42 protein-coding genes and 1 pseudogene (1 of these 43 only partly in view) are annotated in these 57671 nt (G+C 47.8%); 17 read left to right on the forward strand and 26 right to left on the reverse strand.

Annotated elements, in window-relative coordinates:
• The 11 genes in view from ACJMM9_RS15120 to ACJMM9_RS15170 are tightly spaced (at most 16 nt apart) and all read right to left on the reverse strand, a layout consistent with a single transcriptional unit that may run on beyond the window.
• Positions 1-3376: the 5' portion of an amino acid adenylation domain-containing protein gene (locus tag ACJMM9_RS15120; protein WP_405328760.1), read on the reverse strand. It extends 2990 nt beyond the left edge of the window; the window shows 3376 of its 6366 coding nt (coding positions 1-3376); the start codon lies at positions 3374-3376; the stop codon falls past the left edge of the window.
• A gap of 9 nt (positions 3377-3385) precedes the next feature.
• Positions 3386-5005 carry an AMP-binding protein gene (locus ACJMM9_RS15125; RefSeq protein ID WP_405328762.1) on the reverse strand — a complete coding sequence of 540 codons (1620 nt, stop codon included), beginning with the start codon at positions 5003-5005 and terminating at the stop codon, positions 3386-3388.
• A complete protein-coding gene (locus tag ACJMM9_RS15130; RefSeq protein ID WP_405328764.1) occupies positions 4983-5660 on the reverse strand; it encodes a 4'-phosphopantetheinyl transferase family protein in 678 nt (225 codons plus the stop codon). Before ACJMM9_RS15130 ends, ACJMM9_RS15125 begins: the two co-directional genes overlap by 23 nt.
• A complete protein-coding gene (locus ACJMM9_RS15135) occupies positions 5661-7106 on the reverse strand; it encodes a condensation domain-containing protein (RefSeq protein ID WP_405328767.1) in 1446 nt (481 codons plus the stop codon).
• Between the two features lie 6 nt (positions 7107-7112).
• Positions 7113-11381: an amino acid adenylation domain-containing protein gene (locus ACJMM9_RS15140; protein WP_405328770.1), complete on the reverse strand. Its 4269-nt coding sequence runs from the start codon at positions 11379-11381 to the stop codon at positions 7113-7115.
• Positions 11381-12454, reverse strand: coding sequence for a Gfo/Idh/MocA family oxidoreductase (locus ACJMM9_RS15145; protein ID WP_405328772.1), 1074 nt, complete (start codon positions 12452-12454; stop codon positions 11381-11383). The genes ACJMM9_RS15140 and ACJMM9_RS15145 overlap by 1 nt, the downstream gene beginning before the upstream one ends.
• A 1-nt stretch (position 12455) precedes the next feature.
• Complete coding sequence (locus ACJMM9_RS15150; protein WP_405328775.1) at positions 12456-13529, reverse strand: hypothetical protein; 1074 nt, start codon at positions 13527-13529, stop codon at positions 12456-12458.
• Positions 13526-16252: an amino acid adenylation domain-containing protein gene (locus ACJMM9_RS15155; protein WP_405328778.1), complete on the reverse strand. Its 2727-nt coding sequence runs from the start codon at positions 16250-16252 to the stop codon at positions 13526-13528. The genes ACJMM9_RS15150 and ACJMM9_RS15155 overlap by 4 nt, the downstream gene beginning before the upstream one ends.
• A 6-nt stretch (positions 16253-16258) precedes the next feature.
• A complete protein-coding gene (locus ACJMM9_RS15160; RefSeq protein WP_405328780.1) occupies positions 16259-17002 on the reverse strand; it encodes a thioesterase II family protein in 744 nt (247 codons plus the stop codon).
• A gap of 16 nt (positions 17003-17018) precedes the next feature.
• Entirely contained in the window at positions 17019-18737 is a 1719-nt protein-coding gene (locus tag ACJMM9_RS15165; RefSeq protein ID WP_405328782.1) for an ABC transporter ATP-binding protein, read from the reverse strand.
• The gene (locus ACJMM9_RS15170; protein WP_405328784.1) at positions 18737-20491 is read right to left on the reverse strand and encodes an ABC transporter ATP-binding protein; all 1755 of its coding nucleotides are present in this window, start codon (positions 20489-20491) and stop codon (positions 18737-18739) included. The genes ACJMM9_RS15165 and ACJMM9_RS15170 overlap by 1 nt, the downstream gene beginning before the upstream one ends.
• 254 nt (positions 20492-20745) lie before the next feature.
• Here ACJMM9_RS15170 and ACJMM9_RS15175 point away from each other — a divergent pair, with 254 nt between their 5' ends.
• The 7 genes from ACJMM9_RS15175 to ACJMM9_RS15205 all read left to right on the forward strand — a co-directional run bounded on the left by ACJMM9_RS15175 (position 20746) and on the right by ACJMM9_RS15205 (position 27959).
• Positions 20746-21453 (forward strand): energy transducer TonB, encoded by a 708-nt coding sequence (locus ACJMM9_RS15175; protein ID WP_173467467.1) that lies wholly within the window; start codon positions 20746-20748, stop codon positions 21451-21453.
• Complete coding sequence (locus ACJMM9_RS15180; protein WP_088640576.1) at positions 21453-22019, forward strand: MotA/TolQ/ExbB proton channel family protein; 567 nt, start codon at positions 21453-21455, stop codon at positions 22017-22019. Before ACJMM9_RS15175 ends, ACJMM9_RS15180 begins: the two co-directional genes overlap by 1 nt.
• Complete coding sequence (locus ACJMM9_RS15185; RefSeq protein WP_014546408.1) at positions 22012-22404, forward strand: biopolymer transporter ExbD; 393 nt, start codon at positions 22012-22014, stop codon at positions 22402-22404. The genes ACJMM9_RS15180 and ACJMM9_RS15185 overlap by 8 nt, the downstream gene beginning before the upstream one ends.
• 4 nt (positions 22405-22408) lie before the next feature.
• On the forward strand, positions 22409-24784 hold the full coding sequence (locus ACJMM9_RS15190) for an RND family transporter (protein WP_405328787.1): 2376 nt from the start codon (positions 22409-22411) through the stop codon (positions 24782-24784).
• A gap of 9 nt (positions 24785-24793) precedes the next feature.
• Positions 24794-25567, forward strand: coding sequence for an outer membrane lipoprotein-sorting protein (locus ACJMM9_RS15195; protein WP_405328789.1), 774 nt, complete (start codon positions 24794-24796; stop codon positions 25565-25567).
• 104 nt (positions 25568-25671) lie between these two features.
• Positions 25672-26892, forward strand: a complete 1221-nt coding sequence (locus ACJMM9_RS15200; protein ID WP_405328791.1) for a DUF1302 family protein — start codon at positions 25672-25674, stop codon at positions 26890-26892.
• 275 nt (positions 26893-27167) lie between these two features.
• A complete protein-coding gene (locus tag ACJMM9_RS15205; protein ID WP_405328794.1) occupies positions 27168-27959 on the forward strand; it encodes a helix-turn-helix domain-containing protein in 792 nt (263 codons plus the stop codon).
• 55 nt (positions 27960-28014) lie between these two features.
• Here ACJMM9_RS15205 and ACJMM9_RS15210 read toward each other — a convergent pair whose 3' ends face one another.
• Genes ACJMM9_RS15210 through ACJMM9_RS15225 form a run of 4 tightly spaced genes read right to left on the reverse strand, consistent with a single transcriptional unit; the run spans position 28015 to position 31986 of the window.
• Positions 28015-29667, reverse strand: coding sequence for a diguanylate cyclase domain-containing protein (locus ACJMM9_RS15210; protein ID WP_405328796.1), 1653 nt, complete (start codon positions 29665-29667; stop codon positions 28015-28017).
• A 3-nt stretch (positions 29668-29670) separates the two neighbouring features.
• Entirely contained in the window at positions 29671-31242 is a 1572-nt protein-coding gene (locus tag ACJMM9_RS15215; RefSeq protein WP_405328798.1) for a diguanylate cyclase domain-containing protein, read from the reverse strand.
• Position 31243: 1 nt separating this feature from the next.
• On the reverse strand, positions 31244-31468 hold the full coding sequence (locus ACJMM9_RS15220; RefSeq protein ID WP_088640583.1) for a DUF167 domain-containing protein: 225 nt from the start codon (positions 31466-31468) through the stop codon (positions 31244-31246).
• A gap of 8 nt (positions 31469-31476) precedes the next feature.
• Positions 31477-31986: a DivIVA domain-containing protein gene (locus ACJMM9_RS15225; RefSeq protein WP_405328801.1), complete on the reverse strand. Its 510-nt coding sequence runs from the start codon at positions 31984-31986 to the stop codon at positions 31477-31479.
• Between the two features lie 330 nt (positions 31987-32316).
• Here ACJMM9_RS15225 and rpmH point away from each other — a divergent pair, with 330 nt between their 5' ends.
• From rpmH to ACJMM9_RS15245, 4 genes are read left to right on the forward strand one after another with little or no spacing between them, the layout of a single operon-like run.
• On the forward strand, positions 32317-32472 hold the full coding sequence (rpmH, locus tag ACJMM9_RS15230) for a 50S ribosomal protein L34 (RefSeq protein ID WP_014546417.1): 156 nt from the start codon (positions 32317-32319) through the stop codon (positions 32470-32472).
• 38 nt (positions 32473-32510) lie between these two features.
• Positions 32511-32849 (forward strand): ribonuclease P protein component, encoded by a 339-nt coding sequence (locus ACJMM9_RS15235; RefSeq protein WP_405328876.1) that lies wholly within the window; start codon positions 32511-32513, stop codon positions 32847-32849.
• Positions 32833-33084, forward strand: a complete 252-nt coding sequence (gene yidD / locus ACJMM9_RS15240; protein WP_088630449.1) for a membrane protein insertion efficiency factor YidD — start codon at positions 32833-32835, stop codon at positions 33082-33084. Before ACJMM9_RS15235 ends, yidD begins: the two co-directional genes overlap by 17 nt.
• Positions 33081-34931: a YidC/Oxa1 family insertase periplasmic-domain containing protein gene (locus tag ACJMM9_RS15245; protein WP_405328805.1), complete on the forward strand. Its 1851-nt coding sequence runs from the start codon at positions 33081-33083 to the stop codon at positions 34929-34931. The genes yidD and ACJMM9_RS15245 overlap by 4 nt, the downstream gene beginning before the upstream one ends.
• A gap of 222 nt (positions 34932-35153) precedes the next feature.
• Here the strand turns inward: ACJMM9_RS15245 and ACJMM9_RS15250 are convergent, their stop codons facing one another.
• The 7 genes from ACJMM9_RS15250 to ACJMM9_RS15280 form a co-directional block, all read right to left on the reverse strand.
• A complete protein-coding gene (locus ACJMM9_RS15250; RefSeq protein WP_405328808.1) occupies positions 35154-36350 on the reverse strand; it encodes a glycoside hydrolase family 3 protein in 1197 nt (398 codons plus the stop codon).
• Between the two features lie 128 nt (positions 36351-36478).
• Entirely contained in the window at positions 36479-38572 is a 2094-nt protein-coding gene (locus tag ACJMM9_RS15255; protein ID WP_405328811.1) for a phosphoglycerate mutase family protein, read from the reverse strand.
• A gap of 26 nt (positions 38573-38598) precedes the next feature.
• A complete protein-coding gene (locus ACJMM9_RS15260) occupies positions 38599-39795 on the reverse strand; it encodes a DNA cytosine methyltransferase (RefSeq protein ID WP_405328814.1) in 1197 nt (398 codons plus the stop codon).
• Positions 39792-40976 (reverse strand): HNH endonuclease, encoded by a 1185-nt coding sequence (locus tag ACJMM9_RS15265; protein ID WP_405328817.1) that lies wholly within the window; start codon positions 40974-40976, stop codon positions 39792-39794. Before ACJMM9_RS15265 ends, ACJMM9_RS15260 begins: the two co-directional genes overlap by 4 nt.
• A 76-nt stretch (positions 40977-41052) precedes the next feature.
• On the reverse strand, positions 41053-41964 hold the full coding sequence (locus ACJMM9_RS15270) for a hypothetical protein (protein WP_405328820.1): 912 nt from the start codon (positions 41962-41964) through the stop codon (positions 41053-41055).
• Between the two features lie 3 nt (positions 41965-41967).
• Positions 41968-44433, reverse strand: coding sequence for a ribonuclease R family protein (locus ACJMM9_RS15275; RefSeq protein ID WP_405328823.1), 2466 nt, complete (start codon positions 44431-44433; stop codon positions 41968-41970).
• Between the two features lie 2 nt (positions 44434-44435).
• Entirely contained in the window at positions 44436-45194 is a 759-nt protein-coding gene (locus ACJMM9_RS15280; RefSeq protein ID WP_405328826.1) for a 1-acyl-sn-glycerol-3-phosphate acyltransferase, read from the reverse strand.
• A 165-nt stretch (positions 45195-45359) separates the two neighbouring features.
• Here ACJMM9_RS15280 and ACJMM9_RS15285 point away from each other — a divergent pair, with 165 nt between their 5' ends.
• On the forward strand, positions 45360-46427 hold the full coding sequence (locus ACJMM9_RS15285) for a glucokinase (RefSeq protein WP_405328829.1): 1068 nt from the start codon (positions 45360-45362) through the stop codon (positions 46425-46427).
• Positions 46428-46646: 219 nt separating this feature from the next.
• On the opposite strand, the pseudogene ACJMM9_RS15290 reads toward ACJMM9_RS15285, so the two are convergent.
• Positions 46647-46887 (reverse strand): annotated as a pseudogene (locus ACJMM9_RS15290) (ORF6N domain-containing protein); the annotation flags it as partial.
• A 238-nt stretch (positions 46888-47125) separates the two neighbouring features.
• Between ACJMM9_RS15290 and ACJMM9_RS15295 the strand changes: the two are divergent.
• From ACJMM9_RS15295 to ACJMM9_RS15310, 4 genes are all read left to right on the forward strand, one after another.
• The gene (locus ACJMM9_RS15295) at positions 47126-49870 is read left to right on the forward strand and encodes an AAA domain-containing protein (protein ID WP_405328832.1); all 2745 of its coding nucleotides are present in this window, start codon (positions 47126-47128) and stop codon (positions 49868-49870) included.
• Positions 49871-50225: 355 nt separating this feature from the next.
• Complete coding sequence (locus tag ACJMM9_RS15300) at positions 50226-51254, forward strand: YhcG family protein (RefSeq protein WP_405328835.1); 1029 nt, start codon at positions 50226-50228, stop codon at positions 51252-51254.
• 60 nt (positions 51255-51314) lie between these two features.
• Entirely contained in the window at positions 51315-51617 is a 303-nt protein-coding gene (locus ACJMM9_RS15305) for a winged helix-turn-helix domain-containing protein (RefSeq protein ID WP_405328838.1), read from the forward strand.
• A gap of 132 nt (positions 51618-51749) precedes the next feature.
• On the forward strand, positions 51750-51998 hold the full coding sequence (locus ACJMM9_RS15310) for a Fic family protein (protein WP_405328841.1): 249 nt from the start codon (positions 51750-51752) through the stop codon (positions 51996-51998).
• Here the strand turns inward: ACJMM9_RS15310 and ACJMM9_RS15315 are convergent.
• Positions 51989-53035: a Fic family protein gene (locus ACJMM9_RS15315; RefSeq protein WP_405328844.1), complete on the reverse strand. Its 1047-nt coding sequence runs from the start codon at positions 53033-53035 to the stop codon at positions 51989-51991. The two genes, ACJMM9_RS15310 and ACJMM9_RS15315, sit on opposite strands and share 10 nt — an antisense overlap.
• Before the next feature lie 149 nt (positions 53036-53184).
• On the opposite strand from ACJMM9_RS15315, the gene ACJMM9_RS15320 reads away from it, so the two are divergent.
• Positions 53185-54027 carry a 50S ribosomal protein L11 methyltransferase gene (locus ACJMM9_RS15320; RefSeq protein WP_405328847.1) on the forward strand — a complete coding sequence of 281 codons (843 nt, stop codon included), beginning with the start codon at positions 53185-53187 and terminating at the stop codon, positions 54025-54027.
• 354 nt (positions 54028-54381) lie between these two features.
• On the opposite strand, the gene ACJMM9_RS15325 is transcribed toward ACJMM9_RS15320, so the two are convergent.
• Both ACJMM9_RS15325 and ACJMM9_RS15330 read right to left on the reverse strand, forming a co-directional pair.
• Positions 54382-56565 carry a YgiQ family radical SAM protein gene (locus tag ACJMM9_RS15325; RefSeq protein ID WP_405328850.1) on the reverse strand — a complete coding sequence of 728 codons (2184 nt, stop codon included), beginning with the start codon at positions 56563-56565 and terminating at the stop codon, positions 54382-54384.
• A gap of 76 nt (positions 56566-56641) precedes the next feature.
• On the reverse strand, positions 56642-57661 hold the full coding sequence (locus ACJMM9_RS15330) for a fibrobacter succinogenes major paralogous domain-containing protein (protein ID WP_405328852.1): 1020 nt from the start codon (positions 57659-57661) through the stop codon (positions 56642-56644).
• Positions 57662-57671 lie beyond the last annotated feature (10 nt).

Below are 57671 nucleotides of genomic sequence, written 5' to 3' on the forward strand. Positions count from 1 at the left end.
TGCGACCGTTCAAGTAGGCGAGCTGAACGCCCGTCATCGGAAATTCCGTGCCTTTGCCGGATTCGCCAGAATCCGTGGCGGAAAGCGCATCGGCTGCACTTTTGGGAACAATCATGTCTTCGACGGATTCGGCAAAATCCCTTGCGTTTTGTGCGTTCAGTACGGATACGAACGGAACGCGGATGCCGTATTTCTGGTCGATACGCTGAGCGATTCTTTGAGCCTTGATGGAATCGCCGCCGAGTTCGAAGAAGTCGAGGCTGCAATCGATTTCCTTGAGTTCGAGAACCGATTTCCAGATGTCGATAATCACGGATTGCGTTTCGGTGAGGACGACCGCAGCTTTGGTTTCAACTGCATTTGCAGTGTTCACTGAGCCTGCGGAGAGATTCTGCATGAGCGTTTTGCGGTCGAGCTTTCCGTTGGACGATAACGGCATTGCATCCAGGTGGATGAACCTGTGCGGAATCATGTATGCGGGCAGGAACTGTGAAAGCTCGTTCTTGAACCATTCCTTGTCCTGCTGCGTACCTGTGTAGAATGCGACAATTTGCTTGTTCGTGTCGAGAACGACAATGGCGCTATCGACAGATGCAATGGCGTTCATGCGCTGCTCGATTTCGCCGAGTTCAATGCGGTAGCCGCCGACTTTGACCTGGCTGTCTTTGCGGCCGAGGAATACGACATAGCCGTTCGTCGAGAAACGCCCGAAATCCCCGGTCTTGTAAATGCGGCCGAATTTCGGATGGTCGATGAATGCGGCCTTCGTCTTTTCTTCGCTGTTGGCGTAACCTTGAGCGACGCCAACGCCGCCGATATAGATTTCGCCTTGGACTTCGGGCGGGCAGATTTCAAGCGATTCGTTCAGAACGTAAATCGTCTGGTTTGCAAGCGGATAGCCGTAAGGAATGCTTTGCCATGTCGGATCCACTTGCACGATCGGGAAGTAGATGGACCAAATGGATGCTTCGGTTGCGCCACCCAGACTGTAAATTTGGGCGTTGGGGAAATGCTTGCGGATGCGTTCTGGGAGCGAAACGGAAATCCAGTCGCCGCTCAGGAGGACTGATTTGAGTTCGTTGTTGGTGTAGGATTCGTCAAGGCTGTCGATGAAAAGTTCCATGCCGGCAGGGACGGAGTTCCACAAGATGTTTTTGGAACTGTCCATGAATTTGCGGATTTCATCGGTTTCGCGAATGTCTTTTGCGATATCGAGCTTGCCGCCTGCAATCAATGTGCCGAAGATATCGTACACGGAAAGGTCGAAGCAGTACGAAGAAAGTCCGAGAATTGTGGAGTTCTCGTTTACGCCCATGCGCTCGTTGATGTCGATGATGGTGTTCATCATTGCTGCATACGAAATGAGCACTCCCTTCGGGACGCCTGTGCTTCCGGAAGTGTAAATGACGTAAGCGGTGGCATTGAGATCTGGATTCGGCGCAAAGTCGGCGCGTTCGCGGGTTGGCGATTCTACAAGTTTTTGCGGTTCTACCAACAGCTTGCAATTGGAATTCTTGACAATGTAATCCTTTCTGTCTTCAGGCCACTTGGCATCAACGGGGATGTATGTCGCGCCAAGTCCCATCGTGGCAAGGATTGTGATGACGGTCGAGAAATTCTTTTGCGAGAGAATGGCGACGGAATCGCCGCATGTCACACCCTGTATTTTGAGCATGAACATGGCCTTGCGTACGGAATCTTCAAGTTCAGCGTAAGTCATGGTCGTCATGACACCATCTTGCAATGCGATGTTGTCGCGGAACTTTGCAAAGGAACGCTGCAAGTATGCAATCGGATGCTCAATGCTGAATGTCTTTGCAGTGCTGTTGTAAGCTTCCACTCTTTTTTCAACATTGATGGCTGGGCTTGCGAAGTCGGCGCTTGCTGCGAATTCTTCAATGGATTCGCTGTAGAATTGGAACATTTCGGCGATGAAATCTTTCGGGAAAATCTTTTCGAGATAGTCCCATGAAATCAAGAGTCCGCCGTCGTGCGTTTTGCTAATCTGGTTATCGATGCTGACCTGGGAAGTCTGCGATTGAATGTAATTTACCTGCAAACCTTGCGGTTCAGGGAGCTTGCCGAAGAGCATGCTTGTAAAGACAATCGGCATCGGATTGTCTTTGTCAATCTGCTTTTGACGGATCAAGTCGCGAATGACTTCGACGCCTTCGTAAGCGCTGTGGTCGATGCGTTCGTACATGCGGTCGCGAACTTTCTGGAGCGTGTCGCGGACATTCAGGCCGTCAAGCGATTTCGATGAAAAATCAAAGATGACGTTGCTTGTGTAATCGCCGATGATGTGGTCCATGCCTTCAATGCCGTAAGGGCGGTTGAGCATGGTGATGTTGACGGAGAAATCGCCACTTTCGCTGAATCTTGCGAGCGTTTTCAGATAAAGATAGAAGAGGACAACGCTGGAAGTGACGCCATTTTTGCGGGCGGTGATTTCCATTTTGCGGAGTGTCTCTTTGCTGAATATTTTTTGGACGCGGTTGCAGATGTTAGCTTCGTTATCGTTTGCGCTTATGATGGGGAACTTCGGCGCTGCGGGAATATCGGCTTCGAGATTGTGCCAAAATTCAGCATCGCGATCGTGTTTTGCGCTGTCCTTACGGGACTTGATCCATTCAACGTATTGCGGGTTATTTTCAAAGTCGAATGATGGCAAAACTCCTTCGTGATAGAGCGACAGAAATTCGGAGGCGAGTCCCTGTGTGCTTAATCCGTCAACGAACATGAGCTCTAGATCAACGGCCGCAATGGAACGCTTTTCGGTTGTGATGTTCGTAATGTCGAACAGCGGCCATTTGCCGAGATCGCGCATTTCGGTTTGTGCGCGTAAACGCTTTTGATCGAGGTGTTGCTTTAAATCGCTCTCTGCAACAGCTTCGCGTACAATCTTGAAATTCTTGCTGATGTCCTTGGCGAGGATGCACTGGTTTTCGTCTTCGACAAATGCTCGGAGCGCTTCGTGCTTTTCGATGAGCTTACGGATGCAATCTTCGGCTTTGTCAATGTCTAGAGCGTGTTCTACTTCAAAATAAAAATGAGTAGAATTAACAGAACCATGGAAATTCTGCTCACGCCCTAGACGGTAGGACTGCTGCATTGGTGTCAAGGGGATTTTTTTTTCGACATCGGCTCCTTTGCTGAGCTTTTCCTGAATTTTATCCACCAAGTCGCCGATTGTTTCTGCTTTAACCAAATCTAGCATGCCGAATTCGATTCCGAAAGTTTCCTTGGCTTCGCCTAAAAATCGGAACATCTGGATGGAATCTTCAAAAACTTCATACAGCGAAGTTTCTCTGGAAATTTTTTGATTTAAAAATTTTTCAATAGAATCGTATATTTCTTGTGATGTAAACTGAGACATGTAAACTCCTTAAATTTTCCCGTTTTTATAAGCTTCAAGAGTCTTTTGCTTTGCAATTTTTCCAAGGGCGGTTCGGATAAATTGCTTGATGGGTATGACTTCCTTTAATGAAAATCCCATTTCCGAAAAGACGAAGTTCTTTATTTTTTGAATCGGTATTTCGTCCGTGTTTGCTGTTTCTATGAACAGGTAGACTGCATTTTCACCCGTCTGAGAATTGTTTTCGCCGCAGGCCGCAACGCGGTAGCTGAATTTTTTTTCAACGACTTGTTCGATATCGCGAAGGTAGACGTTTTTGCCATGGATAAAGAACATGTCTTTTTTTCTGCCGACGACATAAAGCATGTCCATGTACAGAAATCCCAAATCTCCTGTATCAAACCAGCCATCGACAAAAAGACCTGATGAATCGATGTTTAAGTAGCCTGAAAATAGGGCTTCGCTTTTTATATGGATTTCTCCAATGGTTAATTCTTCAAGTCGGTGGTTTTCGCTGTCGAAAATGCCAATTTCCATACCGGGAATTGCGAATCCCTGGCTGATCAAATCCATGTCGCCACGCTTGATCGTGGTCAAGTCAAAGTCAATCCCTGATTTCAGCTGGTTTAAGTCAATTTCTGGATAGCAGGCTTTTATGTTCAGGCAGACGCCGCCTAGGGCTTCTGTCAAGCCATATACAGGGGCTATGGCATTTTTCTTCAATTTGAACTTTTCAGTAGTCTTTTCGAAGATTTCTACCACTTTACGCGATAACGGCTCGCCGCCGTTAAGGATGAAGTCGATGCAGGACAAATCCCAGTTCTCGGAACCGTCAAGGGCTTTTAAAATCATGGGGTAGGCAAAATTGGGCGCAGCGCTCTTATTTGCTCTTGTCTGGTGGATCGCGTCAAGCCAAGATTTAGGATTTCGAATAAAGTCGCCTGCATCCATGTGGACTACATTTGACTTGGAATACATTGGGAGTACAACGCCGGCGAGAATTCCAAAGACGTGCTCAAGAGGGAGCCAGATCAGCCATCTGTCTTTTTCGGATAACGAAAGCGCAACTTCAAGGCTCTTGATCATCTTCAAAAAGCTTTCGTTTTGCATCACGACACCCTTCGGGTCGGAAGTGCTTCCTGAAGAGTAAAGAATCAGGACGTTGTCCGATGGCTTTACATCGGCATAAGCGATATCGGATTCTGTAGTTTTAAAATCATCCTGATTTTCTTCGTGAGTGATGATGAGTCGCTTCTCGTCAATGTCTTCCCACAGGAACTTGATAAATTGCAGAGTCTCGTCATCGGCGACAATGAACGATTTTGGATTACTTTGTGCTACGTTTTTTAAACGATGGACCTGGTCGCGGTTTCGCGATGCTGTCAGAAATGCGGGAACGGCTCCTAGTGAAACTAGTGCAAAAAAGTTGGAAAGGAACGCCTTTTTGGCAGAGCTGTTGATCTGGAAAATTACGATGTCTCCCTGCTTTACGCCTGCTTTTGAAAAAGCGTTTCGTGCTCTGATGATGCCCTGCTTTAGATCGCCTTTTGAAAATAAGGTATGCTTTTCACCTTTGATGAGCGTGATTTTAGAGTTATTGTCTTCAAGGTATTCTTTCAGTTTTTGATTAAGCGAGGGCAAGTTTTGCATTGCGGGGTTCTCCTATTAAAAAGTCGAAAAGATCAATTTTGGTGAGGATATTGACAGGCAAAAGTTCTGCACAGTAAGCGGTGATGACCGATTTCTCGCTATCGACAACTTGCATCTTGGCGAGCCTGTAATCGAACAAGTTTTCGTCGTAGTCCGAGAAATCTAGGCTTGCGATGTTGTTGTCGATTCCTGTGCCCGTGTATTTGAGGAAGCTTTCCTTCATCGACCAGAAGCGCGCAAAAGTGCGGGCTTTGTCATTCGAGCTTTTTATGGCATGCTGTTCAGAAGGGTGCATTGCGCTTTTAATGCAATCGAGGTTGGCAGGGTCGATGTCTGCGATGTCAACGCCCACGGGTGAACTTGCAAGAGCGCAAACGACACCTTCGGTGGAGTGCGATAAGCTGAATTGCAGTTCCGGCATTCCTTTGACAAACGGCTTTCCGTAAGGGCCGAATTCAAATTCGACTTTTTCGTCAATGCCTTTTTCTTGGATTAAAGCGTAACGCAAGAGGATGTATGCCAATGCCGAAAGCTTGCGATCCTTGAAATAACGGTACTTGTCAACTCGCTTGGCTCGCTGTTCGCTCAGCAATGGCCATAACCCGGCCAAGTCTAGTTCTGTAAAAGATTCTGTCCCTGTGAAAATGTATAGCATTTACAAAACCTCGTCCCATTTTTCAGTAAGCAGTCTTTTGAGTAAACCGACGTTTGAGGCAAACATTTCTTTCAGAGTCTCTGGCGCAAATGCGGGTTCCGCGTAATCCCAGTTGACGGAAAGTCTACCATCGAAATTGGTGACTTGGTAATCCAATACCACTTGCGGAGTCTTGCTCAGGGCGTAAATCTGGTGCATCCCGGTGGGCATTTCGCTGTTGGACTTTTGACCGTTTTCGAGTACGCATGTAATCACGATGGGCATTTGAGCGCGCATCGGCGAAAGACCTTCCTTGAACTTGAGAATCTTCGTGCCATCGTACGTGTGGAAACGCACGAGCTGCCACATGTCCTTCTGAACGCTTTGTACACACTCCAGGAAATTTTTGCATTTCTTGGAAAGCGTGATGAAAGCGATGTTCGTGAAATCTCCGACGACCGAATTGATGTCCTTGTGGAGCGGCAAACGGTTGAATATGGTGGAATTGATAGTGAGCGAATCGTTCTTGCTGAATCCGAGAAGTGCTTTTAGATAGGCTGTGCTGATGACAGCCGCTGGTGTCGTGCGGTATTCTCGGCATCTCTGCTGGAACAGTGCAAATTCCTCAACAGACAGTTCTCCGGAAATTCTTGAAAAGCGGTGATTGTGGATCTCGGAAAGCGGCTTTGCGTACGGCAAGTCAGGTTCGCATACCAATTCATTGATTTTAGATTTCCAGAAAGCTTCGGCTTGCGAATAATCTTGCTGACTATCGAATTTGATCAGGTCGCTGCAATAGTCCTTGAATCCGTAATCGATCCATTGCACGGTTTCGCCGCAGTAGAGCTTGAACATTTGCGAAAGTGCGATCTTTGCACTCCAGGCGTCCATGATCATGCAGTCGAAATCGAAGTGCAAAACATCTTTGGAGTTCGGAACTCGGGAAACGCGCATGGTAAAGAAGGGCCATTGATTTAACGGGTAAATGTTGTGGCTCCATTCCTTGCGCTTTTTGAGACGCTGTTCTGCATTCTCCAATTCTACGATTTCAATAGAATATTTCGGTGCTGCATCAAGAACGCGCTGCGTTCCTTTTGCAGAAATTACAAGGCGAAGCGCATCGTCGTACGCGATGACTTCGTTCCATGCGTTTTCAAGTCGTGGAATGTCAATCGTTTCGTCAATTTCCAGCTCCATGTAATAATGCGTATTGATGCCGCCGAGATCGTAGACGGGATCACGGCCGACTAAATACGATTTTTGAATGGGCGAGAGCGGGAAAGCGCTTGATTCTTCTGCGGCTATTTTTTCGAGATGCGCGACGATTCCGGCCTTGTTGGCCTTTAAACATTCCTTGTCTTCGGCGCTGAGCGCTCCGTTTGCGGCACGGAACTTGAGCTTGCCTTCGTCAAGCCAAAGCGTTACGCCCCGGCTTGAAAATTCGTTAATAAGATGTGGAATATCCATGCCGCATTACCTCGCAAGATTCTTGTAGTTAAGCTTGTCTGCAATAACCTTGACGTATTCAGGATTCGAGAGACAGGTCAAGTGGTTTCCCGGAATAGGCGATACTTCCAAATCACCGAGGCAGAGTTCGTCCCAATCGTGATAGAGAATGTCGAAGTAACGGTAGATGCCGTCGTCGTTATGGGCCTTGAAGTACCTCAAGTTTCCGAACAATGGCGCAGGCGTAAAGTCCGTCATGACATTGAATCCCTGATTGAACATGCGCACGAGTCTTTCGAATGTGCTTCTTTCGGCATTTTCGCCAAACGCGTTCGTGTACTTGATGCACAAATCCAGTTTTTCGTCATCGGACATGTGCATGAAATCGACAAGCTTATCGCCAGAAGACAAATCCTTGGACAAGAGTTCGACATCCTTGTCCGTGATGATCTTCTTGTTGGTCGAGTCCATCATCTTATTGAACTTGACAACGAAATCTTCAATGTCGAGTCCCCATTTGCTAAAATCGACGCCGATCATTTCTGCAAAGAAGATGTCGCGAACGGCATTCGTCCTGCATTGGAATCCGAGACGGCTTCCGTCAATGATGCCAAAATCGACGATTTCGATGCCTTTGTCGATGAGGCGTTCTGCCATTTCGATGCCGACGGGGCTTATGTAGCAGTAGGTGATGATTTGGACTTTCTTGTAATTTGTCGCAAGAACGGCTTCTGCAAATTTCTTGGCGAGCGTCGGGCCGACTTCCTTCGGCTTCAGCTTGCAGAATTCTTCAAGGTCGTTTAAACCGAACGAAAGAATTTCTCCCAAATCTTGCTGGATAAGCTGTTCCACAAGAATGTTGAACTTGTCTGCGTTCCAGAAAATGGCGGGCAGCAAAACGCGGAGGCAATCGTTGCCTGGTTTTCCGTAACGGATGACCTTGAGCATTTCGCTTTTTTGAGAATTTCCGTCCTTTGGCTTTTCGGTCAGGAACTTGACGGTGTCCTTTACGGTGGGTTCGTCAAGCATCTGCTTCAAAAGTGCATCGAACGGAACTTTTGAGGCGATCCCGTTTCGGAGCGTTGTAGCAACCTGCGCCATGGTCAAGGAATCTGCGCCAAAATCGTAGAAGTTGGAATCCAATCCCAAATTATCGGATTTGAGAGCCTTGGACCAAATTTTCAGAATTTCCTTTTCGAGCGGAGTTGTTGGAACGCTTGAATCTGTAGTGCTGTTCTTGGCTGCGTTCTCCTTGTTGGCGACGAAAAATTCGACAATCTTTTTACGGTCAATTTTCCCGTTGGCGGACAAAGGCAAGTGTTCTACAGGCGAGATGATGGACGGAATCATGTAATGCAACAGGAATTTGTCCAAGTATGATTTTAACGATTCCTCGGAATATCCGGCCAGTGTTTCAACCATGGCGTAGATTTCCTTGTGGTCCGGGGCGACAACGACTGCGGCGTTGTTTATAAATTCATAGTCGCGCAAAACATTTTCAATTTCGCCAAGCTCGATGCGGTGACCGCGAATCTTGACTTGATTGTCTTTGCGGCCCTGGAACTCGATTTCGCCACCAGGGAGATAACGGCCCATGTCGCCTGTCAAATAGACGTGTTCACCAGTGCTTGGAAGGTCTACAAACTGTGCCGCAGTGCGTTCTTCATCGAGGTAGTAGCCGAGGGCTACGCCATCGCCGCCAAGTGCAATCTGCCCAGTAACCATTGTCGGGCACGGTTCAAGATTTTCGTCCAGAATGTGCATGGTCTGGTTTGCGAGCGGTCGGCCGTATGGCAAAATCTTGAGGCCGTCATCCGGATAGTAACGGTGGTAATTGGACCAAATCGATGCTTCCGTTGCGCCGCCGAGACAGATGACGTCCACGTTGGGCGCAAACTTGCGGATCTTTTCAGGCATGTCCACAGGAATCCAGTCGCCAGAAAGGAATACTTCCTTGAGCGGGAGCGGTTCTGTAGAACTCTTGCTTTCCACAAAGTTGAGGAGCATCTTCATCAACGCCGGTACTGTATTCCATACGGTGATGTTATGCTTGTGGATTAATGCTTCCCAAGCTTCGGGGTTCATATAATCTTCGGCTGTCGGGAATATGACCGTTCCGCCGTGAGCGAGAACGCCGAAAATGTCATAGACAGATAAGTCGAAGTTGAGCTGCGAAAGTCCAAGAACGGCATCGTCGGCATTGACATTGAAACGGTCGTTCATGTCGTCGATGGTGTTCATGGCTCCTTTATGCGTAATGACAACGCCCTTCGGCTCGCCGGTGCTTCCGCTTGTGTAAATGATGTAGGCGATGTCTTCGGGAATGCGCTTCGGGAATGTCGTTGTATCGATGGCTGTGGCATCATTGCTGAGCGTGTCAACATTTATTGTCGTAAGCTTGCTTTCAAGGAGCGCTTCGTCTGTAGAAATGCCAATGGCAACTTTTGCACCTGTCTTCTTGACGATCTTTTCGGCACGACCCTTGGCCTTGGCGGCTGCGATGGGAACGTAAATGGCGCCAGCGTACAGAATGCCAAAAACAGCGACGATTTGCCATGACGATTTTTCCATCAGCACGGGAACGCAATCTTGTGGCTTTACGCCGAGCTTGATCAGCTTGCTTGCAAGAACTTTGGCACGTGCGTCAAGTTCTTCAAATGTGAATTTTACATGGCCGTCGTCAATGGCGATTTTTTTCGGAGTGCGTTTGACGCTTTCGATAAAGTCGTCTTGCAGCAAACGGACATTCCATTTTTTCTTCGTATCGTTTGCTTCAAAACGCTCGGCGGCATCGCGTGTCGGGAGCGCAATTTCTGCAATGTTTTCCCAGTCCGCGTTTTCATTTGCCAATGCGAGCAAGCGCTTTTCAAAGGCGTCAAACATGGCTTCGAGTACGCCAGCGGGGAATACGCCTTCGCGGTAATCCCAGTTGACCTGTAAGCCGAATGCGCCGTCCATCACCTGGCAGTCGATGAATGTCTGCGGAGTCTGCGAAATGCCGCCGGAAAATTCACCGCGTAGAGGCGCTCCTGAATCGGCAAGGCCAATCGCGCTCGTGTAGACAATCGGCATCGAAAGACTGGATTTTTTGCTTTGTCTTGAAATTTCGCGCATGACCTCGACGCCGCTGAAAAGGCGATTGTCCAGGTCTTCGAATAGACGTGCATTGAGTCTGCGTGTGCGAACGAGGAAGTTCTCACGCTTGGACAAATCAACTTCTAACAGGCTGAGCGAAGTGAAGTCTCCGACAATGTCTATGACTTTTTCATGAAGCGGGAGGCGGTTCAGAACGGTCATGTTGATGCAGAAACGCTTGCTCTGGCTCCATTTGGCCAAAACATCTGCATAGCACGAAAGTATGGGAACGGTAGGCGTGAGACCGTATTGCTTTGCGCGCGCCTTCATGCGGTTCCAGGCGTCTGCCGGAATGCGCAGGAACTTTCTGCCGAAAGAATCTTTGGATTCGTTTGCCGGAAGTTTCGGAAGTTCTGGAGCTTCGGGCAATTCCGCAATGCGGTTCATCCAATAGCTCTTTTCTTTTTCGTATCGAGCACTAGACTTGATTTTCTTTTCTGCAATCAGGTAGTCACGGAAAGAAACTTCTTCTTCGCCCGAGACGGCGATTCCGTCAAAATAGGCGGCTTCAAATTCGGCAACGAGTTTCCAGATGCTTGTCCAGTCCGCAAGCAGGAACTCGATAGAGAAATGAAGGATGGCCCCTTCTGCGCTTCGGCTAACGGCAAGTCCGAACATGGGCCATTTGCCGATGGTGTATGCGCGGCAGCCCATTTCCTTGCGGAAATTTTCAAAAGCGGTAGCGCTTTCGGGATGCTTTACCAAGTCCCATTCAGGGATTTCTAATGTCGGGATTTCCTTGAGTACCTGCTGGAATCCGCCTTCGTTAATGACGGTGTGCAGCATGTCGTACTTTGCGACAAGAGCGTTCCAGATGTCCCTAACTTTTTGAGTGTCGAGTTCCTGATACTTTATTTCGAGATACACGTGGCATGCAACACCGCCGTATTCGAAAGTCTTGCTGCGGCCAAGCATGTAGGCGGACTGTACGTCCGTTAACGGGAACGGTTCGTAACGGTGTGTACGGTCGATGACAAATGTATTTTCGTTTGCGCTTTTTATCAGCTGTTCAATGATTTCTGCCTTGTGTGCTTTCAGTTGGCTTAAGACTTCTGGGGTCATCAATTCTTTAGAAGCCTTGTAGCGCAACTTTTCTCCATCCATAAAAAGATGGATGCCGTTTTTTTCAAAGGATTCAATGAGGGCTTCGATGTTGTTCATTATACACTCTCCCCGCTAAATTTTTTGATATCGTTAGACGGAATGTAATGATGACCGTCTGGGTGGATGATTTTTGCAAAGCTGAAAGCGCTTGTAAGCTCGTTCCATTTCTTGGAAACTTGAATCTGTCGCTGTGCGAGTGGCGCTAAATCGACATGGTTGTTGATCATCGATTCCAGCTCCAGGATGTTGTCTGCGATTCCCTGCTTCCAGTCTCCGAAAAGCGCCTGGTCAAAGTGCTTTGGACTGTAATTGCCTAGCGGTTCTATGGTGTTTTCAAGAACATAGGCCGGCATGTTCTTTTGGTTTTCGGGATTGTACAAAGACTTAGGAATATGCATTCTCGGCTTCCACAAGACGGGGCCGAAAGTATCTTCAAGGATGAGGCGGCCTGATTCGTACACGAAGGCGAAATTGTGCAACAGGTGCTCGTAATTGTCGCGGTCTTCCGGGAAGACCTGGTTGTTGTATTCCAGCATGATTGGAATATCGTCCAGTTTTCCGGTCAAGATGTCGAATGGACCGACGGCATCGGCAACGCTATCTACGACAAACGAAAAAATGGATGGCAATGCATGCGAAAGGATGTCGATTGCGGGGTAAGAAACCTGCGGGCAGAATGCGCCCTTGATGTAAAGCGGCAACTCTTTCTTGTTCAGCTCGTTTGCGATACGGATGAAACGCGAGACTTCAGAAAGCTTTGGGTAAAGATCGCAGACTTTGTAATAAACATTGTTGCGCTTTGCGGCTCTAAAGCAGAGCGAAACATCCTTCAAATGGATCGGCTGTTCCTGAATGACATTGACGCCTTTGTCCATAAAACGGATGGCGAGGTCCGTGCCGATGCCGCCAATTGTACCTGAGCTGATGACGACGCATGCAATGTCAACTTGAGGAATCTGGTCAAATTCGGTAATCAGCGGAATGCCGTAGGTGTCGGCGCATTTCTTGGAACGCTCGCTGCCTTTACCGTATAAGCCTACCAGTTCAAATCGCTCGGGCATACTTTGAAGAGCGTGGATGTAAAACTGCCCAAAAGTGCTTCCGCACACGATGACTTTTTTTCGTTGCATTTTAAATTTCTCCTTCAATTTCATCACTCACGTTCTTTGTTACGCATGAAAAGGATTTTATATTGCTTAGCTTGTTGATGATGTCGTTGCTTAAGTCCGTTTCGCCCAGAAGAAATTCTTGATGGGGGAGTTCTTTTTCTAGGACCGTTATGACCGTAGCGCCGGCTACAGAACCTGTTAACTGCGAAGGCGCAAGTCCCGAAATGATCAATTGCTTTTGACAATCGGCTCCATTTGCGGTTCCGTCAATGTTGCAGACAAAGATGGCGTTTTCGCTTTTTCCGAAGCAGTCAAGCTGGGTTGAACGGCAAATTTCCTCGATCGTCTTTTCTGGATTTTGCTTGTATTGTGACCTTGCAGAATCCAAAGTTCTTAAGGTGCGTTCGCCGCCAAGACACATCTGGAAACGGGCTTCCCTGAATCCGATTTTCTGGACGACCGCAGCTGATTCTTCATCAAAGTATGGGAACGCTTTGAATGTTCCAAGAAAACTTTCCAGGACATCGGCTGGGCTTGTTGATGTCGGCGTGAAGGGCTGCAATTCGCCATCTTTCCAGTAGCTCATGGAATGGTTAGTGCTTTCGAAAATGCCTTCCATGTAATCGCGGGCGGCCGTGTACGAGAAGGAACCGATCCCACCGTAATAGAAATCGCACTTTTCGACAGAGTCGAAATGTTGCGCTAAATACTGCGGAATGAGTCCAGAAAGCCCGGGAATGCTCCCTGCACCGTAAATGATGGGAGTGCTGGATTTTCCCTTGCGATAACCGACAATTCCTAAATGGACTACAGGAACTTTTGCAACGGAGGCAATGTCGTCCATTTGCAAGGCGTCTTTTTCTGAAATCTTTGTGCAGTCCAGAATGCAATCGCACCCGGTTATAAACTGCTCAATGCTTTCTTTATCGGATACGTCAACTTTTACCCAGTCCGCATTTGCAAATTCTTCACGAATTGTGGAATCGACTTTATCGATGTTGCGTCCGCCAATGCGAAGCTTTGGCGAACTGTTGACCTTGATGAATCTCGTTGCCCAAACTCCGATGTTTCCGTATGCACCGAGAATGCCGATCATATTTCACCCTCTTCAATGTCGCCGAGCGCGTTGATTCGTTCTTCAAAAATGAGGGCGAGGTCGTGCAATTCCGCATTCTCAAAAAATTCACGGAGCGAAATTTCGACGCCGAACTGTGTGTGGATCTTTTCGATGAATCGCGTGGCCAGAAGGCTATCGCCGCCGATTTCAAAGAAGTTGGCGTGTCGGTCGATTTTCTCAAGTGAGAGTAACGACTTCCAGATGTTCGCAAGTTCTTTTTCACGCCCTTCGTAGTTTTCGTTTACATCGACGGTAATTGTCTTTTTCAAATATGCGGTAATTGTCTTGCGGTCCACCTTGGCGTTTGCTGTGAGCGGGAACTTGACGAATACTTCTGTTCTAGACGGAATCATGTACGGAACGAGATTCGTCTTCAGGTATTCATCAAATTCGCTGCCGAGAATTTCCTTGGCGTTAGCGGATTTCTTTGCGATAATCGTCTGTACAAAGTGAGAATTGTTTTCAAGCGAAATGGTTTCAAATGGCAATTCCTTGAAAATGGATTCCCATTCTTCATCCGTCAAGAGTGACGTGAAACGGCGCAAGCGCGTATACTTGGCAAAGCCGTTTTCCAGAACGGCAGAACTTACGATGGCGACCGGGTCGAAATTCTCGAAATCGAGAGCCATGAACTTTCCGCCTTTTTTGAGAATCATGTAAGCAAAGGAAATGGCGTCGGTGGGGTTGTTGTACGTGTGCAAAAATCCTGCATCAATGACCAAGTCGTAAGATTCTAATTCCTGTACGCATGCGCTGAGGTCTAGCTGCTTGAATCTGAGATTGTCTTTCCAGTTACGCAGTGTATCGCGGGCTTCGTCAAGCATGCCTGTGGACTCGTCAAATAACGTAACTTCCATTCCGTTCTTTTCGTAGCGATTCAAGAATTCTTGTACGCCAAGCCCAGAACGAGCATTCAGGAATGCGATCTTCTTGATGTCGTCTGCGGCGGCAGTCGTGACGGCCTTGCCGATGAATGTCTTGAACGCTACACTTTCGCAAAGCAATTTTTCTGGAGCGAAAAATTTGTTGATTAAAAGGTCCGTTTCCGGGCGGTTGCCGAGAAGCACGTTTTTCAGCAATTCAACATTTTCAGCGCTGTTCAAATTTTTTGAAAAATCAGATTCTACACTCGGACGGATGCTTTCAAAGCCGTTCTTGAAAAGCCAATTGTTCCACAGTGCAAACGCGTTCTTTGATTTTTCCGGGATCGCCTTGATGCTGGAACGGATGTCGTGAATCAGTGCGGCGACGGCGTTGGTGCGCTCTGGCAGATTTTCGTCTTCGTATTCCTCAACAAACTTGTAATCGTACTTGGCGATTTTTTCCTTGTTCAGCGCCGGGATTACAGCTGCGACAATTTCTTTTTTGGCTCCGTTTTCAACGACGACTGCGGCGGCGTTGACGATGCTTGATTTTTTCTTGATGACGTTTTCGATTTCGCCAAGTTCGATGCGGAAACCGCCGAGCTTGATCTGTGTATCGAGACGTCCTAGGAATTCTGAATTTCCGTCGGGCATCATGCGGACTTTGTCGCCGGTTTTGTACCAGCGTTCTCCGTTTTCAACGGGGAATCGTTCCTGTGTCAAATCTGGCTGGTTCAGGTAGCCTTCGGCAACGCCGATGCCGCCAATCCAAAGTTCACCCGCTTCACCTGTTGGGCATTCGTGGCCTTTTTCGTCCATGACCTTGATTTTCTGGTTCAGTAGCGCCTTGCCGTAAGGAATGGATTTCCATTCTGGATCCAATCCGTTGACTTCGTACCAGACGGACCAAATGGAGGCTTCTGTAGCGCCACCGAGCGAAATGAATCGGCTGTTCGGCCAAAGCTTCTTTGTCGTGCCGAATAGCGGGAGCGGAATCCAGTCGCCCGAAAGCATCACGGTCTTTAGCGGGATTGTGCTTGCCTTGTCGCCTGCGACAATCGTGAACATTTCAAAAAGTGCCGGGACGGAATTCCACAAAGTCACTTTTTGATCGCTTGCAATCTGTTTCCAGATGTTTGCTTCTTTCTTAGTTTCTTCAGAGAGGACGATGACCTTTCCGCCCAAGGAAAGCATGCCGAAAATGTCATAAACGGAAAGATCAAAGTCCAATTCCGAAATTGCCATGCAGGCGTCGTTGGCTGTTAAATTAAAACGCTCGTTGATGTCGCGGATGGTGTTGCTTGCGCCGCGATGCGAAATCATCACGCCTTTCGGGACGCCTGTTGTGCCGGAGGTAAAGATGATGTAGGCGAGATGTGACGGATCTTCGACAATTTCATCTTTGCTCATCGGGGCGTTTTGCAAAGCTTCATTGACGACGATGACCTTCCAGGCTAAATTTTCCTTGCGAATTTGTTCTGCGTGTGCTTCATCGGTGATGATTGCAGAAATCTTTGCGGCATCAAAAATCTTGTGCATCCTTTCCATCGGTTGATGGATGCCTACGGGTACGTATGCTGCGCCGACGGCCTGAATCCCGAGCGTGCAGAAAATCTGGTTCATTCCCTTCGGGAGAACGATGGCGACGAGGTCTTTTGCTTTTACACCTGCGGTCTTGAGGGATGACGCAATTTTCAAGGCGCTTTCAGAAAGCTCGGCGTATGTCTTTTGGCTGTAAGTGCCGTCTGCATTTCGCGATACGAGTGCGGTCGCTGATGGCGTTTCAAAAGCTTTTGCAAAAACGGCAGAATGGATGCATTCAAGATTGTTTGTGAACATAAATTTTTAACCTGCTGTAGCGAGATATTCTGGATATTTTTCTGAATTCAGGACGAAGAAATGGTCTCCTTCGAATTCCTTTTCCTTGAATTCTTTTGTTGTGACGGTTTGCCAACGCTGCATGATTGTTGACGTGGCGCCAATGTCTCTTGAACCGCAATTGATGTAAATCGGGGCGTCAATGCGTTCGCCGTTGTAAATCAGGCTTTCGTTGAGCGTGTAGTCCTTGCGGACTTCCGGGAGCACAAAGTGGAGCAGTTCCTCGTTTTCAAGAATTTCCTTGGGCGTGGCGTTGTACTTTTTGAGTTCTCGGATAAGCGCATCGTCACCCATGTAAGTCTTGAATTCTCCCGGATCTTCATCCTGTGGGGCCTGGCGGCCTGCGGCGATAAGCTTTTCCGGGCGAATGCCGTATTTGCTTTGCAAGTGCTCTGCGACATAGAATGCCATGGCGGCACCCATGCTGTGTCCGAACAGGATAAACGGTTTTCCTTGTGTGACCTTGATGATGCATTCACAAAGCGGATCAAGGAGTTTCTTGAAGTCGCCGACAAACGGTTCGCGGCGGCGAGTTCCCTTGCCGGGAAGCTCGACGCAGATGAAATTCGTGTTTTTCTTTTCTAAAGTCCACTTGCGGTATACGCTTGCGGAACCTCCTGCATGGTGAAAACAGAATATTTTTTTATGTTCCGTGTCGTTTAGGGCATAAGTGGAGAAGGGGAACCAGCGTTCCTCGAGAGTTTTTTCCATTTTTGCAATCCTTTGTTTAGGTAATGCTCCAGCCTGCCGAAGCTTCCCTGATATTCAAGAATTTCTTATAAACGCCTTCTACATTGCAGAGTTCTTCGTGCGTTCCGCGTTGTACGATGTGTCCGCGGTCGATGACGAGAATCTGGTCTGCATTCTTTACCGTGTTCAATCGATGGGCGATAGAGATAACCGTTTTCCCCTTGGTGAGTTCTCCGATAGCTCCCATCAATTCAGATTCGTTTTCTGGGTCCACAGAAGATGTCGCTTCGTCGAGAATGACGACAGGGGCGTCTTTCAGGAGGGCGCGAGCGATCGAGATGCGCTGCTTTTCGCCGCCGGAAAGGCTGCTGCCGTTTTCGCCGATGATGGTGTTGTAACCGTCAGGAAGCGCTTCTATGAACTCGTGGCAACGGGCGCGCTTTGCAACTTCTACGATTTGTTCGTGCGTAGCGCTTGGGCACCCGAAGCGGATATTGTTTTCGACGGTGTCGTTGAACAGGAAAACATTTTGGAACACCATCGAAAAGTGCGATAGCAATTCATCCGGAGCGTAATTCTTGATGTCCTTGCCGCCGAATGTGATTGATCCAGATTTTATATCCCAAAAACGGACAATCAGATTGCATAAAGTGGTCTTGCCGCTGCCGGAATAACCGACGATCGCGCATTTGGACTTTGCCGGGATCTTGGCGCTGACCTTGTCGAGAATCACGCGGGAATCGTAACCGAAAGTTACATCCTTGATTTCGATGTCGGTATTCTTTTCGCCAACATGCTCGGTTCCAGTGAGTCTTGGTACATTGTAAGTTTCGTCCATCTGATCCATGGATGTTTCTATCTGTTCCATCAGGAATGTTCCGTTAGCGAGCAGTTCCATTTGGCCGTAGACGACAAATGATGAAATGAGGAACATGATTCCGTACTTGAAGTCCATTGTTCCCTGCAATGTCATCCATGCCGATACAAGAACAATAATTCCGCTGAAAATTTCAAGAGTGCCTCTGAACAATCCGTGCGGAACGAGAATCCCTTTTTCCATGTTGATGCTCGTCTTTTCAAATTCGTCAAATGTCTCGTCGAGCTTGGCGGCGTTGCCGCGCCCGAAAGAACGGATGACTGCAATGCCTCGGATGTATTCAATGACGTTGTTTGTGACTTTTTCTACGGCATTATATCGCTTTAAGGATAATGCCGAAGATTTCTTTTGAATGAGCGATAAGAATAATGTGGAAAGCAAAATTCCGGAAATAGCGACCACTCCAATTCTCCAGTTGAAAATCATCAGGAAAATCGAAACACCGATACCTTGCAGGATTCCGCCGACAACGTTATCTACGGCCATCATCGTGAAGTTTTCGAGAGTCGCCATGTTTGTCGTAATCGTGTTGTTGATGCGACCGAGCGATTCCTTCGAGAAGTATCCCATCGGAGCGTTCTTCAGCTTGTCGCCAAGTTCAAGTCTCTTGTCCGTAAAGATGATGTACCCTGCGGCGGTCATGAATACGTTTGTCAAGAACTTAAGGATGATTTTACCGATGAGGCCTGCTGCTAAAATTTCAACGGTTTGCCAAATGATTTCCATCGAGAGATTGTCGATGTGCGCGAGCACCCAAAGGAATGCAAATACCGAGAAGCAGTTGAATACGGAATTCAGAATGCTACAGACAAGTCCCCAGTAAACGCGTCCCTTGTATTTGCCGGAAAGCTTGATAATTCTTCTCAAAGTTTTAAGCATTATGCCACCTCCTTATTGTCGGAACCCGCAATGTGGCGTTCCCACATGGATTTGTACAAATCGCATTTTTTCATCAGTTCGTCATGTGTGCCGCTATCGGCAAGTTCGCCTTTTTCAATGACCAGAATCTTTTCAGCGTTCTTGATGGTCGAAAGCCTGTGGGCGATGACGATAAGCACCTTATCGTGAATGAGCCTGGAAAGAGCCTTCTGGATTTCGGCTTCGTTTTCGGGGTCGGCGTAAGCGGTTGCTTCGTCCAGGATGATGACGTCTGCGTTTTTGAGAATTGCACGTGCAATCGTGATGCGCTGGCGTTCGCCTCCGGAGAGCCTGTTGCCGGCGTCACCCGCCTTTGTGTTGTAGCCGTCTTCAAGCGCACTGATGAACTCGTGGCAGCCGGCCGCCTTTGCGGCTTCGTAGACTTCTTCGTCGGTTGCTTCTGGGCGGCCCATGCGGATGTTTTCCATGATGGAAACATTGAACAGGTAATTGTCCTGTGCGACATAGCTGATTTTTTGCATCTGCTGCTTGAACGGAATTTTGGACAAGCTGACGCCACCGAGCAATATGTCGCCTTCACCCACATCCCAGAATCCGGCCATCAACTTGGCGATGGTGGATTTTCCGCTGCCAGAATGTCCGACGATTGCGGTGACGCCTTTTTCTGCGGTCTTGAACGATATCTTGTTCAAGACATTCTTTTCTTTATAGCCAAATGTTACGTTCTTGAATTCAAAAGAAGAACCGTTGAACTTTACGTTTTCGCTCGGACGGATTTGATCCTTTTCGTTCAAGAATTCACTGACCTGCTTAAATGCCTGGAACACAGAAGCGAACATTTCGGCGTAGTTCATCGATGCAAGAATCGGCCCGGAAATGCCCATGCTGAGCACGGCGCATGTCAAGAATGTTGCAAATTCGATTTTCCCGTTCATGAACAAGTAAGTGCCAAGAGGGAGCGTCACGAGCAATGTGGCAGAAAGCGTGTTCAAGCCTGCTGCGGAGAATAGCCAGCAGCTGCGCCACCATTCGAGCGTCGTATCGCGATAGTACTTGCAGGCGTTCGTAAACTTGCCAAAAGAAGAAGCGCTCTGGTTGAAAGCCTTGATGACTTCGATGCCGTTTACGTATTCCACGATGGCATCGTTCATGTCGGCGTTCGCCTTGAAGTAGCGAGCGGATTTTTCCTTATAGCCGATTAATTGCCCCATGGTGACCAGAAATCCCAAAGGAATGGTTGCGATAGCGCCGAGAGCCATACGCCAATCCATGACAAACAACACGATTATAATTGTCAAAGGAGTCACGATGTTTGCGGTCATTTCTGGCACCATGTGAGCAAAAGGTTTTTCGATGCGTTCTACCGTATCGACGACGAGCATCTTGTAAGAGCCGGACGCTTTGTCGAGCATGACACCCATCGGAATGCGTTCCATTTTTTCTGTAATCTTTGTACGTAATGCTTTTAAAATGGAAAATGCGGCTTCATGCGAGGTCATCGTCGAAAGCGTTGTCAAGAAAACCTTTATTGCATAAGCGACAATGGCGATAAAACTGTAAATCAATACATCATTGCTTGTTGCCGTCTTGTAATAAAAGGCTGAAAGCAGCTTCGCTGCGCAAAAATATGGAACGATACCGCAGAGTACGCCTAAGACGGCGTAAAAGGATGCTCTGAAGAGTTGAAATTTTTTATTTCCGGCAAATTGCCATAATAAAGTAAATGAATTATTTTGTTCTTTATCCTTAACCATGTTGGTGAAATTCCTGAAAAGATAGTTTAGGCTAACAAAATTTAGAACAAAGAACATTGTTTTAGAGAAAATTTCCTTGATTTAAGACGGATTGGATTTAAGCAAAACTCTTTGGATTATTGGCGAAATTCGACTTAAAACGCCATTTCTGTTAAAAATGTTACCCTAGTCTAATTGGAGCTTTTTTAATCCGTTTAGAGTAGAATGTGGAGGGGGTTCTAATTTATTTTTGTCCGTCCATTAGTGTGGTTTAAATGACTCAGAAACGAATTTATTCTGCTTTGTCTTTCAACAAGGCGTTCTATATAGGGCTTGCCGTTGCAATCCTTATCCATATCGCCACGCTTTTAAACCCTTATTTCAAAAAAGAAGAAATCTCGACACAACGCCCGGATTCTCCCGTCATGCATGCGGAAAAGGTCTATATAGCGCCTCCTCCGCCTCCTGAAGCGCCTCAGGTCGTAAAAAAGATTGTTCGCGCCAAGATCATCCCGAAGGTGGTCGAAAAACCGGTCGAAGAACAGCCTCCTGAACCAGAGCCAATCCCGGAACCAGTTGCAGAAACTGCCCCGGTCGCTGTTGCAGAACCTGTTGTCGAAGCGCCTCCTGCGCCCCCTGTGGTCAAGGAACCGCCCAAGCCTTCGGCAGATTCCGTGAAAATGGTGACCCGCACCTACTTGCGCTCGCTCAAAAAGCAACTGGAACAGATCAAGGATTACCCTGCAACGGCCAAGCGCCTAAAGCAGGAAGGCACGGTGCGTGTGCGCTTTACCATCCTCGCTGATGGTAAGATTGAACAGATTGAGGTCTCGGAATCGAGCCGCTATTCTTCCTTGGACAACAGCGCCTTAGATGCTGTGGCGAAAATGGAAAAGTTTCAACCTATTCCAAAACTTTTAGAAAAAGAACGCTGGCGGATAGAAATCCCGATCCAGTACAAACTTAATGCAGGGAGATCGTAATGAACTTCATTCTCGACTTTGTCAAACAGGGCGGTTACATCGGCTACATCCTGGTTGCGCTGAACTTTATCGGTTACGCTATCATTATCTGGAAGGTGATTTCGCTAATTGTCTTTAACAAGACTGTTCAGCCTCGCTTGACGGACAAAGTTATCCATCGTGTGGTGACATGCAATACCGACCACCATATCATTACGGAAAGTATCCGCACCGAAATTGGCCTTGCGTTCTCTCCGCTCACGAAGGGCCTTACGACGGTCGAAAACATTGCATCTATTTCTCCAATGCTTGGCCTCCTTGGTACGGTGGTGGGCATTTTCAACGCTTTCACGGTGATAGCGGCCTCGGGCCTTGATGATCCATCCGCTTTTGCGACGGGCATTAAGTTTGCTCTCGTGACAACGGTCCTTGGGCTTGTGGTCGCTATCCCGCACGTGATTGCGTTCAACTACCTGAACGCCCGCATGGAGCAGGAACAGGACGAAGTCGAAAATCAGGTGCTTTTGCACTTGGGCAAGACTTTGCAGGAACGTGACGCTAGAAGAACGGAGTCTCGCAATGGCTAAAAGACGTCGTCGCATATCGCTGGACATGACGCCGCTTATTGACTGCGTATTTTTGCTGCTCGTCTTCTTCTTGGTGACTTCAGTCTTTAAGCAGGATAAATCTGTCCTCAAGCTTTTATTGCCCGAGACTTCGAGCGAAGTCAAGCAGGAAGTTTCTGAAGGATTCTTTATAGAACTTTCCGAAACGGAAATCGCCATCAACGGTGAATTGGCGACAGTTGAAATTTTGAAGAACAAGAGCGCTGCCGTGCAGAACAAGAAAGCGCCGGTGGCCTTGAAAATCGACAAGAAGACTCCTTACGAAAAAGTCGCAGAAGTCTTGGATGTTCTCCAGATGGAAAAGATTTACAACATACAATTCGTCAATGAATTAAAAAAGGAGTGAGAAGATGTCACGGATTCGAATAAACATCGAAAAGGTGAATGAAAAATTTGAAAACTTCGCAAGGTTCCTGATTTCGCATAGGGCCTTGCTTCTAGTTTCATTTATTGCGTTGCTTGCGATTTCAATCGTAGGCATGAAAAAGATTTACGTCGAAGCCTCATGGGATAGCTACTTTATCGAAGGCGACCCGATGCTTGTTGAAACAGACAAGTTCAAGGAAACTTTCGGCAATGACTATTTCGTGGGCGTGATGGTTGAAACGGAACAGTCCGTTTTGACGCCGGAAAACCTGAAGCTCTTGCGCGAACTTTCGAACGAATTGCGCGATAGCCTCTCGTATTCTGACGGTAAGGCCACATCGATTGTCGATCTGGAATACATGCTCGGCACGGACGAAGGCATGGAAATCGTGCAAATCGTGCCGGAAGAAATCCCGACAGATGCAGCGGGCCTTGCCGAAATTGAAAAGCGCCTCGCCGCAAAGCCGGAACTTGCTAAAAAGCTCGTCTCTAAGGACCGCAAGCAGGCCTTCATTAACATTAAGCTCCGTCCGTTCCCGGAAGATTCCGTCTGGAAGGCCGAAGGCGAGGCTGAAGGCAAAAAGGCCGAAGCTCCCGACATGAAGACGGGCCGCGAAACTTCTGAAATTATCGCCAAGGAAAAGTACGCTCCGCTGCACCCTCTTGCAACGGGTATGCCTTACTTGAGCCATCAGAAACTCAAGTACATTGGCGAAGAAATGAGCCGCATTTTCCTCATTACGATTCTTTGCTCCATCATCGTGATGTTCCTCGTGACGCGTTCGCTTCGCGGAATCGTTTCTCCGTTGATTACCACGTTCGCGGGCGTTATCATGACTTTTGGCTTGGTGGGCTATCTTGGACTTTACATGGATGCGACCAACATCATGGTGCCTGTCATCTTGGCGTTTGCCGTCTCCATTGCGTATAACATTCACATCCATTCTTTCTTCCGCAAGAATATGATGCTCACGGGCAAGCGCAAGGAATCTGTGCTCTATGCCATGAAAGAAACCGGCTGGTCAGTGCTGTTCTCGGGACTCACAACGATTGTGGCACTTCTGTCGTTCCTGTCGGTTATGCTTAAGCCTATCCGCTCCGTGGGCATTCTTTCTTCTATCGCTGTTGGCTTCATTCTCCTTGTGGCTCTTACAGTTTCGCCGATTCTCCTGAGCTTTGGCAAGGACAAAGAACCGAATGCCAAGGTGCTCGAAAAGGGTGATACGCGTATGGGCCTCATCCTCAATAATCTCGGCCAGTTTGTTCTTACTCACGGAAAGCCGATTGCAATCATCTTTGCTGTGATTACCGCAATTTCGATTTATGGCGTCACCAAGATGGAACCCGCTTTTGACGTGGAACGCACGATGGGCCGCAAGGTCGAATATGTGAACAAGATGCTCTACGTTGCCGAATCTGAAATCGGTAGCTTCTACTCTTATGACTTGGTGATTGACTTTGGTGCAAACGACAAGGTCAAGGAAGTCGAAAATCTCAAGAAGTTGGATCAGTTGCAGGATCATGCTCAGAAGTATCCGCTGACAAAGCGCTCCACTTCCATTCTCGACATCTTGAAGGATTTGGACCGCACATTGAATGAAAACCGTCAGGAAATGTACGCTATCCCGGAAACAGAAGAACAGGTGGCTCAGCTCTTGCTCCTGTACGAAAACGCTGGCGGTTCCGAAGCGAGCTACTGGATGGATTACGATTACAAGAAGCTCCGCTTGATGGTTGAAATCTCTAGCTACAACTCCAACGAACTCCAGAAGGAAATCGAGGACTTGCAGAATTTCGCTCATGAACTTTATCCGGATGCGAAGGTGACGGCAGTGGGTAACTTGCCGCAGTTTACCGCCATGCAGCAGTATTTGGAAGTGGGCCAGATGACGTCCTTCCTCATCTCTGTCGTGATTGTGGCTGTACTCTTGATGATCGTCTTTGGCAGTGTCCGCACGGGCCTCATTGGTATGATTCCGAACATTGCTCCGGGTATTTTCGTGGGCGGCTATCTCGGCTTCAGCAACATCCCGCTCGACATGATGACGGCAACGCTTATCCCGATGATCATTGGTCTTTCCGTGGACGATACGATCCACTTCATCAACCATGGCCATGTGGAATTTGACCGCAGCAAGGATTACACCGATTCCATTCTCAAGGTGTTCCGCGCCGCAGGCCCTGCTCTTGTGATGACGACGATTATCATGGTGGCGACATTTGCAGGCTTTACGACTTCGCAGGCCACGCAGATGTTCAACTTTGGCTTTGTGGTGTTTGTGGGCCTTGTCTCGGCATTGCTTGCCGACCTGTTCGTGACACCGCTTTTAATCAAGAAGTTTAAAATTTTCGGAAAATAGGAGGATCTTATGAAAATTTCAAAAATTGCTGCGACGCTCGTTGTCGCTCTCAGTACAATGTCCATGGCTCAGACGAATGCCCGTGACATTATGATCAAGGTCAAGAACCGCCCGGATGGCGATACGCGTTCTTCTTCGATGGAAATGAAGCTCGTGAACAAGAGCGGTAATACCCGCGTCCGCAAGATTACTTCTTATGCAATGGATGTCGGCGAAGATACCAAGACCATCATGTTCTTCCTGTACCCCAACGACGTGAAGGGCACGGGATTCTTGACCGTGAACTACGACGATGTCAACAAGGAAGATGACAAGTGGCTTTATCTGCCGGCTTTGAAGAAGACTCGCCGCATCAGCGGAAAGAGTTCCAAGACCGATTACTTCATGGGTTCCGACTTCACCTACGATGATATTGGCAAGCGCAATGTCGATGAAGATACGCACAAGCTCTTGCGCGAAGAATCTGCCAACGGCTTTGACTACTATGTTGTCGAATCGACTCCCAAGAAGGATGGCGAAATCTTCTCCAAGAAGCTCGTCTGGGTCCGCAAGGATTGCGATGTCGTTGAAAAGGTTGAATTCTATGACAAGCTCGGTAAGCTCCACCGCCAGATGGTCTCTTCGGACATCAAGAAGGTCGATGGTTTCTGGACGGTCGGCAAGATGGAAATGAAGAATGTCCAGACCGGGCACTCCACGGAACTCCTCTTCCTCGATCCGAAATACAACATCCAGCTCGATTCCAAGATTTTCTCTGTGAACAAGCTTGAACGCGGGTTGTAATTAGTAAGGAGTGACAGTAGGCAGTAAGCAGGAAAAATCCGTTTGAACTGTCTCGCGTTGTCATGCCCGCCTTGCGCGGGCATCTCCCTTTAAGGAGGATTAAAATGTTTAAAAAATTAAGTTTCGCGCTGTTGTCCGCGGCATTTGCCTTATCTGCTTATGCGCAGGATGAACTTTCGCTTCAGCTGAATGGCTTTGTGGATACGTACCATGCGCTCCAGCTCAGCAGTCCGTACAAGATCATGTCTTCACGGACGCGTCTCCGTCTTGAAATGCGGGCGAATTACGGCGAGGCTTCACTCTTTTCGAGCGTAAATCTTGCTTATAATGGCATCATTGACGAACAGACTGGTGCGTTCCTTCGCGAGGCGTATCTTGACTACGCCGGCAAATACCTTGAAGTCAAGGCGGGCCGTCAAATTATCACGTGGGGCGTTGCCGATGGGCTGCGCATTACGGACTTGATCTCGCCCATGGACTACACGGAATTCATGGCAAACGATTACGACGATATTCGTGTGCCCGTGAATGCGATCAACCTCAAGTATCCTGGCGAAAGCTTCTCCGCTGAACTCGTCTTTGTGCCTGTTCCGGAGTATTTCGTGATGCCTTCGGGTGAGGATAATCCGTGGACGATGCCTTTGCCGCCCAATGCAAGTATGGACTTGAGCGGGACTCCTGAAAAGCATATAAAAAACAGCGAGGTCGGTACACGCTTGCGATTCTTCCTTGAAAATCTGGATTTCTCGCTTACGGCGCTGCGTACGTTCAACAAGTCCCCTGTGACGATTACGGAATACGACCCGAAGGCGGGTTCCGTTTTGATCAAGGGGCTGTATAAGCCGATGTACGTTCTCGGTGGCGATTTCTCGATACCCGTGGGTGAATTCGTCGTTCGTGGTGAAATGGCCGGATATTTCGGTGAACCGATCGCTTTGAATGATTCCCGTAGATACCGATTGCGTAAGACTTTTAACGCGTTGCTTGGATTGGACTGGTATGCCGGTGATAACTGGACATTCATGGTGCAGTACATGCATAAAGTTATTATGGATTATCGCAGGGAATTGGGCATGGAACAGAACACGTCCATGGTTACAGCTCGAGTGTCCAAGGAACTGCTGAATAATACGCTTAAGCTCTCGGTCTATGGAATGTATGATGTCGATAATGTGAGTTTTTACATTCGTCCTGCCGCTGATTACCTGCTGAATGACCAAATTACGGTCTCATTGGGTTCTGATATTCTTGGTGGCCGTCGTGGAACATTCAAAACTTACAATAAAAACACACAAATATGGGTAAAAGGTAAGTATTTCTTCTAATAGCGTCTCTTGCCGTTTTAGATAAAATTGCTTAAATTTTAGGCTGGTCTAAGTTAGTTTAAACTAATAAAATTGGTTTTAACTAAAATACTTGGTCAAGCCTAATTTTTTTTTGAGAGAGGATTATGATAAAGCCCGTACCCGATAAGAATCTGATTCAAATCCAGAATACAGATTTCTTTTCCCATTATATGCTGCAAAATAAAACCGGGACGGGGCATCTTCTAACGTATAACGTTTTGCCTGGTCTACAAGTTTTTTACAGCAATTTTCACTTGAAGGAATTTACTTTCAACTTCGAAAACCAAGGCAAGAACTTAATTGTGCTCCACTGCCATAACGGCAGTTCGGAATGGCTAAATTCAGAATCCATGCCAAAATCCATGGAAGAGAACGGCCTTGTCTTGCTAGACAGTATGCCTGCAAGTAAGACGTTCAAGTTCCCGGTGCATTGCTACCATGGCATTGCCGTCGTGTTCTCGATGGAACGCTGCCAGTGTGAACTCATGAACATGTTCAAGGCGGTCGGTGTGGATTTTGCAGCTCTTATTGAAAAAATCCAGCCGCTCACGCTCCCGTTGAAGCTCCCGTCAAGCGAGCACGTGAGCCACATTTTCTCGGAGCTTTACAGGCTCCCCAAAAACATCCGCTTGCCGTATTTTAAAATCAAGGTGCTCGAACTGATTCTTTTCTTGAGCCGTCTCGATTCCGAAGCCAAGTACGAAACTGCGGCGCAGATTCCGAGTGTGTACAAAGACAAAATGGAACTCCTGCGAGAAATCCTCCGCGAAAATGTCGAGGAGCATTTGACGCTCGAACAGCTCTCCAAGCAAATCGAGATGAGTCCGACGCAAATGAAGAAATATTTCAAGCTGGCGTATGGCGACTCCATATATTCGTACCTCAAGACGTACCGCATGAAAAAAGCCACCCAGCTCTTGCTGGAAGGAAAATTCAATGTTGCGGAAGTGGCAAGCCGTGTGGGCTATACAAATTCCAGCAAGTTTGCGCAGGCGTTCAAGGAATACACCGGCTGCTCGCCTAAGGAATACAAGAACAGGACTTGATTCGCGGCGAATCCCGCTTGCGGCGAGTCTCGTCGGCATTTCGCGCGTATTTCGTTTAAGCGTCGCTTTTATCCGAATGCCCTTCGTTTGCCGCATGTCTTGCTTCGTGCATTTGTTCATCGCGGCTGAGCGGCCTGTGTTCTGCAATCTTGATCGCCCGCTTGTTCTTGTACATGTCGCTGTCGGCCTTGTTGAACGTGTCTGCAATCGTCGTTGCTTTTGCGTATGCGGCAATCCCGATCCCGCATGCAATCGAAATCTGTTTCCACGGGAAAGAGGCTTTCTTGGTCAAGTCCATGCTTTCCTTGAACTGCTTTAAAAGATCGTGATGGTTGTCCAAGTCTTCGTCAAGAAGGATGACTAAAAATTCATCGCCGCCGATTCTAAAGACGGGGCTGTGCGCAAAAATCTGGCAAATCAGCTTGCAAGAATTTATGAGGTAAGCGTTCCCGTTTTCGTGGCCGTAGGTGTCGTTGATTTCCTTGAGGTTGTTCGTGTCAAGAATGGCGATGCCGTAGGATTTTACTTCGCCGTTTTCAATGCGGTTTTCAAGTTCTTCGATGTAGTTGTCGTATGCCATCTTGTTGCGTACGCCTGTGAGCGAATCTTGGAAGGCAAGCCCCTGCATCTGTTTCATGTGCTGGCTGATGTGGAATTTTGCAGCGGCAAAGCTTTTGGCGAGTTCGCCAATTTCATCGTTTTGCTTGATGTTGAATTCCGCATTCATGTCGCCAGTGATCATTTTCTTTGCTTCCGTGGTGAGCTTCTTGAGCGGCTTTGTGATGCTTCGTGCAAAGAATATCGTGACGGCGGTCGTAAATGACAGTAAAATTAGAATGAAAATGATACTTTGTTTAAGATGCTTGTTCCTTTCTGCGTTAATCTCGAGAATGGGCGCTACGGTGACGAGCGTCATGCCGTTGTTTAGTGGAACGGAAATCTTGACCTGGTCATCTTCGGGCTTGAATGTGAGACCGTTGGGGAGTGTCGGGTGGTAGACGACTAAGCCTTCGGAATCTTCCAGAAATGCAAAACCGCTCCTCATGAAGTGTACTTGTGAAAGCTGCTTCGTTAAAAGTTCAAAGTCAATATCGACTCCTGCAACGCCGATTTCCTTGTTGTCGACAAACATTGGAATGACGTAGGAAATGATGTATGAATTGAAATTTTTGTTGTAGTAAGGCGGCAACCAGACCGGGTTCCCGCTCATGATGGGCCTGTAGTACCACCCGACATGTTCCATGTCAGATGGGCTGTATTGCTTGACGTTGGTGATCGTGTGCTGCTTGAATATGCTTTCTGGAGTATCTCTGACGAGTAGAACGCCCTTGTTTGCGCGTGTGATTTCAGGATTGAATATTACATAGACGCTTTTTGTGTCTGTGAGGTTGTAGATGGTTGAACTGAGGCGTTCTTTGATACCTTCGTTGTTCTTGATAAAACTACTTGAATCCGTCAAAAATGTAGAATCTTCATTTATCTGAGAGTAAATGCCGGCGGCTACAGCCATTGTGTATTTTTCGTGCGATTCGAATAAATGGTTTAGCTTTGCGGCTTCATGATCGGCTTGGTCCTTCATGTATTGCATGGAGTTCCGCTGGGTAGTTCTGCTGATGAACAGTGTGCTGAGAACTCCAAGAGAAAGAGTGCCGATGAGCGTACTCGATAATGAAAGGATTAAAATTTTTGACTGGATTGAAAGTCTCATATTTTACTCGATTTCTTTTCGATCTTTCAGCATGTCGTTCTCTGCAATGACGAGCTGCTCGGACAATGAAGAGCTTTGGGCGTCTTTGCAAATGGACGTGCCTATAGATAACATTACCTGTTCCCACGGATTTTCTGCGGAGGCCGTTTTCTGTGCGCCTTCTTTTAGCTTTTTCTGTAGGCTTTCGTGATCGTTTAAGTCGTTGTTCATGAGGATGATGACGAATTCATCGTCATTGACTCTGAATACGGGGCTATGGTCAAAGGTGTTGCAGATGAGCTTGCTTGCTGTTTGCAAAAGTGTAATTGCTTTTGAATTGCCGAATTTGTTCCTGATCTTGAAAAGATTGTCGATGCTTGTGACGAGAACTCCGTAGGATCCGATTTCGCCAGAGGATACTTTTATGTTGAATTCGTTGATGTAGTGGTCAAGGGAATTCCTGTTGCGCACGTTTGTGATGGGGTCTCTGAATGCGAGACCCTTGATTTCTCCCATCGTCTCGGCGAGGCGTATTTTGGCATTGACGAAGCTCTTTGCGAGATCTCCGATTTCGTCGTTTCGCTTGATGTTTAATTTGATGCCCATTTTCCCGTCGATGAGACGGTTGGCGTAGTCGGTTAAAAGCTTGATCGATTTGGTGAGCGTACTTGCGAAAATGGACGATGCGAAAATGAAGGCGACCAGAATCAGCATCGTGATGAGGATGAGATTCTTGATGAGGTTGTCACGGTTTGCGGAAATAGACGTCTTGGGAATGACGAAGGTCAAGTCCATTCCGTTTGCAAGCCTGTTATGGATGATAAGGCTGTTGTCGGGAGGTGTAAACTGATGGCCTTTGGGAATGCTTGGGTGGAAAAGGATGTTGCCGAATCTGTCTGCAAGAAAGGCATAATCGTTGTCGAAAATCCGGATGGCCGCAATTTCACGAGTCAGGTAATCGAAGTCGATATCCACGCCGACAACGCCAATTTCCTTGTCGAACTTGAAAATCGGTATGACGTACGAAATCATGTATATGCCGATGTTCTTGTTCAAGTAAGGCTTCATCCACATCGGCCTTTTGGTCCTGATGGGCATGTAGTACCAGCCGACGTGCTCGGCGTCGTCCGGACTGTATTTCGAGAAATCTGTGGGTTCTGTAAATCTGAGTTCATGGTCTGTTGCGGTCATTGCCATGAAGACGCCCGAAGTCGGCGGCGCAAGCTTCGGGTTGAAACGCAAGTAGGCGGATACGGCTTTTTCGGTGTTCCCTATTGTAAGGCGGATCAGCTCACGGCTTTTTTCGGTAAAATCAGCAAGTAGTTTTTCGTCAGTCAGTTGCTCGATGCTGTCTAGCATGCCGGTGATGGCAATGTTTAATGTATTGACGTATTGCTCGACGCTTTTTAGTCTGTTGTTGAGCTTGATGGTCTCAATGCTTGTTAGACTATGCAGGTTTTTTTCTGTGCCTTCGTAAACAACTTTATCTGTAGTGTGCAGACAAAGTCCTCCGAAAGCAAGCGTACATATTATTAAACCGGCGATGGCAAGCCCAAGGATTTTTGTCTGAATGGTTGCTCTTAACTGACGTTTCATCTTATATCCCCAATATTTCGATGACTTTTTTGTTATTTGTTGATCCCATAACAACCGAAACGTCTCGCTTGTGAACGTGGAAGTGCTTTGCTACGAGCTCGCAAATGGCTTCGTTTGCGGCTCCATCGACCGGCGGCGCCTTGACTTCGACTTTGAAGCTCCCGTCGGGCTGTTGCGTTATGCTTTCACGTTTGCTGCGTGCATGTACTTTGATGTTTATTCTCATGACATGCGCTAGGTGAGGGCTATGCCGTCGTTTTGCGATGCGGCGGGTGCCTCGAAATCTCTTTGCTGGTCGTTTTCCATGGCGGAAAGCAGCTCGTCCTGGCTGTGGATGAGCGCACGGCAGCGGATGAAATAGTTTGTACGGAGCTGGCGGAGCTGCTCGATTTCTGTGCGCAGGTTTTCACTTTCGCGCTTGATGCTTTCGACTTCACGCATGGCGCGGGCCTTTGCCTCGGCGACGATAATCTCGGCTTCTTTTTCTGCGGATGCCTTGACTTCGTTAATCGTGCGCTGCATTGTGACAACGGCGTCCTGGATCGTCTTTTCGATTTGGCGGTAGTAGTTCACGCGTTCTTCGGCGACTTTCAGACGCTCGGTCAAGTTCGTGCGGTCGCGGAACATGTTTTCGAACGCTGTTGCCGTGGTCTCCAGAAAAGCCTTTACTTCTTCTGGATCGTATCCGTTAAGTGTTTTCTTGTGAAAAGTCTGGTTTCTGATATCAAGCGGAGTAAGTTCCATAAAATCCTGCTTTTACGCTATTGTCTATGATGTAATTAAAAGATATAAAAGGAATTGTGTGTTGTTGGCTGTTAGTCGTTAGTTATTAGTCAATAGTTGCTAGTTGTTAGTTGTTCTGCTACTGACTAATGACCATTGATCACTAACCACCCCTTAAAAATATCTGTTTACATCTTGTGAATACATTGTGTTTTTACTGAATGCTTTCTGTTTGAGTCTCGTTAGGGGTGAAAAAATACCCTTTACGGCGCTGGTAACCCCTTGATAAATACCTACTTTTTACTAAATTTGAGTCTCAAAAAATTCTGTTTTCATAGAAAGGTTTTTATCATGAAAAGAACATTCCAGCCTCACAATCGTAAGCGCGTTAACAAGCACGGTTTTATGGCCCGTATGGAAGACCGTTGGGGTCGTGCTGTCTTGAGCCGTCGCCGTGCTAAGGGCCGTAAGGTCCTCACCGTCAGCGACGAAATCTATAAGAAGTAAGTCGGGGCTGGCTTATAGCCACTCTGCGTTCTTATCGGCTGCCCAATCAGCCCGCTTACCGGCAAGTAGCCGTCCAAGGAAAGTTCCTCCGCGCGCCTGCTTTTAGCATGCGATGGATTGAAGCTCCGGACGGTTTTTGTCGTTTCTGCTTCTTAGCCAAGAAGAAGAACGGAAATGCCGTGTATCGCAATAAGTGCCGTAGGATCCTACGTCCACTATTTTATGGTATTGTCCCGAATATCAAAAAGCCCGTCTGGGCGATGATTGTCGTGAGTGACAATTCCAAGGAAATGTCTTCTGAACGTTTCCGCGAATCCGCCCAGAAAATTTTCCACAAGATGGAATGGGACAAGCAACCGGATGTGGCAGAAGCTTAAAAATGCTCTGGTGGCGGCTTTAATTGCCCCCATCCGTCTATACCAACTGGTGCACCCCTATTTTTTCCATGGGGTCTGTAGATTCCAACCTACGTGTTCAAACTACGCAATTGAAGCTTTACGCCTCCACGGGCCCATCAAAGGTTTCTATCTTGCGGTTTTTAGAGTCTTAAGATGCAACCCCTTCTGCAAGGGCGGCTATGACCCGGTTCCGCCCCCTAAGGATAAAAAATGAACAAGAATACACTCATTGGTTCCATCCTTATCGCGGTTATCGTGATTTGGTGGATGGCTGTCAATAACGCAAATGCCGAGGCGCAGGCTGCAGCTCGTGCCGCACAGGCAAAGGCAAAAACCGAAAAGCAGGTCGCTCAGGATTCTGCAAAGTCGCTCGTGATCCCGAGCAAGACGCCTGAAATCAAGGCTGCACCGGTTTTGGGCAATTCGGAATTAGGAAGTCAGAATTCGGAATTGGATTCCGCAAAGGCTGCTACCGCTCCGAAGGCTGAAATTGCAGAACGTTCCGTGACGGTCGAAACCGACAAGTTCATCATGACCCTCACTAACAAGGGTGCTAAGGTCAAGAGCGTCATCGTGAAGGCTCTCCCGGACTCTACCGGCAAGTTCCCGGAACTCATCCAGGATACGACGCTCGGTGCCTTTGACTTGAAGCTCGACAACGCAGACTTGAGCGAAGCGATGTTCGAACTCGGCAACACGCCTGCAAAGATTGTCGTGACCGACAGTGCAAAGGTCCAGTTCGCGTTCCAGGATGCAAACGGCAACCAGGTCATCCGTTCCTACGGCTTCACCAAGGAAGGTCCGGCAGTCCGTCAGGAAAACAAGTTTGTCGGCTTCCAGCCGAATGCCTATGAACTCGCATGGAAGGGCGGCCTCAAGGAAACTGAAGATATTCCGAAGTCCAAGGGCTTCATGGGCATCGGCGGTGGTGGCACCTACTACTTCAGCGAAGTCGTCTTTAACGACCGCTATTCTGTGGAACGCGAAATGCCTCGTGAACAGACTTCTTTCAATGCAACTGAAGGCAAGGTCATCTGGGCAGGTCTTCGCCGCAAGTACGTCGCTATGACGGTCCAGTTCGACGAAGCTGTTCCGGCTGTGCTCAAGACAAAGCCGATGAAGGTCGAAGATAGCGAAGTCGATCCGGGTACGTACAAGCTTACAATTGCCGACGATTTCCGTGGCGCCCAGTCCCTCAGCTACGACTTGATGATTCTCCCGCTCAAGTGGGATGAACTCTCTGCTCTCGACAAGGACTATGAAAAGATTATCGTAAGTGGCTGGAGCTGGTGCGGTGCTGACGTCTGGTTCGTCTGGATTTGCAAGATGCTCCTCAAGCTTTTGAACCTCTTCTACAGCGTCATTCCGAATTACGGTATTGCCATTATCCTCGTGACGCTCATCGTTCGCGGTATCACGACTCCGTTCACCGTGAAGCAGATCAAGTCTACGCGTGGCATGGCCGCTCTCAAGCCGCAGCTCGATGAAATCAACGTGAAGTACCGTACCGACCCGCAGAAGAAGCAGGCCGCTATGATGGAACTCTACAGCAAGAACAACATCAACCCGCTTGCAAGCTGCACGGGTGGCTGCCTCCCGATGCTCATTCAGATGCCAATTTTCATGGGCCTCTTCTTTGTGCTTGGCCGTGCTATCGAACTCCGTGGCGCTCCGGCATTCCTCTGGATTTCTGACCTCAGCCGCAGTGACGTTGTCTGGAGCGGAATCAGCATTCCTATCATCATGCCGTCTGGCCTTGCCATCCTCCCGTGGCTCATGGTTGCAACGACCTACTTCCAGACCAAGGTGACGATGAGTTCTAACGCTGGTATGGACCCGGCACAGCAGAAGATGATGGTGTGGATGATGCCTGCCATGATGCTCTTGTTCAGCGCCGTGATGCCGTCTGGTCTCGTGCTCTACTGGATTATCGGTAACATCTGGAGCATTGCTCAGTACAAGTACATCTACAGCAAGTTCCCGCCGGTCAATGGTGGCAAGCCCGCTGCTTCTTCCAAGCTCAAGGGCAAGAACGTCAAGGACGCTGAAATCGTGAAGTAGTTGAAAATGCGCGGGCACTCCCGCGCATTTGTCTTAATAGACATTTCGCGTATGTGTCAAAGCAAAAAAGAAGCCGCATCCACGGCTTCTTTTTGTATTGAATGTCATTCCCACTGTGCGAAGTCATCCTCGAAGCCTGTCATTCTCGACCGAAGGGAGGGAAACCATAATTTCTCGTATAACCATTGCGTAGGGGATCCATTATTTCTCAAGAATCGTTTATTATTTCTTTTTCTTGAGCTTCAAGATTCGCTTGACGCTTTCGTCAATCCGCGATTCCTTGATTTCACCTTTTTCGACTGCTTTGACAACGGCGTCAAAAACCTGTGTAAATTCTCTCGAACAAAGGACCACATCGACGCCTGCCTGAATCGACTTTATAGCAGCTTCGGTATTGCTGAACTGCTTGGTGATGGCGCCCATGTCCATCGCGTCGGTCACGATAACACCGTCAAAACCGAGTTCGTCGCGGAGCTTGTCTTGCAGGATCACCGAAGAAAGCGTTGCTGGCAAATCGTTGCCAGAAACTTTCGGGGCCGCAATGTGTGCGGTCATAATCATCTGGGCGCCTGCTTTGATGCCTGCCTTGAACGGGATCATTTCGCATTTGAGCATCTCGTCCCAGGTCTTGTTTGTCGAGGCGTAGCCATAATGCGTATCCGTGCTCACGTCGCCATGTCCCGGGAAGTGCTTGAGTGTCCCGATGACGCCTGCGGATTCTAGACCGTTCAGGTAGCTTACTACAAATTTCGCAGCCGTTTCCGGGTCATCCGAAAATGCGCGCGGACCAATCACGATGTTGTCTGGATTCGTGTTCACGTCGGCAACTGGTGCATAGTCAATGTCGAATCCGTATTTCTTGACATAGCTCCCGATGGTGAACGCGGCTTCGTAAGCGTCTTCCGGATTGCCGGATTTTGCGATGGCAGCCATGCTCTCGTATTTTGGCACATTGAAATTTTCGTTGTTTGCAATGCGCGCCACGCGACCGCCTTCTTCGTCAATCGCGAGGAGCGGTGAACCGTTCAGTTCCTTAATTTCGGCAATGAATTTCCCAAGCTGCTTTTCGTCTACAATGTTGTGCGCGTAAAGGATCATGCCGCCGATAGGGTAGTCCTTGTTGACGGCTTGCATGGTCTTGTTGACTTCTTGAAGCTTGTAATCGGGAAGTTCCGCGTATTCGTTCCAGTGGATGCTCGTGTCCAGCGCTTCGGGCCGCACAAAGAACATCTGCCCGACCTTTTCTCGGATGGACATTTTCTGGATCGCGGAATCTTCAGACGAAGGCCCGCTCGAAGAATTGTCGTCGCTGCAACCTCCAAGCATCATAGATAAACATAATACAGCTGTTATTCCTATCGTTTTTTTCGACAGGCTAGAATCCCTGAAGTTGCAGGACGACATATTCTCGATATCCATAAAACTCCCCTCTGGATAAAGCTTAAAGTCCATTTGTAAGGTCTAATATATATACGTTTTTGTACAAAAGTAAACTTTTCGTATCATTTTAGACGGAAATGTCGTAATTTAATAGGGAAATAGATAAATTACATCGTTCCTGATTCAAGGCCCTTGACAGGAACGTAACGCACGGAACCGTCAGCGGAGATGATCATCGCAACGCCCGAAAGGTAGTTGACCCAGCGCCATTTCTCGTAGTAGCGCACGTTTGCGTGTCCGTTGGTGGTGTAGGCGAGGAGTGGCACGACCAGATAATCGTGTGTGCACATGACGCTTATGCGTTTCATGGCCGGGAGGCTTGCGAGAATGTTTTTCTTGAGGAGTTCTTCGCTGCGGGTTTCCAAGTCGTAGAAAGCGTCTTCGTAGGCGCCTGTAAAACCGTACTTAGAAAATACGACCCAGCCGCCTTCTGCGTTGATATAGTTGTCGGCGATAGTCTCGTCCTTGATATACCAGGCTCCGTCCATGTAGGGGAGGACATTGAGCGTGTAGTCTGCTTGGCCCTTGCCGATGGCGATTTCTTCGCAGGTTTCCTGTGTGCGCGTGTAGCCCGAATAGCCGTAGTAAAAATCTTCCTTGGCAACGGCGGCAAGGCGCTTGCCCAGATCGCGGGCGTACGTTTTTCCGTTGCTGGTCAAGTGGCCCTTCGGCCCCGTGTCATCGGTGCGTTCGCTGTGGCGGATGATGAAGACTGCTTTTTCGCTTGGCTTGAGGCTTGCGTAGACTTCGGCAATGTCCGTAAATCCGTCGGCTTCTTGCGGGGTGGCGATGCGCCATGCGTTTGTGGCTGTCTCGAAGATGTAATAGCTGTCGTGGTTCACGCGACCTTCACGGACTTCCTTGTCGTATTCGCCGGGGCCGAACCCTGCCGTGTCTTTTTCGATGGGCTGTGCAATGCGCCATTCCTTGGTATTAGCATCGCAGATGAATCGGACTCTGGAATGGTCGGCGTGTTCGTAATCGTTTGCGAAAAGGGCACTTTGGCCTTGATTGACGTACGTGACCTGGCCTGCGTTTGCGTCAGTGCATGGCCCGAATCCGTAAGCGATGGGAATGAACGCGCGCATGTAGCGCTCGAAATTCGGGATGTTCATGCCCCATGATGAAACGTTATTGCGGATGTCGTTGTATTTCCAGAGCGTGTCGAGACCGACGACCCAGTCGGCGATTTTGATTTTCCAGTTTGGGTCGTTCCAAATGCCATCGCCCTTGAGGTCTTCGGCGAGATTGTTTGCGAGGTTCATCATGTCATTCTCGCTGCGATCGCCTTGAATCATGGCGGAGATGGCTAGAAGTGCTGCACTGTATTCGCTGTTGCCGAACATGTCCAGATCTTCGGCGACGGGTCTTTCGGTGCGCCCGTCGGTGAAGTATGGCTGCGAATAAAGTTGAACGGTGTCGATGCCGAATGCGGCAAACGCTTCGCGCTCCGCCTGTGCCTTGGCTTCGGCAAAATCGATGTGGTTCATCGTGAGCTGCTCGATGCGCGGGATGGTGATATGCGTGAGAATGTTCACGTTCGCGTGTTCGGGCGAGCATGTCTTTGCGGCAAGCGTAATGGGGCTGCTGGAAACTTTGCCTGTCACTTCATTGCGGTAAAATCCAGTCGCCCTGATTTTCACGCAGTTGGCATTCGAATGGACTTCGTTGAATGTATAGCGCCCGTCATTGGTGAGAATGCAGCCCTCTGCTTTTTGGTAAGTCTCGTTGTTGAATTCCTTGCTTGCTTCGGTGACCGTGACGCTTGTTCCAAAGACGAACGGACCTTTTTGCGCAATGCCGGAGATTGGCGAAACGAATCCTTCGATAAAGACCGTGTCTGGACTACCGACAATTGAACCGTTTGGCAGTGACGGAACTTTGTCAACGGCATGCAGGAACCCGTCGCTGCATGTGATGCTAAAATCTGTAGTGTCTGCTGCACTGCGCCAAGAGCCTTTCACGCAAAGGTGCGGCAAATTGTCGCTCTGTACAAAGAACGCACGACCTTCGCGGCTCTCGTCGCAATCGGGCAAGTTCGCTACGCTCGGAACCATCAAGGTATCGAAAAGAGAAATAGGATGGTTCGGGTCGGAGTCGTCATGGGGGGTAACGTGGTTCCCGTCAGAACCGCAGCCCGTCATCAATGACGAAGCTCCAAGAGCAGCAAAAACAATCGCTGTTAAACCAAATTTCTTCATTCCATACCTGCTTTGATGAGCTGTTTTTATTCTTGGTGGAAAACGGCTTTTATGGCACACGCTAATTTATATGCTAATAAAGGCGGTACAGCGTTCCCTACCTGGGTAAATTGGCGAGCATTTGCTCCTGTAAATTCATAGCTGTCTGGGAATGTTTGCAGACGGGCACATTCTCTTACGGATAAAGTCCTTGGATGGAACGGGTGCAAATGAGAACGACCGCCGCCTTTTGTTCCGCCCGCAATTACGGTTTTAGAAGGCTCTCTTGGGTCTAACCTGTCAACACGTCCCAATTTATCTCGCTGGCCGTAGCTCAGAAGCATATATCGCTTGATGGATTCTGCGGTGTGCTCTCTTGTGATATGGCTTGTTGCCGATTTCAAATCGCGCATAAAGACCGGGCCGCAAGGCGTCTGCTTTTCTGCCGGCTCGGGGAGGATAACTGCGTTTTCTGTACGTGAACCAATCACGATAAATCGTTTTCTTTTTTGGGGAACTCCGTAATACGAGGCGTCAAAGATCCGGGGGCCTGCTATTTTATATCCGAGCTTTTTTAAATCGTCCAGCGCCTTTTTTATTTTGCCTGTAGAATCGCATTCCAAAATACCTTCCACATTTTCGATCAAAAAAGCTTTGGGCTTGAATTTTTTGATGAACCAGATATAATCAAAAATCAGCATTCCCTTTTCTTCGTCTTCAAAGCCTTTTCTCTTGAAATTTTCACCGTTTTTGTTGAACCTTTGGTTTGCGGCAATGCTAAACGACTGGCATGGAGGCCCTCCGTGAAAAACGCCCTCGAAATTTTCGTTTACGCCATTTTCAGCAAGAATCTTTGCCAGTTCTTCTCTTTTGCTGATATCGCCGCTGTAATTGGGCGGACCGATCACAATTTTTGAAGGGTCGTTTTTTCTCAGGGTATTGCAAAATGTTTCGTTGAATTCAATGGAAATTTTCGTCTGTATTCCTGCGTAGCTAAAACCGATATCTAAGCCGCCCGCTCCAGAAAAGAAACTGACCGCAGGTATATTGTCCTGCGCTTTGGGAATGTCATCCAGACATTCTATTTTCTCTAAACATTCTTTGGGGATATTGTCGTCTTGCTTGTAAGACAAATCATCATAAGTAAGTTCCTGATCATTTAGCAACTCAGAAAAATCGAGATGTTGCTCGATAGATTTGTTTAGAAGATTTTCTTGTTTATCAATCGTTAGTTTCTTTTTCATGCGTTCTTTATTGCGGATAATGCAGATGAAAATATTTCTTTAGCTTCTTCTTTTGTACTGAAATCAGATTTGTTATGTTCTTTTAACCAGTTCCGGTAATAGATATGAATGGCCTTATGGCAGGATGGACACAATCCTACGACATCGTCTAGGGATGTTCCGCTAGTTGAAATTTTTATCGTAGATGCCAAAGGTAGCAAATGATGAATCTCTAGCATGTAGTCTGTCCACGGATAAACCCCTTTCATGTCTCTTTGACATAATTTGCATTTGGCTTCAGGGTTTTTGTCTCTATAATATTTCCGCAACAAGGAGCTTCTTTCTATTCTGAAGTGCTCGACCTTCTTCCGATCTCCTTCGATGAATTCTAGGTCCAAAGGCGTTTCTGCAAATGCTTCAATTTCTGGTGTAACAGATTTTGAGTCCAAGCGAGTCATTTGCATAAACTCATCTAGCGCGTCGTTTGCAGGGCTTCGTTTTTCGGGGACCAATACCGTATGGAGCAGGTTATTCTTGGTGGACTCGGGTAATGGTTCGAGATATAAATAATTGTTAAAATACTTTAGAATGCTTAGCTGACAAAAAAATTTAAGCATTTCTCTAACTTGTCTAAGATCTTCGACGCGTTTTTTTGGAGTGAGTTTTTTGTAAAAGTCTAAATCTTCTTTACCTGTACATTTATTTGCAACAATATATCTGGCTACATCGTCAGGAGATATTTTTGACTCAAGACCAAGTTCTTGCCGTGCTATAAGAAATTTTAGAATGGCACAAAACGGATATATTATTGTATCGTTGGGATTATAGCCTTTAAAAGCAGGGAACGGAAATCTGAATTTTGGAATGTATCTCAAAAAATAGTCATCTACATTTTTGATCAGCCCGTTATCGGATGCCAAATCCCTACAGAAATCGGTGATGAGAAGAGTGTTCTTTTTGCGACCCTTGGCTGGGAATGTTGCAAGAAAAGTACACTGGAAAACACGCTTGTAATTTCGTTTGATAGGATAGTCTTTTCTGCTGGGCGCAAAAGGCTTCCCGGTATTGGCCTTTATAATTTGTCTAAACTTGTCTTCAATGGGGCCTAAATCACGATTGCCGAATTTTACGAGAACCTTTGCGATTTCCCGTAATGTATCAAATTGAAAGTATTCTAGTCTGCCCTGGTCCCAACGCCACATAATGTACCTTTATCTCTTTCATAAGATAAAAAAATCAGGTGTCGCTAGACTGACATTTTTTAACTTTTTCCGCTTTTTATTTTTTCAGCTTGTCAATCAGGCGTTTGGCAGGGTAGCCGACGAGCTGGAAGCCTTTTTCCCAGATGAAATCCTTGATACGCTCGGTTCGGGTTTCGTTGCTCTGGGGGAGCCAGCTCTTGTCAAAGTCTGCGTCTATCCCGGCATTCAGAATGAGGGCGGTGTAGTCCTTGTTGAGCGCGTCGTAGGCGTGATGGCGTACGAAGTGCTTTTTCTCTTCGTAGTTGAAACGGCGTTCCAGAAGCTTGCGCTTCACGAATCCAGCCCCTTGAGCAATGAGTTCGTCGTAGGCGAAGAAAACGGGGCGCTCCGTGTGGTAGAGCGATTCCATGACGACTTCAGCTTCGGTGAATTTTTCGCTCAAGCCGACTTCGAGCTTTCGCGTGACATCGTAGAATTCGGTCTGTTCGGGAGTCTCGAAAATGTGCAAGAAGAACACGCCGAGTGCGGCGGGCTTCATGTACAAGAAGAACGATTGAAGATGCGGCGCAAACTCGTCATTGCTCGTGAGCGAGACGACATCGGCATTGCTGTTTTCGGCGCGTTCAAAGAATTCCTTGAACTTGTTCTTGTAATAGACGATGGAATCGTTGATGAGCAGCAAACGTTCCACGTCGCGCGTGATGACGCCGGGAACGTAGTTGCCGGCTGCGTCTGTGCGGTTTGCTTGCAATTGCAGATAACGTCGCCACATGCCAAAGTCAAATCCGCGATTTTCAGTGAGGAAAAGCTCGATGTGGTTTTCCTTCAAAAAATCGTAGGTGTCGCTTGAAAGCGTTCGGCGATTTGTGAGGAGAACGACCTTGAAGTCGGTCTCCGCGAGATGCTTGAGCGCAAAGCGGACATAGCCGGGGAGGTCTTCCCCGGTTTGGTAACTGGCGTAGAGGGCGACTTTACTGCATGCGTCCATCAACTATCTTCCTCTGCGGCCTCCGCGGCTGCTGCGTCCGCGACCTTTTTCGCTAGACCTGCGTCCGCGCCTTGCTTCGCGCGGCTCGCTTGCCACATGGAATCCTTCATCGAAATCACGGGCACGACCGCCGCGCTTTTCAAAGTCGCGCTTGTCGGAACCGTGTTTTCCACGCTTGTCAGAACGGCGACCTTCATCGAACTCGTCACGGCCCTTGCGGAAACCGCCACGTTCACGAGAATCGCGTCCAGTGCGTTCAAAAATCGGACCGTCGAAATCGCGACGTCCACGGCGACCGCGAGAAACGTATTCCGGTTCGTAATCGTCGTCTTCGTCCGGTTGGCTCACATAGCCGAGTGCTTCGGCGGCCGCAGCGCGGTCAGCGCGTTCATTGAAATTGCGAATGTCGCGTTCGGTATCTTCACGTGTGCGGCGCTTCTTCGGTTCTGGACTCAGCTTTTCGGTGATGCTGAAGTCTGCCTGACCGCGCAACGGGTCAACTCTGAGGAGTTGAACCATCACCTTGTCGCCACGGCGGAAGGTGCGGCCGCTACGCTTGCCAAATGCAAGACCCTGGTCCGGGTTGAACACGTAGAAGTCATCGCCTGCGATATCGCGGTAACGCACAAGACCTTCGGCAATCGGATCGTCGATGGAAACGTAAATGCCCCATTCTTCGATGCCTGTTACATTTGCTTCGAAGCTGTCGCCAATGCGGCTCTTCAAAATCCAGCAGCTGCACACCTTGATGGAAATACGTTCCACCTTCATATTCTTGATTTCATTTGCCGAAATCAAGTCGCAGACTTCAATCACGCTATTCACGCGTTCGGCGTCAATTTCCTTACCCTTGCGGGCGAGTTCACGATGGCACCAAAGGTCGGCATAACGGCGGATCGGCGAAGTGAAGTGGCTGTAATCCTGCCAGTTCAAGGCGAAGTGCCCGAAGCTGTTGCTGTCGTAGTGAGCCTTCTGCATACTGCGCAAAATGCGGTTCGTGAGCGTTTCGTCACCGGCGGCGCGCTTCACCAAGTGCTCGTAAAGCTTGAAGGCTACCGGGTTCAAGTTCGTATCGCCGCTGCGCGGCTTGCCCAAGTCACGCAACATCACCGGAGCGTCCTTGAACAGATCCGGGTACATGTAGTAGAGTTCCATGATGTCCTTCGTGTCCGGAGCTTCATGGATACGGTAAATGCCTTGCAGCTTGCGTTGCTTGAGTTCCTTGGCGCAGCAGTTGTTCGCAATGAGCATGCACTCTTCGACCCAAGAATTGGAATCGTCGTGTTCGCGCGGGAAAATCTTAACCGGTTCACCGTTTTCGTCAAACTTGCAACCGTATTCGGTTGTCTGAAATTCGAGCAAGCCGTCCTTGGTGCGGTTCCTCTTGAGGAGTGCTGTTACTTCAGCAAGAGCCTTGATGGAATCGTCGCCTTCTTCCATCATCTTCACGGCCTGCTGGTACGTGATGCCCTTCGTGATGTTCACGACACTGCGGTGGAAATCCCAACCGAGAACGTTTGCTTCCTTGTCCAAGTCGATCATGCAGGTAAATGCGCAACGGTCCACACCTTCGTGCAAACTGCAAACGCCACTCGAAAGCTTTTCCGGGAGCATCGGCACTGCCGTCCACGGCAAGTATTGCGTGTAGCTTCTTTCAAGAGCTTCTTCGTCGAGGTCAGAACCTTCGGGCACGTAGTAGCTCACGTCGGCGATGTGTACGCCGAGCTTGTAACCGCCACCTGGCTTGCGTTCCACGCTGATCGCATCGTCGTGGTCCATGGCGCCTTCGGGGTCAATGCAGAGAATGTCGAGCTTGCGGTAGTCCACGCGGCCCTTGAAATCCTTTTCGGTCGGGTCCGTAATGGAGGCCACGTACTTTTCAATGGCGGGGCTAAAGCCTTTGGGCAAGTTGCTCTCTTCCATGAACTGTTTCTTGACTTCGTCCCAAGTCACGTTCATGATTTCAGCAGAGCGGTCCACCTTTGCCAAGTAGCTGTGCTTGAGCTTCGGGTGCGGATAAAGCGTGAAGCTGATGGTCTCGCCTTCCTTGCCCGGCGCCTGCCTGCGGTGGCACATCTCGTACACCTTGCCGGTATCGATTTCGGTCACCTGCCATTCTTCGTCACCGGTCTGGTGCAGAATGCCGCGCTTGACGCGTGTGCCGGAATCCTTTTCGGTCTGGCGGCGACTGCGGGCACCCGGACGGCGGTTGTCTTCGACACCCTGCTCTGCCAGTTTCTTGCGGCGCTTCTCGCGCTTGTCTTCGAGCGGTTCACCATCGCCCAATTGATATTCCTTGTGGGCAGAACGCTTGAGAACGCCTCGCTCGATCATGTCGGCGAGGAGCTGCTTAAAAGCCATCTTCTGTTTTTTCGGGAGGCCGAGAGCGCTACGGAGCTGGCTCCCTACCATAGGTTCGTCACGAAGGATTGCAATAATTTGTTCTTCGCTCGGTAATTCCTTAGCCATAATTAAGCCTCCTTGTTTTCTGCGACCGCTTCTTTTGCTGCGGCAAGTTCCGCCTGCTTGTACGGCATAGCGGATTCGATTAAATCGTGGGTCTCGTCGCGGAGATCGGCCATTGGCTTTTCAGCGTAATCTTCATAGCGGATCAGCGGGTGAACGACCATCTCGACGGTGCCGGAATAGACTGCCCACTTGACCTTCGGGAGAATCTTTCCGGTATTGATAAATGTAACTGGTAAAATCGCAAAATGCTGTTCTTTTGCCAAACGGAAAATTCCATTTTGGAACTTGAGCATGTGGCCGTCTTCGGTGCGGTGGCCTTCAGGGAATACCACGATGTTGTAATTGCTTTCGAGGCGCTTCTTGAGGATTTTGCCGAGGCCTGCGTTTTTGCGCGGGTTCTTGTGGATGGGGATGTTGCCGGAGCGGTTCAAAACCCAGCCGAATACGGGAGCCTTCCAGAGGCTTGCCTTAGCCATGAACGAAGCCGTCGTGATGGAGTGCCAGATGACGTTGATGTCCAAAAAGCTCTGGTGGTTGGCGACGATGACGTAGTTGATACCTTGCGGGATGTTTTCTGCGCCCTTGACGGAAACCTTGATGCCAAAAAGCTTGAAAATGATCTTCTGGAATGAAAAAGAGCAAATCTTGGTGCAGTCTTCCCAGTGTCCGCGGATACCGCAATAGAGGGTGTATGGGATGCCTGCGACAACCATAATGGTGAAAACGACGATGTAATAAAAGAGTGCAAGAATAGCGCGCATGGTCTCTGCTTGTTAAAAGTGAATTGTGACCCACTCAATATAAATAGGTCCTTATGGGCTTAATGTATATTTTTTGCGCCGATTGAAACAGTTGTTTTTATTACATGCGTGTAATTATGGGGAAAAAAACTATATTCCTCAACGTAAAACATGGAGTTTTAAATTATGGAAATTAAATGGCTTAATCCCGATGCTAAGTTTGACCGTCTCGTTTTGGCGGGTGATATCGGTGGTACGAATACGAACCTTGGTCTTGTGGGCTACAAGGATGGCAAGTTTACGCTCATTCTCGAAACCGTTTGCCCGAGCCAGTGCATTGAAGGACTCGACACCCCGATCCGTGAAACGCTCAAGGCGGCAATCGAAAACCGCGCGGATTTGAAGCCGTCCCACATTTGCATCAGTGCCGCAGGTCCGGTGGCAAACAACAAGTGCGTCATGACGAACCTCCCGTGGTGCGTCGATGGCGATGCCATCACGAATGCAACCGGCATCCCGACTCTCGTGATTAACGACTTTATGGCCATTAGCTACGGCATCCCGACTCTCGATGTCGATGACCCGAAGCAGATTCTCAAGTTCAAGCACACCGACGGTAGCGATCCGAAGCCGCAGGCTGCCACGAAGGCTGTGATTGGCCCGGGTACGGGCATGGGCGTTGGCTTCCTCGCGTTTGACGGTGAAAAGTACATCCCGGCTTGCTCCGAAGGTGGCCACTCTACGTTTGCTCCGTTCGACAAGGAAACCCAGGACTTCCGCGACTACATGGAAAAGCGCATCGGCACTGTGCCGGGCGTTGAACCGCTCGTCTCTGGCATGGGCCTTGCTCACCTCTATGAATGGTGGCGCGACACGAAGGGCGTACCGCAGAACGATGCCTTCAAGAAGATTGAAGAAACCGATTGGCACGACCGCCCGAAGTACATCAGCCGCGCCAGCGACACCGATCCGGTTGCTGCCGAAATGATGCGCTTGTTCGTGAAGATGCTTGCTCGCTTCGCCAGCGACGCTTGCACGTTGTTCCTTCCGCTCGGTGGTTTCTACCTCGCAGGCGGTACGGTGCAAAAGGACCTCCGCTGGCTCGAACGCGATAACTTGTTCATGACCTGGTTCGAAAAGAACTACAATCCGAACATCCGTCCGCTCTTGAACAAGATCCCGGTGTACCTCATCAAGGATTATAGCATTAGTTTGTACGGTGCTGCTAATGCTAGCTTGAACTTGCAGAAGTAAAAGCTGCTGGAACCGCGCGGCACTAAGTAAACTGCGCGACGTTTGGCTGTGTCATCCTGAGCGGAGGCGCATGCGCCGAAGTCGAAGGATCCAGTAAAATCTTGCAAATTTGTCCTGGCTGCAAAGGCTGGGATTTTTTTGTTGTTAGCAGAGACGCTTTTGTTTTGAACTATCGCAAATTTTGCGAAAGTTGGGATATTTTGCGATAGTTGGGATATCTTTGAGTACCGTCATAAGCATGTAAATGCGTTGTTCTGTGAAGGCGAAAGGAAGTTTTCGAACGCCACCCCAACTTGATATCCGATTTTTGGACATCAAGTTTCCTTTTTTATAAAAATTGTCGAAATTCAACGAATTTTCGAGTTTCATACCCGTAAATCTCTGCCAAATCGGCATCGAGCATGACCTTTAACCCGCGGATGGTGTAGATCTGTGACTTGAGCAGGTTCTCGTCTATCAGGGAAAATTCGGTTTGTCAATGGGCCCGTATGGAGTTTTTTTTTGAAAGGTTATGTCAAACTGCAACACAGGTCATATTTTTATTGGAGATTTGCTAAAAAAGCCGATTTTATCCCTTTCATGATACAAAATTTGGGTATATTTTGTTTATATGTTTAAAATATACATCTGACAATTCCTGATTATCAATGGCCATATAAATGGCAAATAAAGAATATTGAAAATTTGTTATTCTCGTTATGAACCCGCAAAAATTTCTCGTATTAATCAAAGGTGAAATAAAGACGGAAGAGGTTGAATCTCTTTCTTTTGATGGTGCAAGCCGGAAATGTAAGGTTGTTTTTCGTAATGGATGTGCTTACGAATATAGCGCTGGTAATGTTGTCTGTTTAGATAATCCTTGTCTGCATGAGTTCAAAAACCAGAAGATCTCTGTAAATGGTATTGAACTTTACAACATTGAAAATATTTTTGAGTTTTGCGATACTAAAACGAATAAAAAATATTGGCATATTGTTTTCAAAGATAAGGCGAAGACTTATAAATATGACGAGTTGAGGGTTCTGAATGAATCGAAGGATAGTTTTCAAAATACGGTTTTAAATTATTTGAAGGATGTGGCTGCAAACAATCCTTTGCTAGTTCAGGAATTTTGCGAAAACAGCAATAAGAAAGCGGATGCTTCTTTGTTGAAAAAACAATATGATAAAATAAAGGGAATCTACGAAAATGAAGATACTGCGTTATCTCTTTATTTGAAGTCTGGCGTTCAAAAAGACTTGCAACCTACAGAATCGCAAAGCCTTGTTTTTCCATTTGGTTGCAATCTCAGCCAAATCAACGCTGTTCAAAATGCGTTCAAATATACAATTAGCCTAATTCAGGGTCCTCCAGGAACCGGTAAAACTCAGACGATTTTAAATATTCTTGCCAATTTACTGATTCAAGGGAAGACTGCGTTGGTCGTCTCCAACAATAATAGTGCCATAAAGAATGTTCAAGAAAAATTATCCCAATACAAATTGGATTTTCTTTCGGCGATGCTTGGAAAGGATGAAAATAAGTCTTCTTTTATTGAGTCTCAAAAGCCTAGAAAATTGGAGCTTCCCATAGAAAAAAATCGCCCAAGTCTTGCTTCTTGGCGAGAGAACATATTGAAGAAGATTTCCGAAGCTAAGCGGCTTTTTTATGATCAGAATGAGTTGGCTGGTGTAAATGCGGAATTTGAGAATGCGAGAGTAAATTACGAGCATTTCAAGGAATATCTTGATGAACTAGGGGTTTCTGACTACTCTATTGAAAATCGAAATGATTTGAATCAATTCGATATAGAAGCCGTTAGAAGTCAACTGGAATCAAACCTTAAGAATAATCCTTCAAAAAATCGACTTTCCTTTTTTGTTCGTTTTTGGCTGCGTTTTGTTAAGGGGCTTTCTAATTGGAAGTTTCTCAAAAGTGATGCCGCTGCGATTATAGCAAGTCTTGAAAATTACTGTTATATAAATCGATTGGCTGAATACGGATATCGTATCAGGTCTTTGGAAAACTCTGTGAAGGCGAATGAGCGGGCTGCATCTGACTTGCAAAATTTTTCTAAGGCGATTTTGTATGAGAATGTTTTCCGAAAATTTTATTCGCGTAAAGAGCAAACTATTTATAAAAAAGAGGATTTGTATCGTAGGTGGAGAGAATTTCTTAAGGATTATCCAATTGTATTCAGTACTACATTTGCTTCAAAGAGCGCTCTCAGCTCAAATGCTATTTTTGACTATGTTATTATGGATGAATCTTCGCAGGTCGATATTGCTACGGGTGCATTGGCGATTTCCTGTGCTAAGAATGCAGTGATTGTTGGCGACAGCAAACAACTTGAAAAGGTGACGACAAGGGAAGAAAAGGAAAAATATCAAGAAATTTTCGAAAAGCATAAAGTGCCTCAGATGTATAACTGTGCGGATGTGAGTTTCTTGGACTCTATGGGTCGTTTTATTCCCGAAGCTGCGAAAACTTTGTTGAAAGAACATTATCGTTGTCATCCGAAGATTATTGAGTTTTGTAATCAGAAATTTTATGGCAATCAGCTTGTTGTTCTTTCTAACAATACGGAACAGAATCCGTTGGTAATTCATTGGACGGCTCCGACTAGTCGAGAGAATAATGTCAACCAAAAACAGATTGATGCGATCGTTCAGGAAGTTATACCGAGTCTTGGGCCGATGAATGTAGGGATTATTTCTCCTTATAATAAGCAATGTTGTGAATTAAGAAAAGTTATTCATGGCGTTGATATATCTACAATTCATAAGTTTCAGGGCCGTGAAAAGGATTCGATAATTTTTTCGACTGTAGATAATGTTTTAACCGAATTTTCCGGAGATCCGCAGATAATTAATGTGGCTGTTTCAAGAGCAAAGAGCAAGTTTGTTTTGGTTGCCTCTAAGCAGGAACAACCAAAGGGGAGTATTCTTGATGATTTAATTGGTTACATTCAATACAATGCTGGTAAGTCAGTGGATAGCATGGTTTATTCCATTTTTGATGTTTTGTTTAGCCCCAAGTGCTGTACGAATTTTGGTAATTTGGAAAAGATCTCAAAATATCCTTCGGAAAACATAGCTTATGGAATGATTCGCGATGTCTTGAAGAAATGTCCAAGTTTAGATGTTTTTTTTGAGTATCCGATGAACCATCTAATTCGAGATTTTTCAAAAATAGTGGATAATCCGGCATTGCTCAATTATGCCAAGCATTCTTCGACTCATATTGATTTCTTAATTACAAATCGTATTTCGAAAACGCCTGTTTTGGCTATTGAAATTGATGGAGCAAACTTCCATAAGCAAGAATCTGTTCAGGCAGAACGCGATCGTATGAAAGATTGTATACTAGAACGATATGGCATAGATTATTTGAGATTTTCGACCAAGGGCCGCAATGAACGTGAACAACTTGAAAGTAAAATGAAAGCGTATATGGTAAATTAGAAAATCCTTATGTTTTTCACTCCTACTGGCGCTTTTTATTCTAAGGTTTAATTTAAGACTGAAGAAGAGATCGAGATGGTTGTCATTGGTAACTTCAACCTTCTCTTCGGCGACTATTCCATCTTGTTGACGAAAAGCTTGATTTGGATTTCTGGTGGCTAGAATGTAAATTTGCGTGAAACTATAGGTTGTGTAAAATTTCCTACCCCCCCTTGCCACATTTTGCGATATTAGGTACATTAATGCAGCACGTGATTCTCTGTCAAATGGAGAATCGCGTCTTTTTTTTCTGAGATTTCAGAATAGGGGACGCCTCTAACATTAATCAGCCGCAAAAACGGCAAATGGAGGCTATATGAAGTCTAAAGAAGTTATCTCGGCAAAGCTCGTTCAAGATGCCAGGCAAATCATCGAGACTGCGCGGAAAAATGCGGTCAGGAGCGTTGATTTCTGCCGCGTTCAGATGTATTGGAATCTTGGTAAGCGAATTTTCGAAGAAGAACAGCACGGTAAGAAGCGAGCCGATTACGGAGCGTATATCGTTAAATCGCTCGCAGAAAAGCTGGAAGTTGAATATGGGAGCGGGTTTTCTGAGCGGCAAATCAAGTTTTGCAGGCAATTCTACCGCACATACCCAATTGGGAACGCATTGCGTTCCCAATTGAACTGGTCTCAATATCGCATGTTGATTCAGATTTCCGACCCCGATAAACGTGAATATTACGAACTTGAGGCGGTAAACAATTCTTGGAATGGCCGCGAACTTGAACGCCAAATCAACAGCCAGTTGTACGAACGTCTTTTGCTTAGTAACGACAAGGAATCAGTGCTGGCGGTTGCTCGTAAGGAACGCATTCCCGAAACACCGCAGGAAATTATCAAAGATCCCATGGTCTTGGAATTTGTTGGATTGAAAATGAATTCGGTCTTTTATGAAAACGATTTGGAAGGTGCGATTATTTCGCACATCACTGAATTTTTGCTTGAGCTTGGCAAAGGTTTTGCTTTTGTGGCACGGCAGAAGCGAATTATGCTCGAAGACGATGAATTTTTCGTCGATCTAGTTCTTTACAATAGGCTGCTTCGCTGTTTTGTAGTTATCGAAATCAAGACCGGCAAAATTACGCATCAAGATCTCGGACAACTCCAAATGTACGTGAATTATTATGATCGTATCGAAAAGCTTCCTGATGAGAATCCTACTATCGGTATTCTTCTGTGTGCGGGTAAGAATGATTCTGTGGTAAAAATGACTTTGCCCGAAGGCAACAAGACTATCCTCGCTAGTGAATACAAATTGTATTTGCCCACCACAGAGCAACTGGTCAACGAAATCAATGAAGCTAAGGAGCTGGCGAAAAAGCAGGAGGAAAAGCGGGTGTAAATCCGTAAATAGAGGGCTTACTGAGATTGTAATGTGAAAAGCTAAATCATTATTTTTTTTTTGCAGTTAAAAATTTCGTCCGCAAATCTTTCCAACAGGATTAATGTAACCCCGTTTGAATTGAATGAAGGACAACCGACTGTAAACCCGACTGTAAAGGCTACAATAAAACAGACTGATAGTCAAAAGAAAATTCTTGAGATAATCTTGAGTAATCCGAGAATTAATCAAGCTGAAATTGCTGAACAGCTAAATCTTCATCGTGTGTCTGTTGCTAAAAGTATGTCAAAACTACAGAAAGAGGGTGTTCTGAAACGTGTCGGCAGCAATAAAAACGGATACTGGGAAATAGTTGAGAAATAACTTTAATATTCGGGGGAACCGAGCAGAGAACCGGCAAAAAACGCCTGTCAATTCTCGGATCCGCTAGCATTCTTCAGCCGAATCTTACTGACCCGACAAGTACCCGACAAGTTGCCGTCAAGTAAAGCGCGAATGCAAGATAAACTCCATTCTGATAACCCAAACATCATGAAGCTTATAGGGGTTATTGGCGAACAAAGCCTGTCTGTTAAAGAAATGATGGCCGCGATAGAATTAAAAGATCGTGAAAATTTTTTGAATCTTTACCTATCCCCGGCAATAAATGAGGGCTTCGTCAAAATGCTATACCCTAATTCGCCTCGGCATCCTCGTCAAAAGTATTTACTCACGGCGAAGGGCGTTGCTGCTTATCAGGAATGACTATCGACAAGGCGGTATCGCATGCTGCGGCCACCTTTTTTGTTTGTCTCGAGGATTCCTTTGTCCATGAGGCTCTGGATTTCGCGGAGGGCGGTGTCGTGGCTTGCGTTGAATAGGGCAGCGGCTTCTTTGGCGGTGAAAGGCTGCGCGAGGTGGCCTGCCATGATTTCGTCGATGAGCTGTTGCTCGCGGGCGCTGAATGTGTCATTTGCGTGGGCGCTGCGGAACTGGATGCGACTGATTTCAGAGGCGAAAAGTTGTTCGCTATCCTTGATTGCATCACGCATCATTTGCAGGAACCATAAAATCCACTCGGTGAGGTCACCACTTGCGGCTTGCGTACGGGCGAGAATCTTGAAGTAGTCGCTTTTATGGATGTTGATTTGTTTGTTCAGCGCGTATTGGCAATGCGTCGTGCCTTCGGTGCGGGCGAGTTGCATCGCTGTGATGGCACGGGCGAGTCTGCCGTTGGCGTCGGCGAAGGGGCGGATTGTGATGAACCAGAAATGTGCAATTGCGGCTTTAATCACCCCGTCTATATTTGCACTTTCAAACCACGATAAAAAGTTTTCCATTTCGCTTTGGAGGCGTTCCGGGTTCGGGCCTACAAAATGGAGTTGTTTTTCGTCGATGGTCGTTTGCACTTCGCTCGGGACTTCGCGGAACTTTAAGACTTTGTTCTGGCCCATCGCGGAATGCCAGTTGAAAATTCGTTCTTCGGTGAGGGGCTGCGAGGCGTTTTGGATGGCGCCTAGATAATTTTTGATGAAGTTTTGCGAACCCTTGCTTTTGAGTTCCACTTCGGCAAGTGTGTTCGTGGGATCGAGCGTGTAGCCGTCGATGGCGTAATTCGCGACGATGTCTTCGGCGAGGAGCTTGGTTTCGACATCCTTCAATCCGCAGATTTGCATGATTCCGATGAGCTTGCCTTCTTCAAGGCGTGTCTGCCCAAGCGCTTGGAGCACCTTGGGAGAATCGAAGCGGAACCGCGTCCAGTCTGGAAATTGGTGGATGTAAAGCATGTTGGTTTTCGGCACGTTCGTCATTCTGAGGCGAAAGCCGAAGAATCCAGTTGCTTTTAAAAATTTACTGGATCCTTCGCGTTGCTCAGGATGACTTGTGGTAAAATATATCACTTTTTCAAGAGCTGTATTTTACGCGCCCTTAATTTTCATAAATTTAAACTATGCAGAAAATTGATACTTGGTACAAGGCTGAGGGCAACTGCCCCGATGAAGAATATGAAATTGCAAGCTACCTGCTTTTTGAGGCGGGTGTTGCGACGCTCGAAGAACTCGACCCGGTGACTGCTGGTCGCACGGAGTTCTGTTTTTACACGGGCGACAAGGCGGAACGCGACCGCATCGTGGCGGAATTTCCGCAGTACAATTTCAAGGTCACCGAAGAGCCTGCAAAGGATTGGGACAAGTGGTGGCGTGACCGCGCACAGCCGGTGGCTGTGAGCGAGCACCTTTGGGTGCGTCCTCCTTGGGTGGAGTTCACGCCGGAAGATCCTGACGCGGTTGTCTTGGAACTTGAGGCAAAGACTGCATTTGGAACGGGCGAACACGAGACGACGAGTAGCTGTGCCGCATTGATGGAAAATATTGATTTTAACGGCAAGACGGTTCTCGACATCGGTACGGGTACGGGCATCTTGGCGATGTTTGCACGTCGCAAGGGCGCAAGCCTTGCTGTGGGTACGGAAATCGACCCGCTCACGATTCCCTGTATTGCGGAAAACTTTGAACGCAATGGCTTTGGTGAAAGCGACTGCGTTCTCGGATTCCTGGATGCGTTCAAGGATGGAACGAAATTTGACGTGATTCTCTGCAATATGATCCGCAGCGAACTTTGGCCGCTTCGTGATGATATCGAAGATTTGCTCGCCGAAGGTGGCGAACTGATTATCAGCGGTCAGCTCGAAGTAGAAAAGGATTACATCCTCAAGTGGTTTGAAGAAGCCGGCTTCAAAGTCTCCGTCGAACGTACAAAAGGCGAATGGTGGAGTGTACTTGCACACTCCTAAATGAGCCGTAAAGGCGACAAACGCGTAAGGTGAGTATGTCCCGAGGCGAGTGAAGTGACATCGCTTGCGATGTCATTGCCGAGCCGTTTGACGAGACGCGAAGCGTCAACGTTGCAGCCGAGCTCGCTTGGCTATAACCGAGCCGCGCGTTTGGCAAAATCACAAAGTGATTTTGCAATGGTGGAGTGTGCTTGCGCACTCCTAATTAATCGTAGACGATAAACGCTTAATTTTAATTTGTCATGCCGGCCGTTGTGCCGGCATTGCTATTTTTACTGGATCTGTGACTGGATCCTTCGTCGTTCCACTCCTCAGGATGACGGTCCAGCGGCAGTCTCGGCGGCGGTCTCACCGTCACTTCTTAAATGTCGGTTTCTTGAATCCCTTGCCGTGTGAGCGGCGGCTGGCGAGGTTTATCTCGCCGCTGTTGAAACGGTTCTTGTCTTCGATATTGCGGTATTCGCGGAACGGCGCTTTCTGCTGGTTCCCGCGACGGTCTTCAAAATGGCGGTCATCCCGATGGAAGTCGCGGCGACTCTCGCTAAAGCGGTCGTGATTCTCGCGCGGTTCGTACCCGTCATCTCTCCAGCGGTTCTTGACTTTCTCTTTTTTCGGGCGTAACGCGTTCGTACGTTCATCGCGCTTTTGCATTTCGCGATTGCGGAAATCTTCGTTCTGTTCGCGTTCCTTGCTCGGGAAGTATTCCTTGCCTTCGGCCATTGCAGTACGGCTCAGCAGTAAGCGGCTGACCTTACCCATCTTGAGGCGTTCCAGAACTTCGCGCAAGTGCGGACGGTTTGCCGGAATGTACCAGAAGAAGAACTGCTTCTGGTTTGCTTTTTCTTCGGGCGTTTTCGCGACAAAGAGCGGCTTTCCGTCCGGCGTCATTTCGGCGTAGAACATCTCGGTCGCAATGGTCATCGGTGTTGGCGTAAAGTCTTGAACTTGTTCCAACTGGAAACCCAATTGCTTTGTTTCGAGTGCAAGTTCAGCCATGTCGGCTTCGGTGCATCCCGGATGGCTGCTGATAAAGTACGGAATCAGCTGTTGCTTTTTGCCGATGCGCTTACATTCGTCGTCAAAGAATTCCTTGAACTTGTGGAACAGCGTAAAGCTCGGCTTGCGCATCAGTTTCAGCACGGCGTCGCTCGTGTGTTCGGGCGCAACTTTCAAGCGGCCGCTCACGTGATAGTCAATGAGTTCGCGGGCGTATTCTTCGTGGTCTTTGCGGAGTTCTTCGTCATCCGTCTCCTGCAAGAGCATGTCGTAACGGACTCCACTTCCGATGAACAGGTGCTTCACTTTCGGATGGTTACGTACTTCGCGATAAAGGCTCAAGATTTCGGCGTGGTGCGTATCCATGTTGTCACAAATCTTGGGTGTGAGGCAGCTTGCTCGGGCACACTTTTGGCAACGGCTTGGATCGCGGCCACGCATGTTGTACATGTTCGCGCTGGGGCCGCCGAGGTCCGTAATTGTTCCGGCAAAGCCTTCCATCTGCGTCACGATTTCGACTTCGCGCAAAATGCTTTCGCGGCTACGGCTTGCGATGAACTTGCCCTGGTGTGCGTTGATGGCGCAGAAACTGCAACCGCCAAAACAGCCACGATGCGTGTTGATGCTGAACTTGATCATGTCGAATGCCGGAATGTTGCCGCGCTTTTTGTAACGCGGGTGCGGTTCGCGGGCGTAAGGGTATTCGAAGCTTTCGTCGAGTTCGCCGTATTCGAGCGGCGGGTACGCAGGGTTAATCACCACGGTCTGTTCTGCGACATCTTGCAGAATGCGGTGCTGGAACCACTTGTTACATTCGATGTCCACCCTGCGGCAGTTCTCGATTTGGTTCCTCTTGCTTTCCAAGCATTCTTCGTAGCTGTACAAACGCAAGTCTTCCCACTTGCTGTTCTTCGGGACGTTCCCCTTGGGCGCCAAGTAGGCTGTTTGCGGAACGGAATTCAGGCTCGAGAACGGAACGCCTTTTTTGAGCAAACGAACGATTTCTTTCAGCGGCTTTTCGCCCATGCCGTAAACGAGAATGTCTGCCTGCGTATCGAACAGAATGCTCGGCTTGAGTTTGTTGCTCCAGTAGTCGTAATGCGTCACGCGGCGCAAGCTCGATTCGAGTCCGCCAATGAGCAGCGGCACATCGGGGTAGAGCTTCTTCAAAATTTTTGCGTATGTGTATGTTGCATAATCGGGGCGGAATCCGGCCTTGTTCCCCGGCGTAAAGGCGTCGTCACTGCGGAGGCGCTTGGCGGCGGTGTAGTGGTTCACCATCGAATCCATGCCGCTTGAAATCGCAAAGAAAAGTCTCGGCGTTCCAAGCTTCTTGAAATCGCGCAAGTCGTCGCGCCAGTTCGGCTGCGGCAAAATCGCCACGCGCAAACCCTCATGTTCCAAAAGTCGTCCGACAACCGCATGCCCAAAGCAAGGGTGGTCCACGTAAGCGTCGGCGCTGATGATGATCACGTCAACGTAATCCCAACCGAGTTCGTCCAGGTCTTCTTTGCAAATGGGTAAAAATCGAGGATCGTACATAATGGAACTTATGGGGTTAAAAAGTTTATAAACCTAAAGATAGAAAACGCGAGTGCGGACGAAATTTATTTTCGTCTTACTCTGCGGCGCCTTTGACGCAACGGACGGATAGCCCGGAGTTTGGTCTTGTCAATACGAATCTTGTGTAATCTTCGTTATATTCAAATATGACTAATGTTGCGAGTGATTCAGATTCATATTGTGTTGTTGAGGCCCACAGGTAGCCTGTTATACCCTTGTACATGAATTTCCCTGAGTTTACGATCCCTGCGGCAACGATGGAAAATCCGTATTCGTTGGTGTTTTCGAAATTGCCTTCCCAGCTGTCAATTGCTTTCAGCGATGTCCCTGCGCAACGGTATATGGGTGGATTTCCGTCTTTTATCACAATATCGCAAGAGTGCTCTGCGATGAGTTCCTGCCATTCATCTTCAGTGGGTAAATGCCAACCTTCAGGACAAACTTTTTTAGCCGCTTCCCAAGTGTAGAGCCTACCGAATTTTTTGCAGTTTCCAGGTTCGTTGTCGTAACACCAGCTGGTTATATCGTTGTTTTCTTCGGTCTCGATTTTATAGTTCATGTTTTGCGCGGTCCACACGTGGTTACTGATGACGAGGGTGCGGTAAACCTGGTTGTCGCGCGTGTCTAAAAATTCGCCATAAGAAATGTCCGGATTCAAGTATTCCATGGTGACGCAGTCGTGCTCTTCGCAATCGTAAAAGCGGAGTTCTGCGCTGGACTTTGGCATCTCGGAACTAGAACTTTCAGCGATGCTTGAACTGGATTCGGGCTGTTTCGAACTGGATGATGTTGTCTGTGAACTGGACGATTTCGGGGCGGACTCTGAATTGCTTGATGTTTTTGTCTTGCTGGAAGAAGATTTCGCGTTATCGGATGATGAAACTTTAATTTCGACGTGATTGGAAAAATAAATGTTCTTCTTGTTTGAACGGAAAAATGAGCTGGAAGAACTTTCGCTTGAAGAATCGACAATGATCTCGATGACTCTAATGGAACTTGAAGTCCTGTCTTCGTCGTGCGCATTGGTTGTACTATCGCTGCAAGCACTTGCGACGATTCCCCCGAAAAAAGCCAATACGTATAAC

The organism is Fibrobacter sp., assembly GCF_045112255.1.
Lineage (GTDB): Bacteria > Fibrobacterota > Fibrobacteria > Fibrobacterales > Fibrobacteraceae > Fibrobacter.

Excerpts from the sequence above, each read along its gene's own strand:
- ACJMM9_RS15125 (WP_405328762.1), bottom strand. The coding sequence starts at position 5,005 with ATGCAAAACTTGCCCTCGCTTAATCAAAAACTGAAAGAATACCTTGAA.
- ACJMM9_RS15130 (WP_405328764.1), bottom strand. The coding sequence starts at position 5,660 with ATGCTATACATTTTCACAGGGACAGAATCTTTTACAGAACTAGACTTG.
- ACJMM9_RS15135 (WP_405328767.1), bottom strand. The coding sequence starts at position 7,106 with ATGGATATTCCACATCTTATTAACGAATTTTCAAGCCGGGGCGTAACG.
- ACJMM9_RS15140 (WP_405328770.1), bottom strand. The coding sequence starts at position 11,381 with ATGAACAACATCGAAGCCCTCATTGAATCCTTTGAAAAAAACGGCATC.
- ACJMM9_RS15145 (WP_405328772.1), bottom strand. The coding sequence starts at position 12,454 with ATGCAACGAAAAAAAGTCATCGTGTGCGGAAGCACTTTTGGGCAGTTT.
- ACJMM9_RS15150 (WP_405328775.1), bottom strand. The coding sequence starts at position 13,529 with ATGATCGGCATTCTCGGTGCATACGGAAACATCGGAGTTTGGGCAACG.
- ACJMM9_RS15155 (WP_405328778.1), bottom strand. The coding sequence starts at position 16,252 with ATGTTCACAAACAATCTTGAATGCATCCATTCTGCCGTTTTTGCAAAA.
- ACJMM9_RS15160 (WP_405328780.1), bottom strand. The coding sequence starts at position 17,002 with ATGGAAAAAACTCTCGAGGAACGCTGGTTCCCCTTCTCCACTTATGCC.
- ACJMM9_RS15165 (WP_405328782.1), bottom strand. The coding sequence starts at position 18,737 with ATGCTTAAAACTTTGAGAAGAATTATCAAGCTTTCCGGCAAATACAAG.
- ACJMM9_RS15170 (WP_405328784.1), bottom strand. The coding sequence starts at position 20,491 with ATGGTTAAGGATAAAGAACAAAATAATTCATTTACTTTATTATGGCAA.
- ACJMM9_RS15175 (WP_173467467.1), top strand. The coding sequence starts at position 20,746 with ATGACTCAGAAACGAATTTATTCTGCTTTGTCTTTCAACAAGGCGTTC.
- ACJMM9_RS15180 (WP_088640576.1), top strand. The coding sequence starts at position 21,453 with ATGAACTTCATTCTCGACTTTGTCAAACAGGGCGGTTACATCGGCTAC.
- ACJMM9_RS15185 (WP_014546408.1), top strand. The coding sequence starts at position 22,012 with ATGGCTAAAAGACGTCGTCGCATATCGCTGGACATGACGCCGCTTATT.
- ACJMM9_RS15190 (WP_405328787.1), top strand. The coding sequence starts at position 22,409 with ATGTCACGGATTCGAATAAACATCGAAAAGGTGAATGAAAAATTTGAA.
- ACJMM9_RS15195 (WP_405328789.1), top strand. The coding sequence starts at position 24,794 with ATGAAAATTTCAAAAATTGCTGCGACGCTCGTTGTCGCTCTCAGTACA.
- ACJMM9_RS15200 (WP_405328791.1), top strand. The coding sequence starts at position 25,672 with ATGTTTAAAAAATTAAGTTTCGCGCTGTTGTCCGCGGCATTTGCCTTA.
- ACJMM9_RS15210 (WP_405328796.1), bottom strand. The coding sequence starts at position 29,667 with ATGAGACTTTCAATCCAGTCAAAAATTTTAATCCTTTCATTATCGAGT.
- ACJMM9_RS15215 (WP_405328798.1), bottom strand. The coding sequence starts at position 31,242 with ATGAAACGTCAGTTAAGAGCAACCATTCAGACAAAAATCCTTGGGCTT.
- ACJMM9_RS15220 (WP_088640583.1), bottom strand. The coding sequence starts at position 31,468 with ATGAGAATAAACATCAAAGTACATGCACGCAGCAAACGTGAAAGCATA.
- ACJMM9_RS15225 (WP_405328801.1), bottom strand. The coding sequence starts at position 31,986 with ATGGAACTTACTCCGCTTGATATCAGAAACCAGACTTTTCACAAGAAA.
- rpmH (WP_014546417.1), top strand. The coding sequence starts at position 32,317 with ATGAAAAGAACATTCCAGCCTCACAATCGTAAGCGCGTTAACAAGCAC.
- yidD (WP_088630449.1), top strand. The coding sequence starts at position 32,833 with ATGTGGCAGAAGCTTAAAAATGCTCTGGTGGCGGCTTTAATTGCCCCC.
- ACJMM9_RS15245 (WP_405328805.1), top strand. The coding sequence starts at position 33,081 with ATGAACAAGAATACACTCATTGGTTCCATCCTTATCGCGGTTATCGTG.
- ACJMM9_RS15250 (WP_405328808.1), bottom strand. The coding sequence starts at position 36,350 with ATGGATATCGAGAATATGTCGTCCTGCAACTTCAGGGATTCTAGCCTG.
- ACJMM9_RS15255 (WP_405328811.1), bottom strand. The coding sequence starts at position 38,572 with ATGAAGAAATTTGGTTTAACAGCGATTGTTTTTGCTGCTCTTGGAGCT.
- ACJMM9_RS15260 (WP_405328814.1), bottom strand. The coding sequence starts at position 39,795 with ATGAAAAAGAAACTAACGATTGATAAACAAGAAAATCTTCTAAACAAA.
- ACJMM9_RS15265 (WP_405328817.1), bottom strand. The coding sequence starts at position 40,976 with ATGTGGCGTTGGGACCAGGGCAGACTAGAATACTTTCAATTTGATACA.
- ACJMM9_RS15270 (WP_405328820.1), bottom strand. The coding sequence starts at position 41,964 with ATGGACGCATGCAGTAAAGTCGCCCTCTACGCCAGTTACCAAACCGGG.
- ACJMM9_RS15275 (WP_405328823.1), bottom strand. The coding sequence starts at position 44,433 with ATGGCTAAGGAATTACCGAGCGAAGAACAAATTATTGCAATCCTTCGT.
- ACJMM9_RS15280 (WP_405328826.1), bottom strand. The coding sequence starts at position 45,194 with ATGCGCGCTATTCTTGCACTCTTTTATTACATCGTCGTTTTCACCATT.
- ACJMM9_RS15285 (WP_405328829.1), top strand. The coding sequence starts at position 45,360 with ATGGAAATTAAATGGCTTAATCCCGATGCTAAGTTTGACCGTCTCGTT.
- ACJMM9_RS15295 (WP_405328832.1), top strand. The coding sequence starts at position 47,126 with ATGAACCCGCAAAAATTTCTCGTATTAATCAAAGGTGAAATAAAGACG.
- ACJMM9_RS15300 (WP_405328835.1), top strand. The coding sequence starts at position 50,226 with ATGAAGTCTAAAGAAGTTATCTCGGCAAAGCTCGTTCAAGATGCCAGG.
- ACJMM9_RS15310 (WP_405328841.1), top strand. The coding sequence starts at position 51,750 with ATGCAAGATAAACTCCATTCTGATAACCCAAACATCATGAAGCTTATA.
- ACJMM9_RS15320 (WP_405328847.1), top strand. The coding sequence starts at position 53,185 with ATGCAGAAAATTGATACTTGGTACAAGGCTGAGGGCAACTGCCCCGAT.
- ACJMM9_RS15325 (WP_405328850.1), bottom strand. The coding sequence starts at position 56,565 with ATGTACGATCCTCGATTTTTACCCATTTGCAAAGAAGACCTGGACGAA.